Annotated in this window: 39 protein-coding genes and 1 tRNA gene; 24 read left to right on the forward strand and 16 right to left on the reverse strand. The window is 66.6% G+C overall.

Annotated elements, in window-relative coordinates; genetic code table 11:
- Nucleotides 1-388: 388 nt before the first annotated feature.
- Entirely contained in the window at nucleotides 389-655 is a 267-nt protein-coding gene (locus NA11_RS46905) for a hypothetical protein (protein WP_069167034.1), read from the forward strand.
- Complete coding sequence (locus NA11_RS46910; RefSeq protein WP_069167035.1) at nucleotides 652-945, forward strand: cytochrome P450; 294 nt, start codon at nucleotides 652-654, stop codon at nucleotides 943-945. Before NA11_RS46905 ends, NA11_RS46910 begins: the two co-directional genes overlap by 4 nt.
- Before the next feature lie 175 nt (nucleotides 946-1120).
- Here NA11_RS46910 and NA11_RS38530 read toward each other — a convergent pair.
- Nucleotides 1121-1194, reverse strand: a tRNA-Pro gene (locus tag NA11_RS38530).
- 214 nt (nucleotides 1195-1408) lie between these two features.
- On the opposite strand from NA11_RS38530, the gene NA11_RS38535 reads away from it, so the two are divergent.
- The gene (locus tag NA11_RS38535; RefSeq protein WP_069167036.1) at nucleotides 1409-2143 is read left to right on the forward strand and encodes a GAF and ANTAR domain-containing protein; all 735 of its coding nucleotides are present in this window, start codon (nucleotides 1409-1411) and stop codon (nucleotides 2141-2143) included.
- 2 nt (nucleotides 2144-2145) lie between these two features.
- Here the strand turns inward: NA11_RS38535 and NA11_RS38540 are convergent, their stop codons facing one another.
- The 5 genes from NA11_RS38540 to NA11_RS38560 form a co-directional block, all read right to left on the reverse strand.
- Nucleotides 2146-2865 (reverse strand): PAS and ANTAR domain-containing protein, encoded by a 720-nt coding sequence (locus NA11_RS38540; protein ID WP_245746519.1) that lies wholly within the window; start codon nucleotides 2863-2865, stop codon nucleotides 2146-2148.
- Between the two features lie 141 nt (nucleotides 2866-3006).
- Nucleotides 3007-3288, reverse strand: coding sequence for a hypothetical protein (locus NA11_RS38545; protein WP_069167037.1), 282 nt, complete (start codon nucleotides 3286-3288; stop codon nucleotides 3007-3009).
- A gap of 5 nt (nucleotides 3289-3293) precedes the next feature.
- Complete coding sequence (locus NA11_RS38550; protein WP_069167038.1) at nucleotides 3294-3944, reverse strand: class I SAM-dependent methyltransferase; 651 nt, start codon at nucleotides 3942-3944, stop codon at nucleotides 3294-3296.
- A gap of 90 nt (nucleotides 3945-4034) precedes the next feature.
- On the reverse strand, nucleotides 4035-4640 hold the full coding sequence (locus NA11_RS38555; protein WP_069167066.1) for a VOC family protein: 606 nt from the start codon (nucleotides 4638-4640) through the stop codon (nucleotides 4035-4037).
- A 14-nt stretch (nucleotides 4641-4654) separates the two neighbouring features.
- Nucleotides 4655-5554, reverse strand: coding sequence for a LysR family transcriptional regulator (locus NA11_RS38560; protein WP_069167039.1), 900 nt, complete (start codon nucleotides 5552-5554; stop codon nucleotides 4655-4657).
- A 71-nt stretch (nucleotides 5555-5625) separates the two neighbouring features.
- Here NA11_RS38560 and dapA point away from each other — a divergent pair, with 71 nt between their 5' ends.
- Nucleotides 5626-6504 carry a 4-hydroxy-tetrahydrodipicolinate synthase gene (dapA, locus tag NA11_RS38565; RefSeq protein WP_069167040.1) on the forward strand — a complete coding sequence of 293 codons (879 nt, stop codon included), beginning with the start codon at nucleotides 5626-5628 and terminating at the stop codon, nucleotides 6502-6504.
- Between the two features lie 52 nt (nucleotides 6505-6556).
- Nucleotides 6557-8092, forward strand: a complete 1536-nt coding sequence (locus NA11_RS38570; RefSeq protein ID WP_084655455.1) for a DHA2 family efflux MFS transporter permease subunit — start codon at nucleotides 6557-6559, stop codon at nucleotides 8090-8092.
- A 175-nt stretch (nucleotides 8093-8267) separates the two neighbouring features.
- Here NA11_RS38570 and NA11_RS38575 read toward each other — a convergent pair whose 3' ends face one another.
- The 5 genes from NA11_RS38575 to NA11_RS38595 all read right to left on the reverse strand — a co-directional run bounded on the left by NA11_RS38575 (nucleotide 8268) and on the right by NA11_RS38595 (nucleotide 13346).
- Nucleotides 8268-9200 (reverse strand): D-alanyl-D-alanine carboxypeptidase family protein, encoded by a 933-nt coding sequence (locus NA11_RS38575; protein ID WP_069167067.1) that lies wholly within the window; start codon nucleotides 9198-9200, stop codon nucleotides 8268-8270.
- Between the two features lie 125 nt (nucleotides 9201-9325).
- Nucleotides 9326-10081: a DUF6193 family natural product biosynthesis protein gene (locus NA11_RS44380; protein ID WP_141718085.1), complete on the reverse strand. Its 756-nt coding sequence runs from the start codon at nucleotides 10079-10081 to the stop codon at nucleotides 9326-9328.
- Nucleotides 10082-10160: 79 nt separating this feature from the next.
- Entirely contained in the window at nucleotides 10161-11819 is a 1659-nt protein-coding gene (locus tag NA11_RS38585) for an FAD-dependent oxidoreductase (protein ID WP_069167042.1), read from the reverse strand.
- A gap of 157 nt (nucleotides 11820-11976) precedes the next feature.
- On the reverse strand, nucleotides 11977-12762 hold the full coding sequence (locus NA11_RS38590) for an alpha/beta fold hydrolase (protein ID WP_069167043.1): 786 nt from the start codon (nucleotides 12760-12762) through the stop codon (nucleotides 11977-11979).
- 17 nt (nucleotides 12763-12779) lie between these two features.
- On the reverse strand, nucleotides 12780-13346 hold the full coding sequence (locus NA11_RS38595) for a TetR/AcrR family transcriptional regulator (protein WP_069167069.1): 567 nt from the start codon (nucleotides 13344-13346) through the stop codon (nucleotides 12780-12782).
- Nucleotides 13347-13436: 90 nt separating this feature from the next.
- Between NA11_RS38595 and NA11_RS38600 the strand changes: the two genes are divergently transcribed.
- Both NA11_RS38600 and NA11_RS38605 read left to right on the forward strand, forming a co-directional pair.
- Nucleotides 13437-14153: an SDR family NAD(P)-dependent oxidoreductase gene (locus NA11_RS38600; RefSeq protein WP_069167044.1), complete on the forward strand. Its 717-nt coding sequence runs from the start codon at nucleotides 13437-13439 to the stop codon at nucleotides 14151-14153.
- A 110-nt stretch (nucleotides 14154-14263) separates the two neighbouring features.
- Complete coding sequence (locus NA11_RS38605) at nucleotides 14264-15514, forward strand: phthiocerol/phthiodiolone dimycocerosyl transferase family protein (protein WP_141718086.1); 1251 nt, start codon at nucleotides 14264-14266, stop codon at nucleotides 15512-15514.
- A 27-nt stretch (nucleotides 15515-15541) separates the two neighbouring features.
- On the opposite strand, the gene NA11_RS38610 is transcribed toward NA11_RS38605, so the two are convergent.
- Nucleotides 15542-17218, reverse strand: coding sequence for a putative glycoside hydrolase (locus tag NA11_RS38610; RefSeq protein WP_245746520.1), 1677 nt, complete (start codon nucleotides 17216-17218; stop codon nucleotides 15542-15544).
- A 20-nt stretch (nucleotides 17219-17238) separates the two neighbouring features.
- Here NA11_RS38610 and NA11_RS38615 point away from each other — a divergent pair, with 20 nt between their 5' ends.
- Nucleotides 17239-18255 carry a polysaccharide deacetylase family protein gene (locus tag NA11_RS38615; RefSeq protein ID WP_245746521.1) on the forward strand — a complete coding sequence of 339 codons (1017 nt, stop codon included), beginning with the start codon at nucleotides 17239-17241 and terminating at the stop codon, nucleotides 18253-18255.
- An 88-nt stretch (nucleotides 18256-18343) separates the two neighbouring features.
- Here NA11_RS38615 and NA11_RS38620 read toward each other — a convergent pair whose 3' ends face one another.
- The 3 genes from NA11_RS38620 to NA11_RS38630 form a co-directional block, all read right to left on the reverse strand.
- Nucleotides 18344-20287: a family 2A encapsulin nanocompartment cargo protein cysteine desulfurase gene (locus tag NA11_RS38620; protein ID WP_084655454.1), complete on the reverse strand. Its 1944-nt coding sequence runs from the start codon at nucleotides 20285-20287 to the stop codon at nucleotides 18344-18346.
- On the reverse strand, nucleotides 20259-21191 hold the full coding sequence (locus NA11_RS38625) for a family 2A encapsulin nanocompartment shell protein (RefSeq protein ID WP_069167049.1): 933 nt from the start codon (nucleotides 21189-21191) through the stop codon (nucleotides 20259-20261). The genes NA11_RS38620 and NA11_RS38625 overlap by 29 nt, the downstream gene beginning before the upstream one ends.
- 233 nt (nucleotides 21192-21424) lie before the next feature.
- Nucleotides 21425-22930 (reverse strand): PucR family transcriptional regulator, encoded by a 1506-nt coding sequence (locus tag NA11_RS38630; protein WP_069167050.1) that lies wholly within the window; start codon nucleotides 22928-22930, stop codon nucleotides 21425-21427.
- 162 nt (nucleotides 22931-23092) lie between these two features.
- Here NA11_RS38630 and uraD point away from each other — a divergent pair, with 162 nt between their 5' ends.
- The 16 genes from uraD (at nucleotide 23093) to alc (ending at nucleotide 39990) form a co-directional block, all read left to right on the forward strand.
- On the forward strand, nucleotides 23093-23605 hold the full coding sequence (gene uraD / locus NA11_RS38635) for a 2-oxo-4-hydroxy-4-carboxy-5-ureidoimidazoline decarboxylase (RefSeq protein WP_069167051.1): 513 nt from the start codon (nucleotides 23093-23095) through the stop codon (nucleotides 23603-23605).
- Complete coding sequence (gene uraH / locus NA11_RS38640; protein WP_069167052.1) at nucleotides 23602-23901, forward strand: hydroxyisourate hydrolase; 300 nt, start codon at nucleotides 23602-23604, stop codon at nucleotides 23899-23901. Before uraD ends, uraH begins: the two co-directional genes overlap by 4 nt.
- Nucleotides 23902-23904: 3 nt before the next feature.
- On the forward strand, nucleotides 23905-24780 hold the full coding sequence (gene pucL, locus NA11_RS38645; protein WP_069167053.1) for a factor-independent urate hydroxylase: 876 nt from the start codon (nucleotides 23905-23907) through the stop codon (nucleotides 24778-24780).
- 2 nt (nucleotides 24781-24782) lie between these two features.
- Complete coding sequence (locus tag NA11_RS38650) at nucleotides 24783-25652, forward strand: FAD binding domain-containing protein (protein WP_069167054.1); 870 nt, start codon at nucleotides 24783-24785, stop codon at nucleotides 25650-25652.
- Nucleotides 25652-26125 carry a (2Fe-2S)-binding protein gene (locus tag NA11_RS38655; RefSeq protein WP_069167055.1) on the forward strand — a complete coding sequence of 158 codons (474 nt, stop codon included), beginning with the start codon at nucleotides 25652-25654 and terminating at the stop codon, nucleotides 26123-26125. Before NA11_RS38650 ends, NA11_RS38655 begins: the two co-directional genes overlap by 1 nt.
- Entirely contained in the window at nucleotides 26122-27486 is a 1365-nt protein-coding gene (locus NA11_RS38660) for an 8-oxoguanine deaminase (RefSeq protein WP_174567793.1), read from the forward strand. The genes NA11_RS38655 and NA11_RS38660 overlap by 4 nt, the downstream gene beginning before the upstream one ends.
- A complete protein-coding gene (locus NA11_RS38665; protein WP_174567794.1) occupies nucleotides 27483-29816 on the forward strand; it encodes a xanthine dehydrogenase family protein molybdopterin-binding subunit in 2334 nt (777 codons plus the stop codon). Before NA11_RS38660 ends, NA11_RS38665 begins: the two co-directional genes overlap by 4 nt.
- 133 nt (nucleotides 29817-29949) lie before the next feature.
- Nucleotides 29950-31392: an NCS2 family permease gene (locus tag NA11_RS38670; RefSeq protein WP_069167056.1), complete on the forward strand. Its 1443-nt coding sequence runs from the start codon at nucleotides 29950-29952 to the stop codon at nucleotides 31390-31392.
- A gap of 12 nt (nucleotides 31393-31404) precedes the next feature.
- Complete coding sequence (locus tag NA11_RS38675) at nucleotides 31405-32472, forward strand: XdhC family protein (protein ID WP_069167057.1); 1068 nt, start codon at nucleotides 31405-31407, stop codon at nucleotides 32470-32472.
- A gap of 122 nt (nucleotides 32473-32594) precedes the next feature.
- Nucleotides 32595-32975: an allophanate hydrolase-related protein gene (locus NA11_RS38680; protein ID WP_069167058.1), complete on the forward strand. Its 381-nt coding sequence runs from the start codon at nucleotides 32595-32597 to the stop codon at nucleotides 32973-32975.
- A complete protein-coding gene (locus NA11_RS38685; protein ID WP_069167059.1) occupies nucleotides 32972-33772 on the forward strand; it encodes a hydroxypyruvate isomerase family protein in 801 nt (266 codons plus the stop codon). The genes NA11_RS38680 and NA11_RS38685 overlap by 4 nt, the downstream gene beginning before the upstream one ends.
- The gene (locus NA11_RS38690) at nucleotides 33769-34644 is read left to right on the forward strand and encodes an NAD(P)-dependent oxidoreductase (RefSeq protein ID WP_069167060.1); all 876 of its coding nucleotides are present in this window, start codon (nucleotides 33769-33771) and stop codon (nucleotides 34642-34644) included. The genes NA11_RS38685 and NA11_RS38690 overlap by 4 nt, the downstream gene beginning before the upstream one ends.
- Nucleotides 34641-36443: a glyoxylate carboligase gene (gcl, locus tag NA11_RS38695; protein WP_069167061.1), complete on the forward strand. Its 1803-nt coding sequence runs from the start codon at nucleotides 34641-34643 to the stop codon at nucleotides 36441-36443. The genes NA11_RS38690 and gcl overlap by 4 nt, the downstream gene beginning before the upstream one ends.
- A complete protein-coding gene (locus NA11_RS38700) occupies nucleotides 36440-37651 on the forward strand; it encodes a glycerate kinase (RefSeq protein ID WP_245746522.1) in 1212 nt (403 codons plus the stop codon). The genes gcl and NA11_RS38700 overlap by 4 nt, the downstream gene beginning before the upstream one ends.
- A complete protein-coding gene (gene allB, locus NA11_RS38705) occupies nucleotides 37644-38969 on the forward strand; it encodes an allantoinase AllB (protein ID WP_069167062.1) in 1326 nt (441 codons plus the stop codon). The genes NA11_RS38700 and allB overlap by 8 nt, the downstream gene beginning before the upstream one ends.
- Complete coding sequence (alc, locus tag NA11_RS38710; protein ID WP_069167063.1) at nucleotides 38962-39990, forward strand: allantoicase; 1029 nt, start codon at nucleotides 38962-38964, stop codon at nucleotides 39988-39990. Before allB ends, alc begins: the two co-directional genes overlap by 8 nt.
- A gap of 87 nt (nucleotides 39991-40077) precedes the next feature.
- On the opposite strand, the gene galE is transcribed toward alc, so the two are convergent.
- A partial coding sequence (galE, locus tag NA11_RS38715) for a UDP-glucose 4-epimerase GalE (protein ID WP_369691190.1) occupies nucleotides 40078-41097 on the reverse strand: 1020 nt, incomplete at its 5' end.

The raw sequence follows: 41097 nt of genomic DNA on the forward strand, positions 1-41097 counted from the left end.
GACGGGCGAACCCTTGTGCAGTTGTGCTATTCGCTGGCCGTTGATCTTGTCGGTGAGTTCGGCGTGGCAGACGCATGCGTCCTTCGCCCCGACGGATACCTGAGCCTTGAACATGTCCTAGCCACGAAACGGCCGATGTTTCAGCAGTGGGCCGAAGCCGAACGGCTTATCCGGCCGAGCTAGCCTCCGCGAGGTGCAACCCGGGTAGAACCTGATCCTTGGGGGCAAGCAGTTGCGGTGGTGCGTGTTTCGGAACACGCTTGAGGTGACACCTGTCGGGGTTTGGCGGCGGCGCCGGGTGGTGAGCCGTGCTCGCTGCAGGAGATGGCAGCAGCGATCCGCGAGTTCGTCGACGCGTCTTCGAAGCGCCCGATGTTTGATCTCAGCCTTGATCGCCGCAGATAGTGCAGGAGAACGACTCTCGGACGTCGAGCTGGTGTCGACGGTGTTCTTGATCCTGGTGGCCTGCCACGAGATCACGGTCAACCTCGTCGCCAACGTCGCACTTGCCATCGCCGACGGCACTGTGTCCGCACGCCGTGCTCTGGAATCTCCCGAGCGCCTAGTGGAAGAGACGCTGCCCGACACAATGGACCGGTCAATGTTGCGACTCTGCGCTACGCGGCTGAGGACATACCAGTCGGATCTCACGTGATCGGCCGTGGCGAAGTCGTGCTCATCGCCTTGGCGGCCGCTGATCGAGATGAAAAGCGGTTCGCCGAGGCCGATGTCTTCGACCTCGGTCGTGAAGCGCGCGGTCATCTCGCGTTCGGTGGCGGCATTCACCAGTGTCTGGGTGCAGGGCTGGCGCGAATGGAGGGAACCATCGCGATCGAGCAACTGCTCACCCGCTTTCCCGGAATCAGGCTGGCTGAACCGTCGGGGAGATGGCGGGCGAGCATCCTCATTCGTGGCCTGGACCGCCTGATCGTCACACTGGACTGACCACACGCTTGTCCAATAGGTGTCGCGGTTAACGACGCCTGTCACCGGTCCTCAGGCTACCTCGAGCGGCTGGCTCGTATGGGTCAGGCCGATTGGTCCCCAAATGGTCCCAAGCTCCGGATCATCAAGTAACGACGAAACCCCTCCGACCGAGGTCAGGAGGGGTTTCTCTGTGTCGGGCTGACAGGATTTGAACCTGCGACCACCTGACCCCCAGTCAGGTGCGCTACCAAGCTGCGCCACAGCCCGTGGTGCGCCCGGTTTCGGGCGCTCGAAGAGATTACCTCAGCGAAGCCCAAGGCAGCGAATCGCCTGGTAAACGGCGTGGCGCGGGGGTGAAATGTGGTCCGCCGCATGGGTTGTGGCAAGGGGGTGACGTGGGTGACTGGTTGGTGGCGGGCAGTGGGGGCATTACCGCAACTACGGGAATTGCCGGGGTGGCCCGGTGGACGGAGGGAGCGGTATGAGTCGGGAGCGGCGACTGGTTGCGGCGTTTGTCCAGGTGGCGGATTCGCTGGTGGACGAGTACGACCCGCTGGACGTCGTCCAGGAGCTACTGGATCGGGCGGTGGATCTGCTGCCGGTCGATACCGGGGCGGTGTTGTTGGCGGGCCAGGACGGCGCGTTGCGGGTGTTGGCTTCGACGAGTGAGGCGACCCGGTGGTTGGAGTTGTTGCAGATCCAGGTGCAGGACGGGCCGTGTGTGCAGGCGTATGAGACCAGTGGGTCGGTAATTGTCGAGGATTTGGCGGTTGCGGAGGCGCGTTGGCCACTGTTCGCGAAGCAGGCTTTGGTGGAGGGGTTTCGGTCGGTGTACGCGTTGCCGCTGCGGTTGCGCAGGGATCGGGTTGGCGCGCTGAATCTGTTCAGTTCCGGCGAGGAGCATTTGAGCGAGGACGACCTGCTGGTCGGGCAGGCGTTGGCCGATATCGCGAGTATCGCGATCGTGCAGGCCAGGCTGCTCGCCGACCACAGGGCGGTCAACGGTCAGTTGCAGTCGGCGCTGCAGAGCCGGATTGTGATCGAGCAGGCGAAAGGGGTCCTCGCCGCGCAGGGTGATCTTGATCCGGAGGCGGCGTTCGAGGCGTTGCGCGGGTATGCCCGGCGCACCCGGGGGCGGTTGCACGAGCTGGCTCGTGCGGTGGTCGACCGCACCATCGACACGAGCCAGATCTTGAACAATCATCGTCCGCGCTGAGCTCACAGCCGTTCGTGCACGGTCAGCAGCAGGTGGTCGAAGCGGGTGCGCAGTTCGACCATCGGCGCGTCCATGGTGGCGATTTCGGCGACGAGCTGGGTGGCGAGCGCGCGCAGTTTGACGCCAGTCTCTTGGGAGCGCCAGATGAGCACCCGGAACGCCTGCTCTTCACTGATCCCGTAGACCAGCATGACCGCGCCTTTGGCCTGTTCGATGGCGGCGCGCGAGTTGTACAGCTCGGGGAGTGCGCCGTCGAGGGTGAGTCTGCGGTCTTCGGCGAGCGTCTCGGTGATGTCGACGTAGTAGCCGGTGGTGCCGATCACGGCGCCGTTGCCGTCGAGCATGTCGTCGCCGACGACGAGGATGTGCCGTACGCGGCCCGCGGTGTCGAGGATGCGGTGCCTGCTGCAGAACGGTTCGCCGGTCTCGACGGTGCGAGCAATGGTGTTCGCGACTTGTTCGCGGTCATCTGGATGTTTGTGCGAGAGCAGGAGTTCGGTGGTCGGCCGTACGGTTCCGGGTTGGTAGCCGTGGATGAGCGCGACTTCGTCGGACCATTCCCAGCGCTGATCCGCGAGCCAGAAACGGAATGTTCCTGCGGTTTGCGGGCTGCCCGCGCCGAGCACGCCCTCGACGGTGGCCCCGACTATGCCGATGTCCGCCCCTGCGGTGTCGCCGCCTTCTCCGCGTGCGGCGTCCGAAACATCAACAGACTGATCCAACGACCTGCCCCTTCCCATTCGACCGAAATACTCGTCAAGTTGGTCGGCTGGCGGGGGCTTGGGCAGCGCGTCCGGTCGAAAGATTACCTGGGGGCGGCGACAGCTCGCTGCCGAGATCGGGTGACTGTTCGTCGGTCGAGATCAGATGTACCAGTGCGCGGTGCGCGCGGCGTCATAGATCGGGTCGAATATCGCGGTGTGCCGCATGTGGGCGGTGTCGAGCAGGCGGTCGTCGATGCCGAGCCGCCGCAGCGTCGGCCAGGCGACGGTGTCGCGGAAGTGGTAGTGCCGCCGTTGAATTCGGCTGATCTGTGTCTCCACGCGAGTGTGGAAGCGGATGCGCCAGGCCCAGGCGGCAGGGATGGGCGCGGGCAGGCGTTCGACGCGTGCCCCGAGACGCTGCGACGGGACCGGTTGCGGCATAACGGTTATCCGCGCCGAGCGACGGTCAGGATGTCGGGCACGAGCTGGTCGGGGATCGGCCTGCGCACCGGGCGTTGCTCGGTGATGCGGAAGCCTGCGGCTTCTACGAGTGTCCGCATCTCGTCGGGCGGCGGGAAGTAGGCGAGGCCCTGCACCATCGTCGGTTGCAGCAATCGTGCGAATCGACTGCGCGGGTTGTTCAGCACGATCGCGAGAAGCCCACCGGGGGAGAGGATTCGATGGAATTCGGTGAGTGCGGGCGCATGGTCGAAGAAGTGGAACGCGTGGGTCGAGACGACCGCGTCGACCGCTCCGTCGTCGAGTCCGAGGTTCTCGGCTTGCCGGTTGATCCAGCGCACCTGGTCCGAGCGAGCCTGGGCCTGTCGCAGCATGCCGACGGAAGCGTCGCAGCCGTAGATGAGATCGGGTGCCAGCTCTTGCTGGATACGCGAGGCGAGAATCCCTGTGCCGCAACCGACATCGGCGATCCGTCGAATGCCCGCGATCCGCAGCTGTTCGATGATCTCGTCCTGCGGCGGCTGGTAGGCGACCCGCTGCAAGACGGGACTGTTGTACACGCGGGCGAGCTGGTTCCAGCCCTGGGTGACGAGGTTGTTGAGGGCGCGGGCGGGTGCGTGCGGCAAGGCGGCTGACATCGGTGTCCCTTTCGTGGGTCACCCAAGATTAAAGTGTCTGAGACAATTTAGGAAGATATCCGGTCGCCCCGACTATGCACTCGCGTGCGCTCAAAGCAGGGTGAGGCTGCCGTGTGGTCCGTCGAGCACGGCGATCAATCCCGGCCGAATGCCAGGCCGCACCCCGAGTTCGACCCACAGCGCCCGCAGCCGGGCAATCGTCGCCACCGGATCCGGATGCACAGCGTCGAGCGTTCGCAACCGCACCTGCGGCAGGCTTTCCGAGGGATGCGCGGTCGACCCCCAGTCGATGAGGAACGGCACCACATCGCGCGATCCGGTCAGCCGCCAACTCAGCGTCTGACCATCGGGCGCCTGCCTGGACATGTCGGCAATCGACCCGGGGTCGTACCCGACGGTGCGTGCCTCGGCAACGGTCGCGTCGATATCGCTGACCCGCACCGCCCAGGTCACCAGCCGCGGTTCTGTCACATAGTCGACCAGGAACGGCCGAGGTGCCCGCGGCGCAGGCTGATCGGCGTCGACCCCGATGATCTCCAGATAGCCACCGGCGCCGAGGCCGAGCAGAAAATTGCGGGTACCGCGGCCGACGTGTCGCCCGCCCTCGACCGGCGAGACCCCGAGCGCTCGCGTCACCATGGCCACCGTGGCGGGCAGGTCCGGCGTCGCCAACACGAGATGATCCAACTCGTTCACCACCGCCACCCTAGTCACGACAGTTGCTTTCCCGCACCATCATTCGTGCTACCGGCGACCGCGGCGACCAAGGCAACGCGGGCGGCTCGCACGGCGGGATGGTTTCCGGTGCCGCGCCGATACGCCAGGTGCGTCCGTCGCCGCGTCGGCAGCGCGGTGAGCGTGACCTCGGGCGGGCAGCTCAGCGCACCGAGCTCGGGCACGAGCGCCACCCCTTGCCCGGCCGCGACGAGCGCGAGCACGGTGCCGAAGTCGTCGGCATGATGGCGGATTCGCGGCATGAATCCGGCGGCCTGACAGGCGCGTACGGTCATCGTGTGGCACAGCGTGTCGGGAATCCCTGCGATCCAGGATGTTTCGCGATGCGCGGCCAACGGCTCGGCAGTCAACGCGGCCAGATAGATGGTCTCTTCGAGCAACGGCTCGGTGTCGAGCGCGTCATCCGGTTCGACCGGCACATAGTCGTATTCGTGCATCAGGGCCACATCCAACGTCCCCGCACGCAGCGCGGCGGGCACAGTCGCCGGATCCAGCTCGGTCACCATCAACTCGAGCCGAGGATGCTCCCGGCTCAACGTGACAAGCGCGGGCGAGAGAATCGTGTGTACCGCGGTGGGAAACGCGCCGATTCGTAGCGTCCCGGTGAGTTCGGTACGCGCGGTAGCCAACTCGCTGGCGGCCTGCTCGAGCACCGCGAGAATCGTCTCGGCGTGCGTGACGAGCGTCCGCGCCGCAGGCGTGAGCGCCACCCGCCGACCGGTCCGCTCGAGCAGCGGCACGCCTGCTTCCCGCTCCAGCGCGGTGAGCTGCTGAGATACCGCCGACGGCGTGTAGGCGAGTGCGTCGGCGACCGCCGCGATGGTCTCGCGATGCGCCAACTCGCGCAGCAGCCGCAACTTTCGAATATCGAGCATCAGCTCACCTTATGCTCGGCTGAAGAAATGTGAACTAGACCTGAAGCTTCAACTGGCTCAAGCTCGAACCCATGACGCTCACAGGCCTTTTCGTTCCCCTCGTCACGCCGTTCACCGCCGACGGCGCACTAGCGACCGACGCGCTGGTCGAGCTGGCCGAGTCGTCATTGGACGGCGGCGCGACCGGCCTGGTCGCGCTCGGCACCACCGCCGAAGCCGCGACGCTCACCGCGGCCGAGCGCGCACAGGTCGTCGAGATCTGCGCCCAGGTCTGCGCAGAACGCAACGCCGCCTTGATCGTCGGCGCGGGAACCAACTCGACGGCGGCCTCGCTCGACGCGGTCGCGGCACTCGGCCCGCAGGTCACCGCCGCACTCACGGTCGTCCCGTACTACACCCGACCGTCCGAAGCGGGCGTGCTCGCGCACTTCCGCAGTCTCGCGGCGACGAGCCCGGTGCCGCTGGTCATCTACAACATTCCCTACCGCACCGGCCGCACCCTGTCCGCCGACACCCTGCGTCAACTCGCCGACGAGCCGAACATCATCGGCGTCAAACACGCCGTCGGCAGCATCGACGACACCACCATCGAACTGATGCGCACCTGCCCACCCGATTTCGCGGTGCTGGCGGGCGACGACATCTACATCGCACCGCTGCTCGCCCTCGGCGCGGCGGGCGGCATCCTCGCCTCCGCGAACGTCGCCGCCGCGCCGTTCAGCGCCCTGGTCACCGCGTGGCGGGACGGCAAGCTCGACGAGGCACGTGACCTCGGCCATCGCCTCGCTGGACTGTCCTCGGCGTTGTTCGCCGAACCCAACCCCACCGTCATCAAGGCCGTCCTGGCGGCGCAGGGCCGGATCCCGAGCCCGGCGGTGCGCCTGCCACTGCTGCCAGCGACCGACGCTGCCACCGCGTCGGCCCTGGCTGCGTTTGCGTGCTTCCCATAATTGACAGGTCAATTCACTGGTGTTGGAGCCCGCGAGATGGAACGCTGAAGCGGTGACCCAACCTCCGGATAGCCAGGCAGTGCAGCCTGATCCGACCGACGACAAACTAGACGCGGCGGTCTTCAAGGTAGCGGGCGTGGTCGTGCTGGGCGCGATCATGTCGATTCTCGACATCACGGTCGTGAATATCGCCCTGCCCACCTTCCAACAAGAATTCGACACCAGCTACGCCATCGCGGCGTGGACCATCACCGGCTACACGCTGGCGCTGGCCACCGTCATCCCGCTCACCGGCTGGGCGGCGGATCGGTTCGGCACCAAACGGCTCTACATTGCCGCGCTGATCTTCTTCGTCCTCGGCTCGGCCCTGTGCGCCACCGCATGGAACATCGAGTCGCTCATCGTGTTCCGGGTGATCCAGGGCATCGGCGGCGGCATGCTGATGCCGCTCGGTATGACGATCATGACGCACGCGGCGGGTCCGCAGCGGGTCGGTCGGGTGATGGCGGTACTCGGCGTTCCCATGCTGCTCGGCCCCATCGGCGGCCCGATCCTCGGCGGCTGGCTGATCGAATTCCGCTGGGAATACATCTTTTTGATCAACGTGCCGATCGGCGCCATCGCGCTGATCTTCGCGTTCGTTGTGCTGCCTGCGGACAAGCCGGAGCCGTCGGAGTCGTTCGACTTCCTCGGGATGCTGCTCGCCTCACCGGGTCTGGCGTTGTTCCTCTACGGCGTCTCCTCGATCCCGGGTGAGGGCACGATCGCCGCGACAAAGGTGTTGCTGCCCGCGATCATCGGCATCGTGCTCATGGTCGCGTTCGTCTTCCACGCGCTGCGCACCGAACACCCGCTCATCGATCTGCGGCTGTTCCGCAACCGGGCACTGACCTTCGCGACCCTGACCATGGTGCTGTTCGCCATCGCGTTCTTCGGCGGCGCGCTGCTGCTGCCGACCTACCTGCAGCAGGTGCGTGGCGAGTCGGCGCTGGCGGCCGGATTGCTGCTGGTGCCACAGGGTTTGGGCGCGATGCTCACCATGCCGATCGCAGGCAGGCTGGTCGACAAGATCGGTCCAGGCAAGATCGTGCTGGTCGGCATCGTGCTGATCGCCGTCAGCACCATGTTCTTCACGCAGCTGACGGTGGACACCTCCTACCCGCTGATGTGCGCGGCGCTGTTCGTGATGGGCCTCGGCATGGGCTGCACGATGATGCCGATCATGACGGCGGCGATCCAGACGCTGAAGCACGCGCAGGTCGCCCGCGGTTCGACGTTGATGAACATCGTCAACCAGACCGCGGGTTCGATCGGCACCGCGATGATCTCCGTGGTGCTCACCAACCTGCTGAACAACCGCGAGTTCGCCAAGCCCGCGATCGTGGCGAACGCCAACCCGGAGTTCGCGAAGCAGCTGCCGCCCGGTGTGCTGGAGATCGGATTGCAGCAGGCGGCATCAGCATTCAGCAACACCTATGTCGTGGCAGTGGTGCTGACCGTGCTGACCTTGGTTCCTGCGGCGTTCCTGCCGCGCACGAAGCCGAAGAACCCGGAGACGGCGGACGCGATCACCGCGGTTCACGTGTAGCAACCGGTCCGGGATCGCCTTGTTCGTCGAGGCGATCCCGGACGGGGAGCGATCGCGGTAGCCCGAAACGGGGGAGCACGCTGTTCTCGAAGCGAGTCATCGCGCAGATGCGCCTGCGCGAAAGTCGAACCATCGGTACCGAACTCGCCTACCTCACCTACGAACTCGTCGCTGGCTAACCGATCGGTAGCGCGCTCAGGATCGGGTGATAGACCCAGTTCAGCATCCGCTCGGCGTCATTCGTCGCGGCGACGGCGCCGTGGGGTGAGCTGTGCAGCACCACGCCGATCAACGGGATTCCGGCCCTGACCGTATGGAACAGCAGGCAGGTTCCTGCGGCGTCGGTGTATCCGGTTTTGATGCCGGTGGTGCCCGGGTAGTCGTGCAGCAGCTGATTCGTTGTCGCCCAGTGGTGTTCGCGGTTCCCGGGGCCCGCGGGCAGGTGATAGCTGTCCTCGCCGACGATGTCACGGAACACCGGGTGGTTCATCGCGCGTAGGCCGAGGGTCACCAGGTCGGCGGGCGTGGAGTAGGTGGAGTTGTCGGTCGGCACCGGCAGTCCGCTCGGGTCGGTGAAATGTGTTCCCGCCAAGCCCATTTGACGCGCAGTGTCGTTCATTTTGGCGATGAAGTTGTTCTGGCCCGGCCCGTACGCCTCGGCGAGCGCATGGGCGGCGTCACAGCCGGACGGCAGCATCATCGCGTAGAGCAGCTGGCGCGCGGTGAGTACCTCACCGCCGACCAGGCCCGCGCCGCTGCCGCCGTACCTTGCGGAGTACGCGACACTTTCGTGCGGGACGGTGATAGCGCGGTCGAGGTCGCCCGCGTTGACCACGACCAGCGCCGTCATCACCTTCGTGATGCTGGCGATCGGCACCGAGGTGTTCGCCTGCCGCGACCACAGCACCGTGCCGGTGATGCCCTCCGCCAGCGCTGCCGCCGTCGCCTGCACGCCGTCCGGCTCCGGAGTCGTCCACGGCAACTGGATCCCGGGCAACTGGATCCCGGGCAACTGGCTTTGCGCGGGAGTGGCAGCGACACCCTGCCCGACCACCACAAGCAGCACCCCGGCAAGAACAGCCTGCAACAATCGGGCAAATGTCCGCATGGTCCACATTCTGCCGCGCCACCCCACCGATCACCGGGATTTCCTCCACCACAATTACCGGCACCCCGCCACCACGCCCTCGACGATGGCCCTCAATTGGGTTTCATCGTCGGGATCTCACTCGATCAACTCGACGTTTCTGTTGAATCAGGACTGTCGAGTTCCGCCGCGGTCGCGTCGACGGCTGGTCGGCAGTCGTTGGGGAGATGGTTCTCCACGAGGTCGACGGCCTCTGATGGTGTGCGCGTGTGTCCGATGTCAAGTTGGCGTCCGGGCCAGATGACCCGGTAGCTCCCGCCCCTGACGGGAACGACCGCAGGGAGGTCGCGGGTGAAAGGGAACCGGGTGCAACGACTCAGGTGCAATTCCTCGTGGCTGGTGTAGGGGAACAGCATCCGTAGCCGAGGCCGGGCATAAGCCGCCTCGATCAAGGCGTGGTCGATGTACGGTGACCGTGCCTCGCGGTACATTTTCCACTGGGTTTCGACGGGGTCGCCCCGTTCGTAGGCTTCGGCGAGTTCGTCGAACCGGATGAACGGCCGCGCCGCCTGCAGTTCGCGCAGGCGAGACCCTGCCTGCCAGCGGCCGATCGCGCCCGCCGAGGCGGCCAAGTCGGCAGTTTTGCCGCAGGCCATGCAGACGCCGCGCTCCCAGAATTCCATGATGAACCAGCGTTGTTGGCTGCCAGCGACGGTTGTCACGTGCCTGCGGTTGTCTCCGACCCGGGTTGCGCAATCCCACCAGCCGGGAGAGTTGGTCAGCGTTGCTGTCAGCGGGTATCCGGCGCGGTCGAGCTCGGCTTGCATTGCGGCCTGCAGGCTCCCGGCCTCCGCGACCTCAGGATAGAGATGCACGATGTGTTGCCGCGGTGGTCGAGGCATGACATCTATTCTGCCGGTGCGACGCCGACTTGCGTAGGGGCGCAGTGTGAATCGTCTCGATCGGACAACTTGTCCGATGCTATTCGCCGGCCGGGGGATTGTCGGGGCGGTCGAGGTATTGGTGGAGGAGGAAGACGGCCATGGCGCCGTCGCCGACGGCGGAGGCCACGCGTTTGATGGAGCCGCTGCGGACGTCGCCTGCGGCGAAGATGCCGGGGACGCTGGTTTCCAGTGGGAGGGGTTGGTAGTCGGGGGTGGCGGCATCGGCGCCGGTCAGGATGAAGCCGTGGTCGTCGAGTGCGACGCAGTCGCCGAGCCATGTGGTGCATGGTTCGGCGCCGATGAAGACGAACAGGGCACGCGTGTCGAGGGTGTGTGTAGTTCCGGTTGTGTTGTCGCGCACTGTGATTGCTTCGAGGGTGGCCGCACCGAGCAGCTCGTGCACCTCGGTGTTGGGCATGACCTCGATCCCTGGTGTCTGTTCGATCTGAGCGATCAGGTAGCGAGACATGCTCGCCGCTAGATCGCCTGCGCGGATCACCAACCGCACCTCGGTCGCGTACTGGGACAGGAACATTGCCGCCTGCCCGGCCGAGTTGCCGCCGCCGACCACCATGACCGGTGCATCGCGGCACGACTCGGCCTCCACGAGCGTTGCGGCGTAGTAGACGCTGGTTGGTTCGAAGTCGTCGAGTCGCGGCACGGCGAGCTTGCGGTATCGAGCGCCGGTGGCGATCAGTACCGCCCGGCTGGTCACTTCGGTGCCGTCGGAGATCCGCACCACGAAATCTCCGGACCGGGTTTCCAGCGCGGCGGCTTCGGCGGGGAGAGTGAGGGCGGCGCCGAACTTCCTGGCCTGCAGTTCGGCTCGTTCGGCGAGTGCCGCGCCGGAGATGCCGGACGGGAATCCGAGGTAGTTCTCGATTCTGGAAGACGTGCCCGCTTGGCCACCGATCGCGATCGAGTCGAGTACCAGTGTCGACAGACCTTCCGAGGCGCCGTAGACGGCGGCGCCGAGTCCCGCCGGACCCGCTCCGACAACGACCAGGTCGTAGCGCCGATCCGAATCGGTGGTGAGGTCGAGTCCGATGGCTCTGGCGAGCTCGGCAGTGCTCGGATTGCGTAAGACCAGGTTTCGGTCGCCGATCACCACCGGTGTCTGATCGGGCGGGATGCCGAGTTCGCGGAGCAGCGCCTCGGCCCTAGCGTCCTTTTCCAAGTCGAGCCAGCGATGCGGGATGTTGTTGCGGGTAGCGAATTCTCGTAGCCGCCGGGTGTCCGGTGCGTAGTTCGAGCCGATGATCTGTAGTCCGACACCGTGTCCGACCATGACCGCACGCCGAACCAGGTAGGCACCGAGCACCAGATCTCCGAATGTCGTGTCGCGCGAAACCAATTCGCGAAGCGTCCGGGCCGGCACGATCAGCACCTCGCCTGCCTCTTGGACCACGATGGAGACGAATGTGGCTTGTCCGGTCAGCACGCTCAGGTCGCCGAGGAAGCGCCCGGGGCCGAAGATGCTGATGACCCGCTGGGTGGCGCCGTCTCCCTCGAGCACTGCGACGGTGCCTGCGAGGACGACGGTGAAGTCGTAGCCGCGACCGCCCTGCCGATACAGCACTTCACCTGCCGAGGTCGTGTGTTGCTCGCCGTGCGGGCAGAGCATGCGAATCTGCGGCTCGCTCAACCGCGGATAGGCCCCGTAGCGGTCGGGGGTCTCCGGTTCCACCGCACCCATCGACAGCTTCTCCCTTGATTCGGTTGGAGCCTGTGGTCTCGGTACGTAGCGATGTAGCGCCGGGGTCGTCGCTCTCGGCCGGGTCCGACGATACTGGCTGCGCCTACGCTGCGGACGCTGGTCTGGTACGGCGGCGATTCATCACGAACTCGGCGAGCTACCCAGCTGTCTCGTCGAGGAAGCTCAGGACGAGTGGTCCTGCGACGGAACGGAATTCGTCGAAGTAGGCGTGGCGGGCACCGGGGATCAGGTGCATGCGGGCGTGCGGGATGCGCTCGGCGAGCAGGGGAGCGTTCGCGGCCGGATTGAACCGGTCCTCGGCGCCGTGCACGATCAGGGTCGCAGTGGTGATGTCCGGCAGCACATCCCACGCGTCGTGCTTGTTGCTCGCCATCAGATGGCGGCGCTTGGCATAGGCGGGCATGGCCGGATCGCCGAGCGTGTTGTACGGGCCGGTGGTGCGCGCCAGCCATTCAGGCGTGTACATCAGTTCCAGCAGTGCCTGTCTCGCTGCGGCCGGATCGGGTTGGATGAGCGATTGCCGGATGTCCGGACCGCGTTCGATGCTGTGCTTGCCGCCGGGCGACGTGCAGCCGAGCACGAGCGCACGCACTCGCTCCGGGTGTCGCGCGGCCAGCCACTGCGCGACCCGCCCGCCCATCGAGGTGCCGTACACCGCGGCCTGGTCGACGCCGAGATCGTCGAGCACCGCGATCACGTCGTCCGCGAAACCTGCTGTGCTGTACGGCTCGTCGGGCTTGTCGCTGTCGCCGGTGCCGCGCCAGTCGAGGGTGATGGTGCGATACCCGCCCTCGAAGTCCTCCCGGATCCCGTCCCACCAATGGTGATTGTTCGCCTGCCCGGCGAGCAGCACCAGCGGAACGCCCGCGCCCGCCGTCTGGTAGGTGAGTCGAACACCGTTGGCGGCCTTGGCATATGGCACAGGCTTCCTTCCTCTCGCTAGTGGTTCGGTGCGTGCGGCGCACGCAAACCGTCGAACACGAAGCCGAGACTCCGACGCCATGCGGGGGAGCCGGTCGTCTCGCCGAGCAGCGACAGCGCCCACACCAGGTGCACCACATCGTCGTCGGTGGCGTCGGCACGCAGCGCGCCCGCCTGGCGGGCGCGCTGGAGGAGTTCCGACAGGTTCGACATGCCGCGATGGCATGCCTGCGTGACCTGGGCGGCGGCCGGATGATCGCCGGTGAATGCCTCGAGCAGCCCGCGGTCGGCGGTCATCTGTCCGAGCAACTCCTCGATGAACCCGCACAGCGCCACCCACGCGTCCGGCTCGGCGGCCGCGCGAGCGGCGAAGTCGTCCATCGCGGCCAGCCGGGCGGGCAGCAATGCGTCGATCAGCGCGTCCCGGTGCGGGAAGTGGTTGTAGAGCGTGCCGATGCTGACCCCGGCCCGGCGCGCGATCTCCTCCAGCGATCCATCGAGCCCCTGCTCGGTGAATACACCGGCGGCCTCCCGCAACAGCTTCTCGCGATTGCGGGCCGCGTCGCGGCGCAACGGTTTGGTCATGCTGACCATCTTACAAAAGTCGAGGGGCTCCTCGGTTTCGTGCTATCTTCTGAAAATGAGGAGCCCCTCAATTTCTGTGAAGGAGATCGCATGACCACCACACCAACGGCCGTGATCATCGGCGTCGGACCCGGCCTCGGCATGTCCATGGCCCGGCGATTCGGCCGCGAAGGATTTCGAGTCGCCTTGCTGTCACGCAGCTCGGCGCGCCACGACGACTATCTGAAAGACCTTGCCGCGCAAGATATCGACGCCACTGCCTACGTCGCCGATGTCACCGACCGGACCCGCCTGCGGTCCGTACTGGACGAGATCGCACGTGCCGGCGAGGTCGAGCTCGCCTACTACGGTCCTGGGCCACAGCAACATCCGGTGCCCATCACCGAAATGGATTTCACCACCGCGCAATCCGCCTTCGAGTGGGTCTGGCCTGCCGTCGACGCGGTACAGGCCGTACTGCCCGCCATGCTCGAAAGGAGCAGCGGCGCACTGCTGTTTGCCGGTGGTCTCTCCAGTGTCCGTCCGATGCCGATGCTCGGCCAGCTGGCCCTGCCCTCGGCGGCGCTGCGCAACTACGCCATCACGCTCAATGCCGCGCTCGCTGAACGTGGTGTCTACGCAGGCACTCTCACGATCGGTGGCCTCGTCGAACGCGGTGATATCCACGCGATGGTGACTGCCGACCCTGCCCGCTTCGGCTCTGTGGAGGGCCACACCCTCGACCCTGATCGGCTCGCCGACGCCGCGTGGGACATGTATCGCGCCCGGGATCGCGCCGAGGAGGTGTTCGACATGCTTGGCGGCTGACAGCGGAAGCTGTGATGTTGCTCATTCATATTTACGACCGTTCGGTCCAAACGTAGCCTGGGCGTATCGGCTCGCGAGGAGCCGGTTCGGAAGCTCGAGGAGACACGGTCGTGACAGTTTCGAACACCATTCGGGCACTGGCCCCGACTGAGGTGCCGCATGTCGGCACGGGATTGTCGGTCGGCTATTCGGTGCGGGTACGCGGCGCGTTGGACGTGGTGGCGTTGTCTGACGCCTTCGACGTCCTGCGCCGTTTCCACCCGGTACACGGGTCATATCTGGTCGCCGACGAACACGGAATCGCGATTTCGCGGGAGTCGTCGTTGCCGTCGGCGTTCAAGGTGTTCAACGGACCGGTCGAGGAGGTATTGCACGATCTGTCGTTGAATCCGGGTCGGGCACTGACGGAGTTGCATGTCGTCCGCGAGGGCGAACGCGCGAACATCACGCTGCTCACCCACCACAGCGTCGCCGACGGTTATCACTCGCTCGCGGTCTTGAAGGATCTGTGGTCGCTGTACACCGACTTCGTCGAAGGTGTCCCCGAGCCAACGGTGGAACAACGCGGGTATCCGAAGTCGTTGGAGGCGATGTTCGCCGACCGCGCGATTGCCCCGGACGACGGCGAGGCAGCGCCGTTGCCCGAATCACCCACTGCCCCTATCGTCCTCACCGGTGCAGCGGCGGTGGCCAGTCCCTATCTCGCGGTGTTGTCCAGCGTGCGTTGCGCACTCGACGACGGCGAGACCCGCGCGCTCGTCGACCTCGGTCACCGAGAACGGACGACGATCAACAGTCTTGTCTCCGCGGCGATCGTGCTCGCCCTCTCGGACACTCGCGACGTGCCGCTGTCCGACATCTTCTATGCCTTTGCCGTGGATCTGCGCTCACGCATCTCTCCCCCGGCCGCCTTGACGGACGGCACGAACATTCTGGGGATCGGGCAATACCAGCCCGGAGATGGACCGACCGAGCTCGTGGACATCGCGCGAGCGGTCGGCGCCAGGCTGGCGGCGGACCTTGCCGATCGCAGCATTCATCACGCAGCCTTCGGCGGGGTCGGGACCGCACAGGCGACGCTGGCCGGGTTTCAACAGGCACGCGCATCGGCCTTCACCACGAATTGGGGCAAGATCCCGGCCCTGCGCCATCCGGCCGCCCTCGAGCTGCAGGACTTCTGGCCGCTGTTCCACTACGACCCGCTGGTTGCGCCCCCCGAGATGCCGCCGGTACCGCCGACCATGGTGGTGATCAGTAGTTTCGACGGTCGGCTCAACGTCGATCTGGCCAGTTTCGCCCAGGATGACGCGGACCGGGATCTCATGGCGGCAGTGCGCAGGCGGCTCCTGTCGGTCTTGTAGCACGACCGACAAGAGCCGCTGCACCGGTCAACCAGCCGCGAGATGGTAAGTGACCGTTGGGCTCCAGAGGAAGAAACCATCGACCCCTGCGTCTCTGGCCGCATCGATCTGAGCCGTGACCTCGCCGGACCCGTAGCTCACACCAAGACTGAAGTCCTGTAACCACGGGACGATCTTGGCGCTCGTGCCCTGCGTCTGCTTGCGGAAGTCCTGCAGCGAGCGGAACACGATGTCGTACGGCTGCGAATTCGGGTTCGCGACACCGTATTCCCCGGGATTCCAGTGGGACGGGTACAGCATCGGCGCGATGTAGTCGACATACTTGGACATCAACGGGATGTCCTGCGCGATCTCGTCCGGCCTTGTCGCGGCAACGCCGAACACCGCGGCACTCAGGTCGGCGCCCGCGTCCCGCACCGGATCGCGGCTCTCCCTGAGGAATTCGGCGATCGACGTGGTCGGCGATTCAGTGGCGCCGGGGAACACCATCTGCGACAGCGCGCCGTCCGGGCGGCGGATGTAGTCGTACATGATGCCGTCGAAGCCGAGCTTCGCCGCCTCGACCGCGAGATCGATGTTGTACTTGCGCATCTCGGGATTCGCGAAGTTGGTGAACGCGATCGCGCCGTACTTGCTTGCGTACGGCTGACCGTACGGGTTCTGGATGACCCAGTCGGTGCGGCCGGAATTCCACGCCCATTCGGCCATCGTCGAATCGCGGAACGCGACGATCCGGCCAACCACGCGCACGCCCATGTCGTGCAGCTGCCGCAGCGTGGCCGGGGCGTCGTAAATGGGCTCGACGGCACCGGATTCCCGGGCGAGCGGCACCTGCGAGTCATAGCCGACGACGCCGTCCTCGTCCTTGATGTCGAGCTGCACGGTGTTGATCCGCCCGTCACGCACCATGTTCAGCACGTCCTCGCGCAGGCCCTCGTGCGCCCACCCGTACGCGGTCACATGCACCGAACTGATCTTCGGTGTCTCGATCGCGGCCGAGATCGCCTGGGTGGCTTTGTTTCCGGCCGCGTCCATCGCGACGATCTCGGCGCCTGTCGGCGCGCGGGGCATGGTGATCTCGAACGATCCGTCGTCGGCGGGGGTGACCGACTGCGTGCCGATGGCCACCCGGTCGGCCCCGGTTGCGGTGCCGCGCACCATGACCGGCTGCCGGTAGGACGACACGGCCTGCGGCTGGGTGACGGTCAGCGTCGGCGCCTCGTTGTCAACGGTGAAGACTTCGGATACGCCGGGACCGGTGCGCAGGAAGCCGAAGAATCCGCCGACCGGGATCTCGGCGGTGAATTTGTGCTCGCCGTCGGGTAGTGATCCGGGTCGATAGACCACGGTGCCGCCGTCGACGCGGCCGTCGACGGGCTCGCCGTCGAGTTCCAGCCGGATGTCGGCGGGGTCGTGCCCCTCGGCGTCCACTCGTAATGTCATGGCGGACAGCGTCGCCGCGCTGATCGTGCCGTCCGGTAGTCCGGTGACGGTCAATCCCTCTGGTTCGGCCTGGACCGAGCTGATGGTCACAGAAGCGACGAGAATTGATAAGACTGCGGTAACTACCACTGCCGCCAACCGCCGGTGGCCTGTAGTGCGGAATCTATCCAGCAACGCGCGTGCCAACTTTCCTTCGGAGATGGCTCTACTATCCCGTCTCCGGCGCGCCGTCGCGGCAATCTTCATCAAGATGTTGTTCATAGTCGCGTACCGTTTGGCCGATGACCAAGAACGCGGTAAACGTTGTTCGAGTTATGTTGTCGGCCTTGACGTTCGCGGCCGTCGCCGCGTGCGGATCGGCGCCATCCGGCCCGGCAGGCACCGGGCAGGCCGGCAAGGAAGCGGCGGTCACGCCCTCGGCCGCCCCCGTGCCCGACCCCGCCGCGGTCGGCGCGAACGAGCTCGGTCTGGTGCCAGTCCTGATGTATCACCAGTTTTCGCAGACACCGGTCAGTGAATACGACCAGACGCTCGAGAAGTTTCGGGCCGAACTCGACCGGCTGTACCGCGAGCGATATCGCCCCATTACCGCGGCCGCCTATATTTCCGGTGCTATCGATATTCCTGCCGGTACGCATCCAGTGCTCCTGACTTTCGACGATTCGACCCTCAGCCAACTCGCGTTCACCGACGACGGCAGGCCTGCGCCGGATACCGCCATCGGGATACTCGAGGAATTCCGTGCCCAACACCCCGACTTCGCCCCCACGGCAACGTTTTATGTCAACGACCATCCTTTCGGTGCGGATGCGCGCGCCCTGCCATGGCTGGCCGCACACGGTTACGAAATCGGCGCCCACACTGCGACGCACGCGAATCTCGCACAGCTCGATGCCGACGGAGTCCAACAGGAATTGGCGGAGAACGTCGCGGCCATCAGCGCGGCAGTGCCGGGACGGGTGCGCACGATGGCGTTGCCGCTCGGTATCTCGCCGAGCGAGCGCGCCCTCGCCCGCGCGGGGGCCTGGGACGGCACGTCCTATGCGTTCGACGCCGTCATGCTCGTCGGCGCCGAACCTGCTCCGTCACCGTACGGGCGACTCGATCCCGCGGCGGTGCCCCGAATCCGTTCCGGCAATACAGCTGTCGACTTCGACTCGACCTACTGGCTCGACCGTATGGCCGCGAACCCCGATCAGCGCTACACCTCGGATGGCAACCCGGCCAAGGTGTCCTTCCCTCGGCAGCTCGCCGAGGAACTGACCCCGTCATGGTCGGACCGGGCCGCCGCGTACTGAGCTGGAAGTCGTTGGCGCACCCCGGTTGTCGCCGCCGCACGCTGCGGTGCGGCCGCGACAGCCGAGGTGACGCCGGTCCGAGCTCAGTTCACCGCGGCGTACGCACCGCAAGCTGTTCGAGGACGGCAACCATGCGGTCGATCTCCGCACAGGTGTTGTAGAAGGCGAACGACGGACGCACCGTCGCCTCCAGGCCGAGGCGACGCAGGATCGGCTGCGCGCAGTGATGCCCGGCCCTGACGGCGATGCCCTTCTCGTTCAACGCCTTTCCGACCTCGATCGGCTCGTACCCGGCCATCACGAACGACAGCACGCTCGCTTTGTTCGGGGCGGTACCGACCAGCCGGACACCGGGCACGTTCGCCACCAGCGGCGTCGCGTACTCGAGCAGTTCGTGCTCGTAGCGTGCGATGTTGTCGATGCCGATGTGCTCGATGTATTCGATCGCGGTGCCGAGGCCGACCGCGTCGGCGATATTGCCGGTGCCTGCCTCGAATCGACCAGGGGGCGGCTGGAAGATCGACCGCTCCAGCGTCACATCGCTGATCATGTTGCCGCCGCCCTGCCACGGCGGAACATCTTGCAGTATCTCGGATTTTCCGTAGACGACGCCGATTCCGGTCGGGCCGAACAGCTTGTGACCGGAGAAGACGAAGAAGTCGGCGCCGATCGAGCGCACGTCGATCCTGGTGTGCGGAACCGACTGTGCCCCGTCGATGACCGTGACCGCACCGGCGCGCTGTGCCTCGGCGACGATCTCCTGCACCGGCGTCAAGGTGCCGAGCGCATTCGAAACCTGGGTCACCGAGACGAGTTTCGTGCGATCGGAGAGCAACTTGGTGTACTCGCCGAGCAGCAGCTCGCCGTTGTCGTCGACCGGGATGACCTTCAGGACCGCGCCCGTCTCCCCGGCAAGCATCTGCCAGGGCACGATGTTCGCGTGATGCTCCAGGTGCGAGATGATGATCTCGTCACCTTCGCGAATGTTCTTGCGGCCCCAGGTCTGCGCGATCAGGTTGATGCCTTCGGTGGCGCCGCGGACGAAGATGATCTCCTCGGGCGACGACGCACCGATGAACCGGGCCACGGTATTGCGGGCCTGTTCATAGGCATCGGTGGACCGTGCCGCCAATTCGTGTGCGGCGCGGTGGATATTGGAGTTCTCGTGCTCGTAGAAGTGCGCGAGGCGTTCGATCACCGAGCGCGGCTTCTGCGTTGTCGCGGCGTTGTCGAACCACACCAGCGGATGCCCGTTGACCCGCTCCCGCAGGATCGGGAAATCGTTGCGCACCGCGTTCACATCGAACGGCGGATGCGCATCGGGTCGCCGACCGGAGGCCACCGCGCCTGGCGAGTTCAGGAAGTAGAAGCTCGGCTCGCCCGCGGCCGGTGCCGCTGCCTCGGGAAACCGTGACGGCGACAGCACATCCCGCAGTGACGGCAGCGTGGTGAAGAAGGGGTCGTAGTGCACGCCATCGGGCTGTGTCGGCACGCTCGTCGCCTCGGCCATCGGGACCTCACGCCCCCAACTCGGCACGGTCGGCTCCGGCGTCGGACCGCCGGGCGGGGTGGCGCCCGAAAGGCCCTGTGCGCCCGACGGTGTCGGTCCGGGAACAGTAGGCTCGCCCTTCCCGCCACTCGGCGTTCCGGACACCCCGGTGACCCCCGGCGACGGCACCATCGTCCGAACATCGGGCACCGCCGCGAATCCCGGCGCTCCCGCTGTTGTCGGCATCGGCGCGGACGCATCCGGCCGATGGGGCGCCGCCCCTGAAACCTCCTGCGGGCCCGCCGATGTCGCTGCGTGCGAGGGAGAAGGGACTCCCACGTTCGGCGGCGACGTCGGCAGGTCCGGCTGCGCGACACTCACGCCCACCGGAGCGGCGGGCAAGCCCGCCGACCCCGACGGCAGCGCCGAGAAGAATTCACCGGCAAGGCGATTCAGCGTCGCCTCGTCCGGCAGCATCCACTCGGCGCCACCCTCGTCCGCTGGGCGCGGAATGTCAGCTCCGGTAGGTCGGTGCGTAGTCATGGAACTTGCCCACCTCGGCTCCGTCGAGCACCGCCACTGCGTCGTCGGTGAGGATCGCCAGCGAGCAGTACAGCGACACCAGATACGACGCGATCGCGCTGCGATCGATACCCATGAACTTCACCGAAAGGCCCATGCCCTGTTCACCGGCCAGGCCCGGCTGATACAGGCCGACCACGCCTTGGCGTGCCTCGCCGGTCCTGATCAACACGAACTTGGTCTTGCCACGCTCCAGCGGAACCTTGTCCGACGGAACGAGCGGGATCCCACGCCACGTGATGAACTGGGATCCGAACATGCTCACGGTCGGCGGCGGCACACCGCGCCGGGTGCATTCCCTGCCGAAGGCAGCGATGCCCTGCGGATGAGTCAGGATGAATCCCGGCTCCTTCCACACCTTGGTGATCAGGTTGTCGATATCGTCGGGCGTGGGCGGCCCGGCGATCGTCGTGATCCGTTGCGACTTGACGGCATTGGCGATGAGCCCGTAGTCGGGGCTGTTGATCAGCTCGCCTTCTTGGTGCTCCTTGATGGCCTCAATCGTCAATCGCAACTGCTGAGCAATCTGATCGTGCGGGCTCGAATACAGATCCGAGACGCGGGTGTGCACATCCAGAATCGTGTGCACTGCCTTGAGTCGGTACTCCCGCGGGTCCCGCTCGTAATCGATGAACGTCTCCGGAAGTGGAGATTCGTCGAAGTTGTCGCACTGAATATCGACGGTGTTCTCGTGGGTAACCCGGTTTCTCCGGTAGATACCGGCTTCGACGGGAACCCAATCCAGCAAATGCACCAACCACCGTGGGGTGATCGACTGCATCTGCGGGACGGTCTTCGTTGCGTTAGCCAGTGTCCGGGCAGCGTCATCGCCCAGTGCTACCGGCCGTGGAACAGCTTTAGTCATCGAACCACCTTGGGATCGGCAAATCCACCGTTACCAGCCCGATCATGCTAGCCCTTGCCTCTGGCAATGCCCGGATCGACCCTATTGCCCGCCTTGTTCCGCGCGCCGCGCATCGCGCTGACGGCGTGCGGCGCGGCACGAGGGCAAGGAAAACGTCGAGGCAATCGTCGAGTCGGGAACCAAGACTCGGCGATTGAGTAGAAAAGTCGAGGCGATTCCTCGCGGCGGGAGAATCAGCGCAGCGCGAGAGCGAGAAAGAAGTCGACGCGATCCTCGAGCCGGGAAAGGTCGCGCCCGGTGAGTTCTTCGATGCGCTGGATCCGGTAGCGCAGCGTGTTGACGTGGACGTGCAGTAACTCGGCGCATTTGGTCCACGACCCGGACACCTCGAGGAATGTTTCCAGGGTGTGCACCAGGTCGGCGCGGTTGTCCTGGTCGTAGGTGGTGAGCGGGTCGAGCAGCCGCAGCCGGAACATGCGCCGGACCTCGTCGGGGACCGAGGCGAGCAGCAGCATATGGGTGGCGAGCTCGTCGTGGCCGACGACGCTCGCGGGCTGCAGGCGACCGGCGGCCATCCGGCGGGCGTAGCGGGCCTCCTCGACGGCGCCGCGCAATCCCTCACCGTCGACGACGCCGCTCACGCCGACGGATAGTCGGCTGCCGCGCAACCCCGGCTCCAAAGCGGTGACCGCACGGTTGATTTCGTCGATCACCGGGCTGTCCGGCCCTGCCGGAATCAGCGCGATCGCCTCGCCGTCGACTACGCCGGCGGCCGGCCTTCTGCCGTAAAGGATTTCGCGAAGCAGTACGCGCAACTCGCCGGGCCGCAGGCTGTCGTCGGCGGCCGCCGCGACCGCGATATAGGTTTCCGCGGGACCGAGCCCGGTCAGCTCGAGCCGCGAAATGATCTCTGTCGGTTTGGCATCCGACACGATCAGCTCGATGAGCTCCTGAGCGAGCCGACCCTCGGCGCTCTGCCGATCGTCTTGGCGTGCGCGTTCCAGCGAGACCACCGCGGCGAGCTCACCGGCGAGCGCACGCCGCTCCTCGGGCCATTCGGTGTAGTCACCTTCGAAAACCAGGAACCAGTCGGCGGCCCGTGACGTGCGATGCTCGTCGACCGCGAACAGCGAGAACCTGGCGTTGTCGTCCAGGAACGCCAGCGGCAGCCTGCGCGCGCTGAGGAAAGCGGGGGTCACCTCGACCGGCGGCGGGGTCGTCGGCCCGGCGACCACCCGCCCGGTGGACGAGACCACCCAACATCGCATGCCGAGATCGCGTTCGATGAGCTCGAGCACCGACCCGAGTCCGGCACCCGAGACGAGCTGGCGATGCCGATCGAGGATCGCGGTGAGATCCGCCGCCCGCCCGGTCGACAGATTGCGGGTGATCTGCTCGGTGACCGCGGCGAACGCGACGTTCTCCGGCACCCGGAACAGGGGAATCCGATGCTTGCGACAGGCCTCGACCACGTCGGGCGGTGCGCCACCGTATCGGGCGTCGCCCGCGGCCATCCCCGCCACCCCGGCCTGGGCCAGCGCCCGGACGAACACCTCGCTGTCGGCGGGATCGTGGCGCCACTGCATACCGGTGAGCACCAGCTCACCGCCGGACAGGTAGCGACCGGGATCGAGCATGTCCGTGGTCACCACCCAACGCACGAACCGGTCCAACTCTTCCTCGCCGGTGACGAGCTCGAGTCCCAGGTCCGCCATGGTCAGCAGTGATCGAAGGCGCACGGTCCGAAGGCTAACAGTCGGCCCCCCGGTGAATGCCCTTGGACATTCACACAAAGAGTGCGGTGTGAACTGGCGCACAGTTCAGATTTCTCGTTTCTAGCTGCGGTTCTGCTCGGCGGGTGTACTTGCGGAACAGATTGGCGAACCCCGACAGGAGGTCAGATGGCAGGCGACATCGGATGGCTGAACGCGTTGTCACCGGAGGCGGCCGAGCAGGAACTGCTCGCCTGCTGTGCGTCCAGGCAGTGGGCGCAGAAGGTGGCGGCGACCAGGCCGTACCCCGACGTCGACAGCGTCATCGCCGCCGCGGTGACCGCGGTGTGCGAGCTGGGTTGGCCGGAGGTCGAGGAGGCGCTCGCGGCGCATCCGCGCATCGGTGACCGTGCGAAGGCCGAGCTGTCCGAGCGGGAGGCGGCGTGGTCGCGTGGCGAACAGTCCGGCGCCGCGACCGCCGACCTTGCCGTGCGCAGAGAGCTCGCCGCGGGCAATCAGGCCTACGAGGACCGCTTCGGCCATGTCTTCCTGATCCGTGCGACCGGGCGCAGCGCCGAGGAGATGCTCACCGAGCTGCGCAAGCGCCTGGCCAATTCGGTGCTCGACGAGCGCATCAAGGTACAGAGCGAGCTCGCCGACATCACCCGCCTGCGCGTGCGAAAGCTGCTGGGGGAGAGGTGAGTCTGTCCACCCACGTGCTGAACGCGGTGACCGGGCGGCCCGCGGCGGGGCTGCTGGTGCGGCTGTCGCGCGCGGACGGCACCGTGCTCGCCGAGCGGCACACCGACGACGACGGCCGGATCAAGGATCTGCCCGCGCCGGAAATCGGCACGCACCGGCTGACTTTCGACACCGGCGAGATCAGCCCCTTCTATCCCTCGGTCGCCATCGACTTCACCGTCGCCGACCCGGCCGCGCACTACCACGTGCCGCTGCTGCTGAGCCCGTATTCCTACTCCACTTATCGAGGTAGCTGAACAATGTCGATCAAGCTCGGACCGAACCGATATGGCAAAGCGGAGACCCATGTCGTCAGCGTGACGAAAAACGGTGGCGTGCACGAGATTCGCGATCTCAATGTCGGGGTGGCGCTCTCCGGCGACATGGACGACGTGCACCTCACCGGCGACAACGGCGCGGTGCTGCCGACGGACACCCAGAAGAACACCGTCTTCGCGTTCGCCAAGGAGCACGGCATCAGCTCGCCCGAGGCGTTCGGCGTCCTGCTGGCACGGCATTTCGTCGACTCGCAGCCGTCGATCCACCATGCGCGGGTCAGCGTCGAGGAATACGCCTGGGAGCGGATCGTGCTCAACCCCGGCGACGATCAGCACTCGTTCGTCCGCTCCGGCAAGGAAACCCGCACCGCCCGCGCGCACTACGACGGCGAAAAGGCTTGGGTTGTCGCGGGATTGCAGGGTCTGGTGGTACTCAACTCGACCGGTTCGGAGTTCCACGGCTATCTCAAAGACAAGTACACGACGCTGAAGGAAGCCTACGACCGCATCCTGGCCACCGAGGTCAACGCGGAGTGGCGCTTCATCGGCGAGCCGAGCGACTGGGACAAGACCTACCGCGAGGCAAGGAGCGCGCTGCTGGAGGCGTTCGCGGAGACCTACAGCTATTCGCTGCAGCAGACGCTGTACGCGATGGGCGAGCGCGTGCTGAACGCCTGCCCCGAGGTCGGCGAGGTCCAGCTGTCGCTGCCCAACAAGCACCATTTCGTCGTCGATCTGTCCGCGTTCGGACTGGAGAACGACAACGAGGTGTTCTACGCCGCCGACCGTCCCTACGGCCTGATCGAGGGGACCGTGCTGCGCGAGGACGCGCCCGCCGCCGGTCCGGCGTGGGAGTGACGATGGACTTTCTCCGACCGACCAGCTGGGCGGACGCCCTCGACCTCAAAGCGGCCCGTCCGGAGGCCAGCCCGATCCAGGGCGGCACCGACATGATGGTCGAGCTGAACTTCGACAAGGGCAGGCCGAGCGCGCTGCTCGATCTCAACCCGTGCCGAGAACTGTTCGAGTACAAGGAGATCGACGGCCAGATCCGCATCGGCTCCGGTGTGCCGTACGTCCGGATCATCAACCGGCTCGCCGGACCGCTGCCCGGCCTGGCGCAGGCGTCGCGCACCGTCGGCTCGCCGCAGATCCGCAACCGCGGCACCGTCGGCGGCAACCTGGGCGGGGCGTCGCCGGCCGGCGACGCCCACCCCGCGCTGCTCGCGGGCAACGCGGTGGTCGAGGTCGAGTCGGCGGCGCGTGGCACCAGGATGATCCCGATCGACGATTTCTACATCTGGGTGCGCAAGACCGCGCTGGAGGCGGACGAGCTGATCCGGGCGATCTGGCTGCCGCCCGCCGAAGGGCCGCAATACTTTTCGAAGGTCGGCACCCGCAACGCCATGGTGATCGCGGTGTGCTCGTTCTCGATCGCGCTGTACCCGGCCTCGGCGACCGCGCGCACCGGCATCGGCTCGTCCGGCCCGACCCCGTTGCGGGCCGAGCCCGCCGAGGAATTCCTGGCAACGCAGCTGCCGTGGCACGATCCCGCGCCGCTCACCGAGCAGGTGCTCCGCGAGTTCGGCGCGCTCGTCGCGGCGGCCGCGAAGCCGATCGACGACGTGCGCGGCACCGCCGACTACCGCAAGCACGCCCTCTCGGTGCTGGCCCGCCGCACCCTCGGCTGGGCATGGACGGACTACCTAGCAGAAAGGAAGGCAGCCTGATGCGCGTGACCTTCGACGTGAACGGTGCACAGGAGACGGTCGACGACGTCTGGGAGGGCGAGAGCCTGCTCTACATGCTGCGCGAGCGCATGGGCCTGCCCGGTTCCAAGAACGCCTGTGAACAAGGCGAATGTGGTTCGTGCACCGTCTATTTGGATGGCACCCCGGTGTGCTCGTGTCTGGTGGCGGCCGGGCAGGCCGAGGGCCGCTCGGTGCGCACCGTCGAGGGCCTGGCCAGTGGCGCGCAGCTGGATCCGATGCAGCAGGCGTTCGTCGAAGCAGGCGCGGTCCAATGCGGCTTCTGCACGCCGGGTCTCATCGTGCAGGCGCACGACCTGATCGAGCACAATCCCGAGCCGAGCGATGTGGAGATCCGCGAGGCACTGGCCGGAAATCTCTGCCGCTGCACCGGTTACGAGAAGATCCTCGACGCGGTCCGGCTGGCGGCGCAGCGGAAGGCGGCGGCGAAATGAGTACGGACGAGCCGAAGACCATCATCGAGAACGCCTACATCGCACCGGTTGTCGGTCCGGAGATTCCGTCCGGCCACGTGGTGATCGCCGACGGCCGCATCGCGTCGATCGGTGCTGGACCCGCTCCCGTCCTCCCGGACGCGCGGCGCATCGACGGCACCGGCTGCCTGGTCACGCCCGGTCTGGTCAACACCCACCATCACCTCTACCAGTGGGCGACCCAGGGCCTGTACCAGGATTCGACGCTGTTCGAATGGCTCACCGGGCTCTACCGCACCTGGGCAGGCATGGACGCCGACGTCGTCTACGGCGCCGCGTCGGCCGGATTGGGCTGGCTCGCGCTGACCGGGACCACCACAAGCAGCGACCATCACTACGTGTTCCCGAAGGGACGCGGCGATCTGTTCGAGGCCGAAGTCAGGGCCGCCAACGAGCTCGGCATCCGGTTCCATCCGTGCCGCGGCTCGATGGACCGCGGTCAGTCCGCAGGCGGTCTGCCGCCGGACGAGGTGGTCGAGGATCGCGACGAGATCTTGCTGAACACCTCGGAAACCATTGACAAGTACCACGATCCGTCGTTCGACTCGATGCTCCGGGTCGCCGTCGCGCCCTGCTCGCCGTTCTCGGTGAGCGAGGGCTTGATGACCGACGCGGCGCTGCTGGCTCGCACCAAGGGCGTCCGGCTACATACCCATCTCGCCGAAACCCTCGACGAGGAAGAGCACTGCCGCGAGCAGATGGGTTGCACGCCTGTGGAATACATGGAGAAGCTCGGCTGGCTCGGCGACGACGTGTGGTTCGCCCACGCGGTGCACCTGCACGACGCCGACATCCGCCGCTTCGCCGAAACCGGCACCGGCTCAGCGCATTGCCCCAGCTCCAACGCGCGTCTCGGCGCGGGCATCGCCAGGGTCTCGGAGCTGCTGCGTGCGGGCGCGACGGTCGGCCTCGGTGTCGACGGCGCCGCGTCGAGCGAATTGACCTCGATGGCAGGCGAATTGCGCCAGGCAATGCTGTTCCAGCGCGCCGTGCACGGACCGACCGCGCTGACCGCGCGCCAGGCCTTGGAGATCGGCACCCTGGGTGGAGCGCGAAACCTCGGCCGTCAGCAGGAGATCGGCAGCCTCGAGGTAGGCAAGCTCGCGGACATCGCGATGTGGCGGGTCGACGGATTCCGTGCCGCGCTCACCGACCCGGTGTGCGCCTTGGTATTCGGCCCGACGCCGCCACTGGCCCGTTTGCTCGTCGGCGGCCGGACCGTCGTCGAGAACGACGAGCTGCGCACCGTATCCCACGATGCCGTCGGCAGGGCGGGGGCGGCAGCGCGCCAGCGGCTACTGGAGCGGGAGGAGTCACGATGACCGCGGTACGAGGCACCCGATTCCCCGGCGAGGTCGCCGCACCGGGCAAGGGCGGCATCGGCGAGAGCCCGCTGCGCCCGGACGGCACGCTGAAGGTCAAGGGCGACTTCGCCTATGCCTCCGACCTCTGGATGGACGGCATGCTGTGGGGTGCCACATTGCGTAGTCCGCACCCGCGTGCCCGCATCCTGAGCATGGACATCAGCCAGGCTCTGGCCTTGCCCGGCGTGTACGCGGTGCTCACCCACGAGGATGTGCCGGGCCGCAAGCACTACGGGCTCGACATGACCTGGGACCAGCCGGTATTGGCGTTCGACGAGGTCCGCCACCACGGCGAGCCGATCGCCCTGGTCGCCGCGGACCATCCCGAAATCGCCCGCCGCGCCATCGAAGTCATCGCGATCGAGTGGGAGGTGCTGACCCCCATCACCGATCCGCTCGCGGTGATCGCCGACCCGGTGGCCAACGCGGTGCAGGGACGCGGCGGTATCGCCAGGCATCAGCCCGTCCGGGTCGGCGATCTCGCGGTCGGCCGCGCGCTGTCCGATGTGGTGGTGACCGGCGAATACGAGGTCGGCATTCAGGACCAGGCGTTCCTCGGCCCCGAGGCGGGTCTGGTCGCGCCGAACGAGGTCGGTGGGCTGGACTTCTACATCGCCACCCAGTGGATGCACAACGACCTCGACCAGATCGGTCCCTGTCTCGGCCTGGCCGCGGACAAGATCAGGATGACCCTGGCCGGCGTCGGCGGCGCGTTCGGCGGCCGCGAGGACCTGTCGATGCAGATCCACGCGGGCATGCTCGCGCTCTACACCGGAAAGCCGATCAAGATGATGTACAACCGCGAGGAATCCTTCTTCGGGCATGTGCACCGGCATCCGGCGCAGATGCGGTACGAGTACGGCGTGACCAGGGCGGGCAAGATCGTCTTCGCCGACGTGCAGATCGTGCTCGACGGCGGTGCCTACACCTCGGCCACGCTGAACGTCACCGGCAACGCGTCCTCACTTGCCTTGGGGCCCTACGAGGTTCCGCACATCAAGATCGACGCGTACGGCGTCTACACGAACAACCCGCCGTGCGGCGCGATGCGTGGATTCGGCGCGGTACAAGCCTGTTTCGCGCACGAGTCGACGATGGACAAGATCGCCGAGACGCTCGACCTCGATCCGGTGCACGTGCGTCAGGTGAACGCGGTCTCCCAGGGCTCCAAGCTGGCGACCGGCCAGATCATCCATGCGCCGATGCCGATGTCGGAGATGCTGGCGCAGGCTCGCGCGATGCCGCTGCCCGCACCGCTCGACCCGTCCGATATCCGCAACCTGCCCGGTGGCGCCTCGCAGACCACGCACGGCGAGGGCGTGGTGCGCGGCATCGGCTACGGCGTCGGCATCAAAAACATCTGCTTCTCCGAGGGTTTCGACGACTATTCGACCGCAAGGGTGCGACTCGAGGTGATCGGCGGCGAACCCGTCGCGCTGGTGCACACCGCGGCCGCCGAGGTCGGTCAGGGCCTGGTCACCGTCGAAGCGCAGATCGCGCGCACCGAACTCGGCATCGAGCGGGTCACCATCCATCCGGCGGACAACCAGATCGACAGCGCCGGTTCCTCTTCGGCCTCCAGGCAGACCTACATGACCGGCGGCGCGGTCAAGGCCGCGTGCGAGGCGGTGCGGATGCGCGTACTCGCCTTGGCCCAAGGACGTTTCGGCGCCACCCGCGGCCTGCGGTTGGTCGGCGGCAAAGTGGTGTCCGAGCGCGGCGAAGTGTACGCCGCGATCGTGGATCTCCTCGGTGACGAAATCATCGAGGAGACAAGGAAATACCACCACAAGCCGACCACGGGCATGGATCCGGTGACGGGACAGGGCAACAGCCACACCCAGCTGGCCCTGTGCGTGCATCGCGCCGTGGTGGACGTCGACACCGAACTCGGCCTCGTCAAGGTCGTCGCACTGGACGCGGTCCAGGACGTCGGCAAGATCATGAACCGCCTGTCGCTGGAGGGCCAGATCCACGGCGGCTCCGCCCAGGGCCTCGGCCTGGCGGTCATGGAGGAAATCCAGGTCCGCGACGGAAAGGTGCTCAACCCGTCCTTCACCGACTATCTGATCCCCACCATCCTCGATTCGCCGCCACAGCGGCTCGAGATTCTCGAAAACGCCGACCCGCACGCCCCATACGGGCTGCGCGGCGCCGGGGAGCCACCCACGCTCTCCTCGACTCCTGCGATCGTCTCGGCCATACGCGACGCATGCCGATCCGCGGGAGGAACCGTGCACATCAACCGAGTGCCGGTGCGTCCGGAAGACATCATCCGGAGCAGTTGATCAACAGGGGCAGACCGCCTTTCGTGCCCCGCTCGGCACGGCGGTAGGGACCCCACAACAGCAGAACCGAACCAGGCGATCCGGCTGCTCACGCCGGATCGCAGGTCGGCTATGCCCCGAGGAGGGCACGCCAATGACCCAAGTACAGACCCACTCCGCCACCCCGGAGCCGGCCACCGGAAGGTCCGCGCTCGACAGATTTTTCCGGCTGAGTGCACGCAACACCACCGTCTCGCGCGAAATCCGCGGCGGCATCACCACATTCGTCGCGATGGCCTACGTTATCCTGCTCGTCCCGCTGATCATCGGCGGTGTCAAGGATATCGACGGCAACAGCCTGAGCATCGCCCAACTCACCACCGCCACCGCGTTTTCCGCGGGGCTGAGCACCATTCTGATGGGCGTCGTCGGCAACGTTCCACTCGCGTTGGCGGCCGGCCTCGGTGTCGTCCCGGTGGTCGCCTTCCAAGCGGCACCGTACATGACGTGGCCGCAGGCCATGGGCCTGGTGGTGTTGATGGGCGTCGTCATCGTGATCCTGGCGGCGACCGGTCTGCGCACGATGATCATCAATGCCATTCCGCTGTCGCTGAAGAACGCGATCGGCGTCGGCATCGGCATGTTCATCGCGATGATCGGTCTGGTCTCGGCCGGAGTGGTCGGGCACGGGGCGCAGACCGGCCCGCCGGTCACGCTCGGTGCAAGCGGTCACCTCTCCGGTTGGCCCGTAGTGATTTTCGCGGTCGGGCTGCTGCTCATGCTCGCGCTGTTCATCCGCAAGGTGCCCGGTGCGATCCTGATCAGCATCGCCATCGCCACCGTGCTCGCCATCGCGGTGAACTCGCTGGCGAAGGTCGACGCGAAGGCATGGGGCCCGGTGGTGCCGGAGACACCGAAGGGCTTCTTCGCGGCGCCGGACTTCGGGCTCCTGCTGAACGTCGACCTGATCGGCGGATTCGCCAGGGCGGGTGGGCTTGTCGCAGGCGTCGTGCTGTTCACCCTGGTGCTCACCGGCTTCTTCGACGCCATGGGCACCGTGTTCGGCGTCTGTGACGAGGCGGGGCTGCTCGACGAGCGCGGCACCATGCCCGGCCTCGGCAAGGTGTTGACCATCGACGGCATCGGGCAGGTCATCGGCGGTGTCAGCGGCGGGGCGGGAAACACCGTTTATGTCGAGTCGGCGACGGGCGTCGGTGAGGGCGCCCGTACCGGCTTGGCGAGCGTGATGACCGGTGGATTGTTCTGTCTCGCAGTATTGTTCACCCCGCTCGCGGCGGTGGTGCCGATCCAAGCAGCCGCCCCGGCGCTGGTGCTCGTCGGCGCGTTGATGATGACCCAGGCCCGCAAGATCGACTGGGCCGACCTGGAGGTCGCGGTGCCCGCGTTCCTCACCATCGTGCTGATGCCCTTCACCTACTCGATCACCAATGGTGTCGGCGCGGGTGTCATCGCGTACGTGGTGATCAAGGCGGCGCGCGGGAAGTTCCGCGAAATCCATTGGCTGATCTGGGTGGTCGCCGTGGTCTTCGCAGGCTACTTCGGCATCTCGGCCATCGAACTATTGCTCGGCGGATAGAACGGCAGAACAATGCGTGACCTCGCGGCAGAACTCTTGCAATGGCATTCGGCGGGCAAGTCCTACGCCGTAGCCACCGTCATCGGTGTCAGCGGCAGTGCGCCGCGGCCGCCGGGCGCCGCCCTGGCGGTGGACGCCGAAGGCGTAGTGATCGGGAGCATTTCCGGTGGCTGCGTCGAGGGTGCGGTGTATGAGCTCTGCCGCGAGGTGCTGCGTACCGGGCGGCCGGTGCGCGCAAGTTTCGGGTACAGCGACGATGACGCTTTTGCCGTCGGACTGACCTGCGGCGGCACCATCGAGGTATTCGTCCAGCCGATCACGCCTGCCGAGCACGACACGATCGAGGCGCTGCTGCGGTCGGCCGAGCCGGTGGCCCTGGTGCGTGACCTGGATACCGGTGCCGCAATGGCTTTGGGGCCGTGGTGGACGCTCGGCGCGACCTTCGAACCAACGGTCGTCGCGGAGGGGCGGGCCATGCTCGACACCGGAAGCACCGGGGTGCGGGTGATCGGCTGCGGCAGTCGTGAACGCACCGTGTTCGTGGAATCCTACGTACCGCCGCCGCGCATGATCGTCTTCGGTGCAGTAGATTTCGCGTCCGCGGTGACCAGCGTCGGCCGGTTCCTCGGCTATCACGTCACCGTGTGCGACGCCAGGCCGGTGTTCGCTACCCCGGCCCGCTTTCCGGACGCGCACGAGGTGGTCGTCGAGTGGCCCGACAAGTATCTGGCCCGAACCACGGTCGACGCCAGGACGGTGCTGTGCGTGCTGACGCACGACGCGAAGTTCGATATCCCGTTGCTGGAGTTGGCTTTACGGCTTCCCGTCGCCTACGTCGGCGCGATGGGATCGCGGCGAACCCATGACGAGCGGATGGCCGCACTTCTCGCCGCCGGCTTGTCGGAATCCGAACTGGCCGTGCTGCATTCGCCGATCGGACTCGATCTGGGCGGGCGTACGCCTGCCGAGACCGCGGTCGCCATCGCCGCCGAGATCGTGGCGGTCCGCCGAGGCGGCTCGACACAGCCGCTCACCGTCAGCGACGGCCCGATTCACCGGGACTTATTGCCTGTCCGGTGATCGGCTGGAGCATCCTACGAAATCGGCCGGAGAATGATCGACCACCTTTGGGTTGATCTCATCTACCCCGATAGCGCGTAATCCACGCATACTTGGTGCAATTCGAGATAAAGGACCCGATAATGCCGTTGATTTTCCTGAACGGCTCCGCCATGCGCGGAGGGCCGCTCAATCATCTGTTGAACGGTGCGCCGTTCGCCGGTGAAGCGAAAACCGCTCCGCGCTACCGATTCTTCTCGGTCGGCGACCGCTTTCCCGGCCTCGACCCCGCGCCGGACGGCGGACATTCGATCGTCGGCGAGCTGTTCGACGTGCCGCTCGATGTGCTCCGTGAGCAGCTGCTTCCCGCTGAACCGCCGGAGCTCGAGCTCGGCGCGATCGAGCTGGACGACGGTCGCTCGGTCCTCTCGATGGTGTTGCGCCGTCCGCCGACCTCGTACCCGGAACTGATCGACATCACGCGGATCGGCAGCTGGAAGAAATATCGCGAAGGAGCTGAATGAAGCATTACGCAGGGGAGTCCGGTCTCCCGAAATTCGACGTCAATTGTTCGATTCTCTTCACCGATCTGCCGCTGCTGGAACGTCCCGCCGCAGCCAAGGCGGCCGGATTCGACGCGGTCGAATTCTGGTGGCCCTTCGGTGAAGACCCGACACCTGCCGACAAAGAGATCGATGCGTTCGTTCGCGCGATGGATGACGCAGGCGTTGTCTTGGTCGGCCTGAATTTCATCGATCTGATTCCGGTGGGTCGCGGGCTGGTTTCGGTGCCGGGTGAGGTCACCAGGTTCCGGGACAACATCGAGGTGGCGGTCGGCATCGCCGAGCGCACCGGCTGCCGCGCCCTGAATGCCCTGTACGGCAACCGCATTGCGGGCGAGGACCCGGCGGTGCAGGACGAGATCGCGCTGGAGAACCTGCGGCTCGCCGCGAACGCCGCTGACCGGATCGGTGCCGTCGTCCTCGTCGAAGCACTGAATGCCCATGAGTCGCCGCACTATCCGATCGTCAGCGCCGAGCATGCCGTGCGCGTGATCGAGCAGACCGGCGCGCCGAACGTGCGGTTCCTCTGCGACCTCTACCACCTGGCAAAGATGGACGAGAACCTGATCGAGGTGATCAAGACGCACGCGCGCCACCTCGGCCACGTACAGATCGCCGACGATCCCGGCCGCGGCAGGCCGGGCACCGGCGAGCTCGACTTCGCCACGCTCTTCGACACCCTCGCCGCCGCAGGCTACGACGGCTGGATCGGCCTCGAATACAAAGACCCCGAGCTGGATTGGACGTGGATCAAATGACCAAGATCGCCTTTATCGGCCTCGGAATCATGGGAAGCCCGATGGCGGGCCACCTTGTCGCCGCCGGCCACGAGGTGACCGGCTACGACATCGGCCCGAAGGGGCTCGACAAGCTGAAGGCCGCCGGTGGTTCCGCCGCCCCGAGCGTCGCGGAGGCGGTGCGGGACAAGGACGTCATCATCACGATGCTGCCGCAGGACGAGCAGATCGAGGCGGTCTTCCCCGAGATCGTCGAGCACTCGGTGCCCGGCGCGCTCTACATCGATTTCTCCACGATCACCCCGAAGACCGCGACGTGGACCGCCGAACAGGGCCAGAAGAACGGGCTGCGGGTGCTCGACGCCCCGGTCAGCGGCGGCGAGGCGGGTGCGGTGAACGCGGCGCTGTCCATCATGGTCGGTGGCGCCGCGGCCGACTTCGAGGCCGCGACGCCGATTTTCGAGACGGTCGGCAAGACCTTCGCGTTGGTCGGCGGCAACGGCGCGGGCCAATGTGTCAAGGCGGCCAACCAACTCGTCGTCGGCGGCACCTACGCCCTGGTGGCCGAGGCGATCCTGCTGATGGAGAACCTCGGCGCCGACGCGGCCAAGGGCCTCGACGTGCTGGCAGGCGGGCTCGCGGGCAGCAAGATCCTCGAGCTCAAGCGCGAGACCATGCTGGCCCGCAACTTCGTGCCCGGCTTCCGAATCGACCTGCACCACAAGGACATGGGCATCATCCTGCAGGCCGCCCGCGAGGCTGAGGTGTCCATCCCGATGGGTGCGCTCACCGCGCAGCTGATCGCCGCGGCGCGGGCCATGGGCTACGGTTCGCTTGACCACTCGGGCCTGCTGCTGGTGGCCGAGGCGCTGTCGGGCCGGAGCGAAGCATGAAGATGCGCACCGTCGACGCCGCCGTGCTGATCCTCGAAAAAGAGGGCTCGACACAGGCTTTCGGGCTGCCCGGCGCGGCGATCAACCCGTTCTACAGCGCGATGAAGGCGCACGGCGGCATCAAGCATGTGCTTGCCCGCCATGTCGAGGCTGCCTCGCACATGGCGGAGGGGTACACCCGCGCGGCCGCGGGCAACATCGGTGTCTGCATCGGCACGTCGGGCCCGGCGGGCACCGACATGATCACCGGGCTGTATTCGGCCAGTGCGGATTCCATCCCGATCCTGTGCATCACCGGCCAGGCGCCGGTCGCGAAGCTGCACAAGGAGGACTTCCAGGCCGTCGACATCTCGTCGATCGCCGCGCCGGTGGCGAAGTGGGCGGTCACCGTGCTCGAACCGGCGCAGGTGCCGGGCACGTTCCAGAAGGCCTTTCAGCTGATGCGCGAGGGCAGGCCCGGCCCTGTGCTGATCGACCTGCCGATCGATGTGCAACTCGCCGAGATCGAGTTCGACATCGAAACCTATGAGCCGCTGGCGGTGCACCGCCCGGCTGCTACGCGTGCGCAGGCGGAGAAGGCACTCGCGATGCTGAACGCGTCTGAGCGCCCGTTGCTTGTCGCAGGCGGTGGCATCGTCAACGCCGACGCCGCGCACCTGCTTGTCGAATTCGCCGAGCTGACCGGCGTTCCCGTGGTGCCGACGCTGATGGGCTGGGGCACCATCCCCGACGATCACGCGCTGCACGCGGGCATGGTCGGCTTGCAGACCTCGCACCGGTACGGCAACGCCACGCTGCTGGAATCCGATTTCGTGCTCGGCATCGGCAACCGGTGGGCCAACCGGCACACCGGCGGCGTCGAAACCTACACCAAAGACCGCACTTTCGTGCACGTCGACATCGAGCCGACCCAGATCGGCCGGGTGTTCGCGCCGGACTTCGGCATCACCTCCGACGCGGGCGCGGCGCTGCGGGTCTTTCTCGAGGTGGCCCGTGAGCTCGCGGCGGCGGGAGACCTGCCCGACCGCAGCGCATGGGCGGCGCAGGTACGTGCGCGAAAGCAGCAGGGCCAGCGCAAGACCCACTTCGACAACGTGCCGATCAAACCGCAGCGCGTCTACGAGGAGATGAACCGGGCGTTCGGACCAGACGTCCGCTATGTCAGCACCATCGGGCTGTCCCAGATCCAGGCCTCGCAGCTGCTGCACGTCTACCGGCCGCGGCATTGGATCAACGCGGGCCAGGCCGGTCCGCTCGGCTGGACCCTGCCCGCCGCGCTCGGTGTAGCGACTGCGGACCCGGAGGCGACCGTCGTCGCGTTGTCCGGCGACTACGACTTCCAGTTCCTCATCGAGGAATTGGCGGTCGGCGCCCAATTCAACATCCCGTATATCCATGTGCTGGTGAACAATTCGTACCTGGGCCTGATCCGTCAGGCGCAGCGGAACTTCAGCATGGACTACTACGTCCAGCTCGACTTCGACAACATCAACAGCCCCGAGGTCGGCGGCTACGGTGTCGACCACGTCAAGGTGGCCGAAGGGTTGGGCTGCAAGGCGATTCGCGTCTTCGAACCGGACGGCATCGGGCCCGCACTGGAGAACGCGAAGAAGATGATCGTCGAATTCCGGGTGCCCGTGGTGGTCGAGGTGATCCTCGAGCGCGTGACGAACGTGTCGATGGGCCTGGAGATCGACAACATCGTGGAATTCGAAGACCTGGCGCTGTCCGCCGCGGACGCGCCGACTGCCACTGTCGCCATCGAACCGGAACCGGAACCGGTCGGAGGCGGCAGGTGAGCGGGCCGGACGCTTCCCACCAGCCCGCGACGTTCGATACCGCGGAGTTCGGCACGGATATGCGCGGCGGGTGGCGCGAAGGACATTGCGTCGTCGCCCCCGACAAATTCAAGGGGTCGCTGACCGCGCCCCAGGTCGCCGCGCATATCGCGACCGGACTCCGCCGGGTCCGCCCAGACGTTCCCGTGGTCACCATGCCGGTGGCCGACGGTGGGGACGGCACCGTCGACGCGGTGGTGGAGTCGGGCTTCGTCCGCTTCCAGACGAGCGTCACCGGTCCACTGGGATTGCCGGTGGCTGCCTCGTTCGCGATGAGGGGCGAAGCGGCCGTTATCGAACTCGCGGAAGCGTCCGGCCTGCGTCGGCTGCCTATTCGGCCGACTTTCCACACTGCCATGGCCGCAACGAGTTACGGCACCGGCGAGCTGATCCGTGCCGCCGCGGCCCGCGGTGCCAGGCGGGTGGTGCTCGGGCTCGGCGGCAGCGCGTGCACCGACGGCGGGGTCGGCATGATGTCGGCGCTCGGCGTGCGGTTCCTCGATGAGCAGGATCGCGAATTGCCACCGGGCGGTGCGGCATTGAGCCGGTTGGCCCGCATCGACGCCACCGACATGCTGCAGGTGCCGATCATCGTGGCCTCCGACGTCGACAACCCGTTGCTCGGGCCGCGCGGTGCTGCGCACGTCTACGGTCCGCAGAAGGGCGCACGGGCGGGCGATGTGGACGAATTGGAGTGGGGCCTGGCACGGTTGGCCGCGATCGTCGAACGCGATCTCGGCGCCGATGTCGCCGAGCGGCCGGGTGCGGGCGCGGCTGGGGGAGTCGGCTATGCCGCACTCGCCTTCCTCGGCGCAACCGTGCGGCCCGGCATCGAGATCATCCTCGAGCTGATGTCCTTTACCGAGCAGATCGCGGGCGCCCGGCTGGTGATCACCGGCGAAGGCTCGCTCGACCCGCAGACCCTGCACGGCAAAGCGCCGGTCGGGGTTGCTCGGGCCGCGGCAGGCGCCACCGTGCCTGTCGTCGCGGTGGCAGGCCAGCGCTCGCTCACCAGCGAGCAGCTGCGCCGTGCCCACATAGAGCAGGCGTACGCGTTGACCGACCTCGAACCCGACCCCGAGGTGTGCATCGCGAACGCCGGACCCCTGTTGGAACGGCTGTCCGGCGAGATCGCCGGCGCCTGGCTGGGAGCGACTGCCCATGCATGATCTGGTTATCCGGTCGCGGCGGGTCGCATTGCCGGAGGGAATTCGGGCGGCGTCAATTGCGGTGCAGGACGGCAAGATTGCCGCCCTGGCCGACTACACGGCGGAGTTGCCTGCCGCCGCGACCACCGACCTCGCCGACCTCGTCGTGTTGCCGGGGTTGGTGGATTCGCACGTGCACGTCAACGAGCCGGGGCGGACCGAGTGGGAGGGTTTCGCCACTGCGACCAAGGCCGCCGCGGCGGGCGGGGTGACGACCATCGTCGACATGCCGCTCAATTCGCTGCCGCCGACGGTCAGCGTGCCCGATTTAGAGACCAAACGGTCTGTTGCGGCTGGGCAGTGTCACGTGGACGTGGCGTTCTGGGGCGGTGCGATCCCGGGGAACCTGGCGTCGCTGCGACCACTGCACGATGCGGGCGTCGTCGGGTTCAAATGCTTCCTTTCACCGTCCGGGGTCGAGGAATTCCCGCCGCTCGGACTCGGCGAGGTGGAGCAGGTGATGCGCGAGCTCGTCGCGTTCGACGGGCTGCTCGTCGTGCACGCCGAAGATCCAGTGCGCCTGCGTGATCCGGTCGACGGCACCTATCGCGCGTTCCTGGATTCGCGGCCAGGTGCCGCGGAAAAGGCTGCGGTGCAGGAGGTTATCGCGCTCGCCGAAGCGACCGGCGTTCGTGCGCACATCCTGCATGTCTCGGCGGCCGCCTGCCTCGAGCCGCTCGCAGAGGCTCAGGCGCGCGGCGTCCGCATCACGGCGGAGACCTGCCCGCACTACCTCACGCTATCCGCCGCCGAAGCATCGTCGACCGCGTTCAAATGTTGTCCGCCGATTCGGGATTCGGGCAACCAGGACGCGCTGTGGCAAGGACTGGCCGACGGGGTGCTCTCGTGCGTGGTCTCCGATCACTCACCCTGCACGCCCGACTTGAAGGAAGGTGATTTCGCCACCGCGTGGGGCGGCATCGCCTCGCTGCAGATCGGCCTGCCCGCCGTGTGGACCGCCGCCGCCGAACGCGGCTTCCGGCTGACCGACGTGGTCCGCTGGATGGCGTCCGCGCCGGCCGAACTCGCAGGGCTGCAGCACAAGGGCCGCATCGCGATCGGCTGCGACGCCGACCTGGTCGCCTTCGACCCGTGGGCGCCGATCACCGTCGACCCGGCCACGCTCGCGCACAAGAACCCGATCACACCCTACGGCGGCCGCGAACTGCGCGGCCTCGTCCACGCCACCTGGCTGCGCGGCCGGGTCGTCGGCAACGGCAGGCCGCCCGCGGGCAACCTGATCGCCTTGCATCACAACCGACAGGGGAACCATGTCTGACTTCACCAGCCTGCCCGACCTAGCGCTCCGCACGAACCGAGCAGGCGTCGTCGCCGCCAGTGACGAATCGTTCGAGGAACGCGAAAACCTCATCAACCCTTGGGAACCCCGCTTCGCCGAGCACACCTTCGGCCCCAAAGGTCAGGAGTACGACGGTTGGGAGACCCGCCGCCACCGCGGACCCGGCCACGACTGGGCCGTCATCCGGCTCGGCATGCCCGGTGTGATTCGCGGCGTCGTCATCGACACCGCCTGGTTCAAGGGCAACTATCCGCCCTTCACCTCGATCGAAGCGTGCCGGGCTCCCGGCTATCCGTCACCGTCCCAACTGGATTCGGCCGACTGGGTCGAGATCCTGCCGCGCACCGCCCTGAGCGGCGACGCCAAACATGAGCTGCCGATCTCCGACGACCGCATCTTCACCCACGTCCGCCTCAACATCTACCCTGATGGTGGTGTCGCCCGGCTCCGCGTGCACGGCGAAGTGGTGCCCGACCCCGCCCTTCTGATCGGGCTCACCGTCGATCTCGCCGCCCTGGAGCACGGTGCGCGAACGATCGCCTGCTCCAACATGTTCTATTCAGCACCCGACAACATGCTCGCCCCAGGTTTGGCTCGCAACCAGGCCGAAGGATGGGAAACCGCCCGCCGCCGAGACGCCGGAAATGACTGGGCAACAATCCAACTGGCCGCCCAAGGCGTTCCTGCTGTCATCGAACTCGACACCACCAACCTGCTTTTCAACGCGCCGGGTGAGGCGCGGGTGCTCGGCATCGATCACCCGACCGGCCAACCTCTACCGCCGGTCGACGATCCGGCTTGGTTCGAGCTGTTGCCCAGAACCACACTGCAACCCGACACCCCACACCGTTTCCGGCTCGCACCCTCCGACCGCCAGGCCACCCACATCCGGGTCGACATCTACCCCGACGGCGGTATCGCCCGGCTCCGCGTCCTAGGTGCGCTGACCTCGGACGCCGAGCGTGCGCTGAACTCCGGCTGGCTGTCCGACGGGAAGTGAACCGTCGCCCGGGAAGGTTCAGGGTGTCGGCGTGGAGCTATAGGTACGCTTGCCGCCGCCTGACCACTGAATCGCGCTGACTCGAGGTCAGAATCGGATCTCGGCGTGGACAGCCTGATGGAACGCCCATGCGTCGGCGATGATGTCGGCGAGTTCCGGTCGCTGCGGCTTCCAGCCGAGCACTCGGTGTGCCTTCTCGCTCGAGGCGACGCTGATCGCAGGGTCGCCCGGTCGCCGGTCACCGATCAGCACCGGGAACTCGCGGCCGGTGACGGTGCGGACGGTCTCGAGGACCTCGAGGTTCGAGAACCCTTGCCCATTACCGAGATTGAAGATCTCGTGGCGGCCTGGCTCGAGCGCGTCCAGCGCGAGCAGGTGTGCTTCGGCCAGATCGCTGACATGCACATAGTCGCGCCGGCACGACCCGTCTGTCGTCGGGTAGTCGGTCCCGTACAGCGTGAACGACTCCCGTTCGCCGAGCGCGGTTTGCAGCAGGATCGGGATCAAATGGCTCTCGGGATCATGGCGTTCGCCCAACCACCGCCCCTCGGCCAGCACCGCGCCGGAGGCATTGAAGTACCGCAGGCTCGCCGCCGCCAGATTCCCCGCGCCGCACTCGCCTGCGATCATCAAGTCGATTATTGCCTTCGTTGCCGCGTACGGATTCTGCGGCCTGACCTCGTTCGTCTCGTCGAACGGACGCGTGCCGTCACCGTAATACATCGATCCGGTGCTCGAGAAAATCAACCTCGGCACCGCAGCAGCGCGGATCGCGCGCAACAGTGCCAACGACCCCTCGATGTTCTGCTGCCAATACTTCTCCGGATTCCGCACCGACTCCGCCACTTCGATCTTCCCGGCGAAGTGCAGCACCGCCTCGAAACCCGCGGTAGGCGTGAGTATCTCGCCGACATCATGCACGGACATCTGATGAAACTTCGCCCCGCCGGCCAGATTCGACGCAAACCCGGTCGACAGATCATCCACGATCTCGACCTCATGCCCCGCACCCACCAACTGATGCGAAACCACGGACCCGATATACCCGGCACCACCAGTAACCAAGATCTTCATCCAACCCGCACTTTCCGGTAGTCGAACATGGAC

This window comes from Nocardia altamirensis NBRC 108246 (assembly GCF_001612685.1).
Classification (GTDB): Bacteria; Actinomycetota; Actinomycetes; order Mycobacteriales; family Mycobacteriaceae; genus Nocardia; species Nocardia altamirensis.

Bases quoted from the DNA above. Each gene is read 5' to 3' on its own strand.
- NA11_RS38535 (WP_069167036.1), top strand. From the start codon at position 1,409: ATGAGTCGGGAGCGGCGACTGGTTGCGGCGTTTGTCCAGGTGGCGGAT.
- NA11_RS38545 (WP_069167037.1), bottom strand. From the start codon at position 3,288: ATGCCGCAACCGGTCCCGTCGCAGCGTCTCGGGGCACGCGTCGAACGC.
- NA11_RS38550 (WP_069167038.1), bottom strand. From the start codon at position 3,944: ATGTCAGCCGCCTTGCCGCACGCACCCGCCCGCGCCCTCAACAACCTC.
- NA11_RS38560 (WP_069167039.1), bottom strand. From the start codon at position 5,554: ATGCTCGATATTCGAAAGTTGCGGCTGCTGCGCGAGTTGGCGCATCGC.
- dapA (WP_069167040.1), top strand. From the start codon at position 5,626: ATGACGCTCACAGGCCTTTTCGTTCCCCTCGTCACGCCGTTCACCGCC.
- NA11_RS38575 (WP_069167067.1), bottom strand. From the start codon at position 9,200: ATGCGGACATTTGCCCGATTGTTGCAGGCTGTTCTTGCCGGGGTGCTG.
- NA11_RS44380 (WP_141718085.1), bottom strand. From the start codon at position 10,081: ATGCCTCGACCACCGCGGCAACACATCGTGCATCTCTATCCTGAGGTC.
- NA11_RS38585 (WP_069167042.1), bottom strand. From the start codon at position 11,819: ATGGGTGCGGTGGAACCGGAGACCCCCGACCGCTACGGGGCCTATCCG.
- NA11_RS38595 (WP_069167069.1), bottom strand. From the start codon at position 13,346: ATGACCAAACCGTTGCGCCGCGACGCGGCCCGCAATCGCGAGAAGCTG.
- NA11_RS38600 (WP_069167044.1), top strand. From the start codon at position 13,437: ATGACCACCACACCAACGGCCGTGATCATCGGCGTCGGACCCGGCCTC.
- NA11_RS38610 (WP_245746520.1), bottom strand. From the start codon at position 17,218: ATGAACAACATCTTGATGAAGATTGCCGCGACGGCGCGCCGGAGACGG.
- NA11_RS38615 (WP_245746521.1), top strand. From the start codon at position 17,239: ATGACCAAGAACGCGGTAAACGTTGTTCGAGTTATGTTGTCGGCCTTG.
- NA11_RS38620 (WP_084655454.1), bottom strand. From the start codon at position 20,287: ATGACTACGCACCGACCTACCGGAGCTGACATTCCGCGCCCAGCGGAC.
- NA11_RS38625 (WP_069167049.1), bottom strand. From the start codon at position 21,191: ATGACTAAAGCTGTTCCACGGCCGGTAGCACTGGGCGATGACGCTGCC.
- uraD (WP_069167051.1), top strand. From the start codon at position 23,093: ATGGCAGGCGACATCGGATGGCTGAACGCGTTGTCACCGGAGGCGGCC.
- pucL (WP_069167053.1), top strand. From the start codon at position 23,905: ATGTCGATCAAGCTCGGACCGAACCGATATGGCAAAGCGGAGACCCAT.
- NA11_RS38650 (WP_069167054.1), top strand. From the start codon at position 24,783: ATGGACTTTCTCCGACCGACCAGCTGGGCGGACGCCCTCGACCTCAAA.
- NA11_RS38655 (WP_069167055.1), top strand. From the start codon at position 25,652: ATGCGCGTGACCTTCGACGTGAACGGTGCACAGGAGACGGTCGACGAC.
- NA11_RS38660 (WP_174567793.1), top strand. From the start codon at position 26,122: ATGAGTACGGACGAGCCGAAGACCATCATCGAGAACGCCTACATCGCA.
- NA11_RS38665 (WP_174567794.1), top strand. From the start codon at position 27,483: ATGACCGCGGTACGAGGCACCCGATTCCCCGGCGAGGTCGCCGCACCG.
- NA11_RS38670 (WP_069167056.1), top strand. From the start codon at position 29,950: ATGACCCAAGTACAGACCCACTCCGCCACCCCGGAGCCGGCCACCGGA.
- NA11_RS38675 (WP_069167057.1), top strand. From the start codon at position 31,405: ATGCGTGACCTCGCGGCAGAACTCTTGCAATGGCATTCGGCGGGCAAG.
- NA11_RS38680 (WP_069167058.1), top strand. From the start codon at position 32,595: ATGCCGTTGATTTTCCTGAACGGCTCCGCCATGCGCGGAGGGCCGCTC.
- NA11_RS38685 (WP_069167059.1), top strand. From the start codon at position 32,972: ATGAAGCATTACGCAGGGGAGTCCGGTCTCCCGAAATTCGACGTCAAT.
- NA11_RS38690 (WP_069167060.1), top strand. From the start codon at position 33,769: ATGACCAAGATCGCCTTTATCGGCCTCGGAATCATGGGAAGCCCGATG.
- gcl (WP_069167061.1), top strand. From the start codon at position 34,641: ATGAAGATGCGCACCGTCGACGCCGCCGTGCTGATCCTCGAAAAAGAG.
- allB (WP_069167062.1), top strand. From the start codon at position 37,644: ATGCATGATCTGGTTATCCGGTCGCGGCGGGTCGCATTGCCGGAGGGA.
- alc (WP_069167063.1), top strand. From the start codon at position 38,962: ATGTCTGACTTCACCAGCCTGCCCGACCTAGCGCTCCGCACGAACCGA.